The sequence below is a fragment of the Roseovarius sp. genome (assembly GCF_040219995.1).
Classification (GTDB): domain Bacteria; phylum Pseudomonadota; class Alphaproteobacteria; order Rhodobacterales; family Rhodobacteraceae; genus Roseovarius.
The window spans coordinates 392,036-448,205 of sequence record NZ_JAVJUC010000014.1; the positions used below are offsets into that span (position 1 = coordinate 392,036).

Consider the following 56,170-nt stretch of genomic DNA (forward strand, 5'->3'; position numbering starts at 1 on the left):
TTTCGGCCAGAAGGTTGTCGCGGGAGCGTTGCGTTGGCGCGAAATGCAGGCGCGTGATCGCGCCGGCCACCTTGCGATTTATTTCCTCGGGCCACGGCGAGTATATGTTGCCGGTGCGCAGACCGGCCTCTACATGCCCGACCGGAATGCGCTGGTAGTAGGCGGCCAATGCGGTAGCGAGTGTCGTTGTGGTGTCGCCGTGGATCAATACGAGGTCCGGCTTTTCGGTTTCGAAAATCGGCTTCAGCCCGGTAAGAACTGCTGCGGTGATTTCCGTGAGACCCTGTCCCGGTTTCATGATGCCTAGATCGTGATCGGGCTCGATGTCGAAGAGGTGCAGGACCTGGTCAAGCATTTCTCGATGCTGCGCGGTAACAACGACCCGCGCGTCAATATCCGGGCTGGCCGCCAGGGCTTTTACAACCGGGGCCATCTTGATGGCCTCGGGGCGCGTTCCGAATACGGAAATCACCTTGATCATCTTGACTGGTTCCCTTGGCTAGCTGGCTTGATATGGCTGAGCTTTGAGGATCTAGGACGCATAGTATTCACGGTACCAATCGACAAAGCTGGCGACGCCCTCGTGCAGTGCGGTGGCTGGTTGATATCCGGTAAGAGTGCGCAGAAGCGAGGCGTCGGCCCATGTCGCCTGCATGTCGCCGGTCTGCATGGGCATCATGTTGCGCACAGCTTTGCGGTCCAGGGCCGCTTCGAGCGCGGCGATGAAATCCAGCAGCCTTACCTTGTCAGAATTGCCGATATTGACCACGCGAAACGGGGCTGCGGGGCTCAGGCTGTCGCTATCAACGGCCGTTTCAGGCCCTCCCGGCACCGCGTCCATCAGCAGCCGGATACCGCGCACCAGATCGCCAACATAGGTGAAATCGCGCCACATGTCGCCGTTGTTGTAGATGTCGATCGGCTCTCCGGAGAGGATCGCGCGGGTGAACTTGAAATACGCCATGTCAGGGCGACCCCAGGGGCCATAGACCGTGAAAAAACGGAACATCGTGACCGGCAAGTTGTGCAGATGCGCGTAGGAATGGCCCATCGCCTCCGTCGCCTTCTTGGTCGCGGCATAGATCGTCAGGGGGGTGTCAGCCTTGTCGGTTTCCTTGAACGGCATCTGTGTGTTCGCGCCATAGACCGAAGAGGTCGATGCCATCAGAAGATGATCTACCTCGTGGGCGCGGGCACATTCCAGGACGTTGAATGTCCCGACAATGTTTGTTTCGACATAGGCGCGCGGTTCTTCAAGGCTGTAGCGCACCCCGGCCTGTGCGGCGAGGTGGACGATGACGTCGGGATCAAAATGCGCAACCGCAGCGGTCAAATTGTCGGCATCTTCCAGCATCGCTTCTGTTGCGGAGAACTGAGGATACGCGCGCAGGCGGGCATGGCGCGCGTGTTTGAGCTGCGGATCGTAATAGGGGGTTATCCCGTCATATCCGTGCACCGCGAACCCTTCGTCGAGAAGCGCCTTTGCAAGGTGAAACCCGACAAAACCGGCACTGCCGGTTACAAATACTTTTCTGGCGCGGACAGAATCACTCATGGCGCGGTCCCTCGGCGTTTGATGTTTCGTGCAGTTCATCCCGAAGGCTGTCGATCTCCGCCTTTAGCGCTTCGTATTCGGAGAGCTTCCGGGCCAGAAATCGCTTGGTGATCGCCGCTTTGCGGGCCACGCCCTTGGGCGTTAATATGTAAGCATACCGTCGCTTGTCCTGCGCGGCAGAGAAATTGCCGATCTTCACCAGCCCTTTTTCCATCAGCGCCTTGAGCACGTAATTGGTCCGCCCCAATGCGATACCGAGCTGTGCGGCGAGTTCGCGCTGACTGATGTCGGGGTTTTGTTCGAGAATGCGGAGCACCCGGAAATGGACGTCTTCTTCAGCCGGCTTGCTCATGCGCCTGCCCACTCCGTCCGGTGCCCGGTGATCATGAAATCCGCCTCGAAGGCACGGCGTCCGCACTGCAGCTCGAATCGGTCGAGTGCATTACGGTTTTGAAATGGTTAGGTTTTCCAATAGCGCGAGCCATTACGAGGGTACGCATACCGTAGTTTTTGGCGATGTGAAAGACGGCCTGCTCCGAAAGGGCCAAGCACCACAGTCACGCAGGCAAACGGTTGGCAAGGACAGGTGATTAACGCGCGGGGATGGGTCGCGAATGTCCGCCGAAAAAGCCGGGATTGTTGTCGTTGCGTCACACAGGTTTGCCACAAGCGGTTGCATGGTCGATGATTCTCGTTCATTTTTGAACAAAACAGGATTCTGATTAGTCATGCTCTCGCTACGCTCGGATCATTTCATCGCTGCGGACTGGCATCTTCTGCTGTGCAAGCCGAACCAGAACCATATTGCATGTCATAATCTGTCAAGGACGGGCTTTGATGTGTTTATGCCGCTGCACAGCGTCGAGCGGCGGCGACGTGGACGGGTGCGGTGGGAAAGCGCGCCCGTGTTCAAGGGCTATATCTTTGTCAGTGCGGGGCAGGGGGCAGGTCAGTGGCACAAGCTGCGCTCAATGCCGGGTGTGGTCCAGCTTATCGGCTTTGGTCGCAGGGCTCCGGCGCTGGTGCCCGCAGGCGTTGTCGCCGGGCTGATGGAGCGATGCGACGCCAATGGTCTGCTTCAGACTGACAAGGATTTCATGACCGGTGAGCGCATCCGCATCACCAGCGGTCCTTTCGCGGATTTCGTCGCAACTATTGAGCATGTCGATGTCGAGCGCCGCGTGCATGTTTTGCTTGATCTTCTGGGCAGCAAGACGCGCGTTGCGGTCGATCCTGCCCGCGTTATCCACGCCGTCTGACCACCGCCCCCTCTGGACGCGCGGGCCATGGAGGGGTAAGCCCCTGCGCAACAGGCTCGGCGCAAGGACAGACTATGACCGGATCCCCTCTCACCAACAAAGACGCTATTCGCGGCACTGCCAGCCGGGTTCTGCGGGCTGAGGCCGAGGCACTGGCCGTCATGGCCGATTGTCCGCCCGAAGGCTTTGCCCGCGCCGTCACATTGATGTTGGGCGCGAAAGGTCGGGTTATCGTATCGGGCATGGGCAAGTCGGGTCATATCGCGCGCAAGATCGCCGCCACGCTGGCCTCGACCGGCGCGCCCGCGCTGTTCCTGCATCCCGGCGAGGCAAGTCATGGCGATCTGGGAATGGTCACGGGCGATGACGTCTGTCTGCTCTTGTCCAATTCCGGCGAGACCCGCGAATTGTCGGACCTGATCCAGTATACCCGGCGCTTTGATATTCCGATGATCGCGATCACACGGGTCACCGATAGCACGCTTGCGCGGCAGGCCGATGTGGCGCTGATCCTGCCCGACATGCCCGAGGCCTGCGCCATCGGTATGGCCCCCACCACCTCGACCACCTGTGCATTGGCATTGGGTGATGCGCTTGCCGTTGCGCTGATGGAAGAGCGGGGGTTCGCGGCAGATGCGTTTCACGTCTTTCATCCCGGTGGCAAATTGGGCGCTCAGTTCCTACGGGTTAGCGATGTCATGCATAGCGGCGACGCGCTGCCAGTCGTCGCCCCCGATACTTCGATGGGCGAGACGCTGATTGAGATGAGCGCCAAGGGCTTTGGTATCGCCGCCGTCGTCGAGGGCGGTGCCCTGAGTGGCGCGATCACTGATGGTGACCTGCGCCGTAATCTCGACGGGTTGATGGGGTGCACTGCGGGAGAGGTGGCCACACCCAGCCCACGCTTTGCCACGCCCGACATGCTGTTGTCCGAGACGCTCGGCCTGATGAACCGCCACAAGATCGGCGCGCTGTTCGTGGTCGACGCGGGCGGGCAACTCTGCGGGCTGGTCCACATTCACGACTGTCTGCGCGCCGGGGTTGTCTGACCCCGGGCCGACCAATAGAGGATCGCCAAGACCATGACCAAGACTGTTTCCATCGGGGCGCTTGATGTCGCCAATGACCGCCCTTTCGCTCTGATCTCCGGACCCTGCCAGATGGAGAGCCTGGAGCATGCGCGCAAGATCGCAGGCAGCCTCGCCGAGACTTGCGCGCGGCTGGATATTCCGTTCGTGTTCAAGGCCAGCTACGACAAGGCCAACCGCTCCTCGCTTGGCGGTCAGCGCGGTCTCGGGATGGAAAAGGGCCTTGAATACCTGGCCGCGATCCGGGACGAGTTCGGGTGCCCGGTGCTTACCGACGTGCATGAGGCCGGCCATTGCGCGCCGGCCGCTGAGGTGTGCGACGTTCTGCAGATTCCCGCCTTTCTCAGCCGCCAAACGGATTTGCTGCTTGCTGCCGGGGCGACCGGGCGTGTGATTAATGTCAAGAAAGGGCAATTCCTCGCCCCATGGGATATGGCCAATGTCGCCGCCAAGGTGGCCTCGACCGGCAATGAAAACATCATGCTATGTGAGCGCGGGGCGAGCTTCGGCTATAACATGCTGGTCTCGGATATGCGCGCGCTGCCGATTATGGCTGATACGGGCTATCCGGTGATCTTTGACGCCACTCATTCGGTGCAATTGCCAGGCGGCAAGGGCGGCTCATCGGACGGGCAACGGCAATTCGTGGCCCCGCTGGCGCGTGCGGCGCTTGCCGTGGGCTGTGCCGGGCTTTTCATCGAGACGCATGACGACCCCGACAATGCCCCCTCGGACGGGCCTAACATGGTGCCGCTCGACGCCATGCCCGCCCTGCTGGAGCGCCTTGTGCGGGTCGACCGGCTAATCAAGGCAGGTTGAGCCCAGAGTCGGCTTCAACGTTGCACAGGAGAAGAGACCGATGTCGTTATCCCTACCGCTCGACCCCGCGCAGATCCTGATTGCGGGCACATGGCGCGCAACGCACGAAACCCTACCGGTCGAAAATCCTTCGACCGGCGAGGAGATTGCCAGAATCGCGAGGGGGCAGGCGGCGGATATCGACGCGGCCGTTGCCGCTGCGCAGGATGCGCTTGAAGGTGACTGGAGCCGGTTCACCGCCGCAGAAAGGGGCCGTTGTCTTGCCCGGCTGGGGCGCTTGGTGGAAGAGCACGAAGATCTCTTGGCCGAGGTTGAGGCGCACGATGTGGGCAAGCCGCTGGCGCAGGCGCGTGCCGATGCTCGCGCTCTTGCGCGCTACTGTGAATTCTACGGCGGGGCGGCGGACAAGGTGCATGGTACCACCATCCCCTATCTCGATGGCTATACCGTCTACACACTTCGCGAGCCGCATGGTGTGACCGGCCATATCGTGCCTTGGAATTACCCGATGCAGATCATCGGGCGCTCGGTCGGGGCAGCTCTCGCCATGGGCAACGCCTGCGTGCTGAAACCGGCCGAGGATGCCAGCCTAACGGCGTTGCTCTTTGCGTATCTTGCGCAGCAGGCGGGGTTTCCGGCGGGTGCGCTCAACGTAGTGACGGGGCTGGGGCGCGAGGCGGGGGCGGCGCTCTCGGCGCATCCCGGGATCCAGCATCTGAGCTTCACCGGCTCAGTCGCCACAGGCTCCGCCGTGCAGATCGCAGCGGGGGCAAACGTGGTCCCTGTGACGCTGGAACTGGGCGGAAAATCCCCGCAGGTGGTCTTTGCCGATGCCGATCTCGATGCCGCCTTGCCGTTTCTCGTCAATGCCGGATTGCAGAACGCAGGCCAGACCTGTTCTGCCTCCTCACGTATCCTCGTGCAGCGCGCGGTGTTCGACGAGGTCGCAGCGCGCATGGCCGCCGCCTACGGGGCCAAGCGGATCGGTCCGGCGATGGAGGATCCGGGTATCGGTCCGCTGATCAATGCCACGCAAAAGGCCCGCGTTCAGACCTACCTCGAGCGTGCGGCTGATTTGCCGTTGATTGCGCAGGTCGAGCCGGGGGACGATCTGCCAGCGGGTGGGCATTACGTGCCCGCCATGCTCTTTGGTCCGGTCGCGCCCGACCATCCGCTCGCCCAAGAGGAAATCTTTGGTCCAGTCCAGGTGATGATCCCGTTCGACACCGAGGCCGAGGCTATAGTCATTGCAAATGGCACCGAGTACGGCCTTGTCGCCAGCGTTTGGACACGTGACGGCGCGCGCCAGATGCGGCTTGCACGCAAGGTGCGGGCGGGACAGGTGTTTCTCAACAATTACGGGGCCGGTGGCGGGGTCGAATTACCGTTTGGCGGGACCGGCAAATCCGGCCATGGCCGTGAAAAGGGATTTGAGGCGCTTTACGGCTTTTCGACGCTCAAGACCGTGGCGGCGCATCACGGCTGAGCAAGTGTCCGTGAGGATGAGGGAGTGATGGCCTGAATCGGACTTCGGATTGAAGCACCCGCGAGATAGACGGTCGAAGGCTGCCGCGCATCGGTAAGCCAGAGGCATACTTCTGGATGACGCCGCCCCGACGGCACGGCGATTTGGCGGCAACCTGCGCATCGCTTGGGTGTTTGCTTACGTGGCAGAGATAAATGTCTGCCAAAAAAGCGCGGGATCGCCGCACCGCCGCCCGTCGATGCGCGCCTTACGGCAATGATAGCATCAGGCCATTTCTGCCCGAAAAATCACTTCCCAAATCCCGCTCTCTCGTGTCACTTGGCCCCAGACTGATCAAGGCGGAAAGGACATCACATGCGGCTCAACGGCAACACGGCGATCGTGACAGGCGCGGGCTCGGGCTTTGGCGAAGGCATCGCGCGGCGCTTTGCAGAGGAAGGCGCGCAGGTTCTCGTCGTCGATATCAACGCCGAGGCCGCCGCGCGCGTGGCCGCAGAGCATGGCGGCATCGCCCATACCTGCGATGTCTCGGACGGTGCGCAGGTGGATGCGATGATCGCCGAGGCGCAGGCGCGGATGGGGCATGTGGACATCCTCGTCAACAATGCCGGCGTCACCCACATGCCCAGCCTCCTGGAGGATGTGAGCGAGGCCGATTTCGACCGGGTCTTCGCGATCAATTGCAAATCCGTCTACCTCACCGCGCGCGCACTTGTGCCGCAGATGAAGGCGCGCGGGCAGGGGGCGATCCTCAACATAGCCTCGACCGCCGGGGTGTCGCCGCGCCCGCGCCTCAACTGGTACAACGCCTCCAAGGGCTGGATGATCACCGCGACCCGCACCATGGCGGTGGAACTTGCGCCCATGGGCATCCGCGTCAACGCGCTCAACCCGGTGGCGGGCGACACGCCGCTGCTCAAGAGCTTTCTAGGCGAGGACACCCCCGAGATGCGCGAAAAATTCCTCTCGACGATTCCCCTGGGTCGGTTCTCCACGCCGCAAGATCTGGCCAATGCCGCGCTCTATCTCTGCTCGGACGAGGCTGGCATGGTCACCGGCGTCTGCATGGAGGTCGATGGCGGGCGCTGCATCTGAGCGCTCAGGCGGTCGCTCCGGGGATCAGCCGGAAATCGACATTGGTCACGCGCGGCGGGCTGCCCCCCGCCAGCCGGTCGAGCAGATGGGTGGCGGCGACAAACCCGATATGCTCGCGCTGCGAGGCGATGGTGGTGAGCGGCTTGGGCAGCGCCTGCCCGATGCTCAGCCCGTTGAACCCGGCAAGCGCCAGATCCTCGGGCACCGCAATGCCCGCCGCCTGACAGTGAAACGCGCCGCCAACGGCCATGTCGTCATTGGAAAAGAATACCGCCTCGGGCGGGGTTTCGGCGTCAGCCAGTAGCCGCGCCAGCCCCTCGCGCCCCAACGGCACGGTCGAGGGGCCGGGCAGGCAAAGCACATCGCCAAGCGTGACGCCCACCTCGCGCAGCCCGTCGCGGAACCCGTCGAGCCGCTGCGTGGCGCGAAAATCGGTCTCGATCCCGTGGCCGAGATAGGCAAAGCGCCGATAGCCGCGCCCCGCAAGGTAATGCGCCATCGCCCGCCCCGCCCCGCGATGCGAAATCCCCACCGCCATGTCGGCGCTTTCGGCATCGACATCCATGATCTCGACCACCGGCAGATCGGCCGCCGCCAGCAGGTCGCGCGTGACATCGGTCTTGCGCGCGGGGGCGATCACCAGCCCGGCGGGCCGCCACGACAAGAGATCCCGCAAGAGCCGCTCTTCGCGCAGCGGATCATAGTTGGAAATGCCCAGGATCGGATGATAGCCATCGCCCTCCAGCCGGTCCTCCAGCCCCTTGAGCACATCGGCAAAGACGATGTTCGACAGCGACGGCAGGATCACCCCCACCTGCCGCGACGCCGCCCCCGCCAGCGTTCCCGCCAGCCGGTTGGGCACGTAGTTGAGCGCGATGGCGGCGCGCTCCACCCGGTCGCGCGTGTCGCGCGCAACGGGGCCGTCGCGGCGCAGCGCGCGGCTTGCGGTGATCTCGCTCACCCCGGCGGCGCGCGCCACCTGCGACAGGGTGGGGCGGCGGGTCTGGGTGTCTTGACGGTCGTCGTCCATGCCGCGAAAATGCGGCATTATGGTATCGCTGTCATTCCAAATCTGAGTCCTGCGTTACAATTTCAGGTGTTCCGTGACCGTATTGACAGCGCTATCATAAACTGTATCCATCTCCCCAGACGCGACTGAACAGGCGTTCGCCCGCCGCTTGCGTCAAGGGAGAGGGCGAGGACACGGGCCCGGGGCATCGACCCGCCGGGCCGACAACAGGAGGAGTTCCATGAAACATTTCGCAGTCGGCGCGCTTGCCGCGCTTACGCTCGCCACCGCAGGGCAGGCGCAGCAAAACATCGTCATCGGCCATTCGCTGTCGCCGCAATCGCATTACGGCGTCGGCGCGCAGGCCTTCATCGACACGCTGACCGAGCTTTCGGGCGGCAGCTTCACCGGCGAGCAGGCCCCGGCGGGTCAGCTGGGCGGCGAACGGGACATGATCGAGGGGCTTCAGATCGGCTCGATGGACGTGGTCATCACCTCCACCGGTCCCTTGGGCAACTTCGTGCCGCAGGTCTATGCGCTCGACCTGCCGTTCCTCTTCCGCGACTACGATCACGCGCGCAGCACGCTCGATGGTGAAATCGGGCAGGAACTGCTCGACGAGATCGGCAAGAACAACCTCGTCGGCCTTGCCTGGTCGGAAAACGGCTTTCGCCACGTGACCAATTCGCAGCGCCCGGTGCGCACGCCCGACGATCTCGACGGGCTGAAGCTGCGCACGATGGAAAACCGCGTTCACATGGCCGCCTTCGAGGGCATGGGCGCGGCACCCACACCGATGGCCTTCCCGGAGCTGTTCGGCGCGCTGCAACAGGGCGTGGTCGATGGGCAGGAGAACCCGGTCACCGTGATCACCGCGTCGAAATTCTGGGAGGTGCAGAAATACGTCTCGCTCACCGGCCATGTCTATTCGCCCGCCGTGGTGCTGGCCTCGCCGATCCTGTTCGACGGGCTGACCGAGGAACAGCAGGGCTGGTTCATGGAGGCCGCCAAGGCCTCCGCCGCCGCCACCCGCGCCGAGGTCAACCGGCTGGAACAGGCCGGCGTCGAAATGCTGCGCGAGAACGGCATGGAGGTGATCACCGATATCGACAAGGCCCCCTTCGCCAAGCTTGCCGCCGAAAGCTCCTACTCGGTCTACACCGACCAGTATGGCTCCGAGATGGTGGACCGCATCAAGGCCGTCGAATAACGTCCCTGTCACGGTGAGGGTCGGCGCGGGTCCTGCGCGCCGGCCCGTTTTCTTTCGAGGGGGCGGCGATGACACTCTTTCTCAGGTTCGAGGCGATCACCACCGGCATCGCCCTGCGGCTCGCCATCGGCTTTCTGCTGATCGCAACCGCGCTCGCGCTCTATCAGGTGACGACACGCTTCGTCTTCGGCCACCCCTCCACCTGGTCCGAGGTGATCACCCGTTCGGCGATGATCTGGTCGGTCTTCCTCGGCGTCGCCCCGGCGTTTCGCGAGGGCACGATGATCGCGGTCGAGATCGTGCAACGCATCCTGCCCCCGCGCCTCGGCTTCGTGCTCTACCTCGTCGCCTGCGGCCTGACGCTCACCTTTTTCGCGATCCTGTTCTGGCAGGGCTGGTCGATGACCGAGCGGGTCATGGGCCAAAAACTCGCGGCACTTGAGATTTCCATCGCTTGGGTCTACGCCGCGCTGCCGGTGGGGTCGGTCTTCATCTTCATCGCCGTCCTGGGCTGCGCGCTGCGTGCGATCCGGTTCGGCGGGCTGCAACCGGTGGAGAGTGACGCATGAACCTCGCCCTTGCCCTGTCGCTCGCGATCTTCTTTCTGGCGGGCGTGCCGATTGCCGTGGCCATCGGCCTTGCCTCGGTCCTCGGGATCGAGGCGCATGGCCGCCTGCCGCTGCTCCTGGTGGCGCAACGCATGTTCACCGGCATCGACAGCTTTCCGCTGATGGCGATCCCGCTTTTCATTCTTGCGGGCAACCTGATGTCGGCGGGCGGCATCTCGCACCGGCTGGTGGAGCTTGCGAAATCCATTGTTGGCGGCATTCAGGGCGGGCTTGCGGCCTCCTGCGTGCTGACCTGCATGATGTTCGCCTCGGTCTCGGGCTCCTCGGTCGCCACCACCTTCGCCATTGGCGCGATCCTCATTCCGGCGATGGTCAAGCATGGCTATCCCAAACCGCTCGCCGCCTCGGTGCAGGCCAGCTCCGCCGAACTGGGCGTGCTCATCCCACCCTCGATCCCGCTCATCCTTTATGGCGTGTCCACCGACACCTCCATCGGCCAGCTCTTCATCGCGGGCATCGGGCCGGGGGTGCTGGTCGCGGGCGCGCTGATGGCGCTGGTGCTGATCCTCTGCCGGGTGCGCGGCATCGGGCTCGAGGATGGGCGCAACCGGCCCCGTCTCGGCCCCGCGCTCAAATCCGCGCTGCCCGCTCTGATCGTGCCTTTCGTGATCCTGGGCGGCATCTATTCCGGCATCTTCACCCCGACCGAGGCGAGTGCCGCAGCCGTCGCGGCGGCGGTGATCGTCGGCATGGCCTTCTACCGCGAATTGCGGTTCGTCGACCTGCCGCAGATCCTCAAGAAAACCGTGCTTGCCACCTCGGCGATCATGCTAATCATCTCGGCGGCGGCGCTGTTTTCCTTCCTCATCACCCGCTCGGGCCTGCCCAATGAAATCGCCGCGTGGTTCAAGGACGTGTTCGAGAGCCGCATCGCCTTTTTGCTGGTGGTCAACCTGATGCTGCTGGTGATCGGCATGTTCATCGAGACCTCGGCGGCGATCCTGGTGCTGGCCCCGATCCTCACGCCCATCGCCATCAGCTACGGCGTCGATCCGGTGCATTTCGGGCTGGTGATCGTGGTCAACCTCGCGCTCGGCATGATCACCCCGCCGCTCGGCGTCAATCTCTTTGCCGCCTGTTCTGTGGCCGACCTGCCGGTCGAGCGGATCATCCCGCAACTGGCATGGTTCGTGCTGACCGTCTTTGGCGCGCTGATGATCATCACCTATGTCCCGGCGATCACGCTCTGGCCGGTGGATTTTCTCCTCGGGGGTACACCATGACGCGGATCGTCCATTTCGCGGGGCTCGGCTCGATGGGGCAGGGCATGGCGCACTCGGCGCTGCGCGCGGGCCTTGAGGTATACGGGTTCGACCCCGACCCGTCGCGCGTCGCCGAATTGACGGCGGCCGGGGGGCAGTCACTCACGCCTGATAGCCCCGCAGCAGACATCCTCGTCTGCGTCGTGCTCAACGCCGAGCAGATGCGCGCGGCGCTCTTCGGCCCGCAAGGCTGGGCACGCCATCTGGCCCCCGGCGGCACCATCCTCGGCTGCGCCACCGTGCCGCCCGATTTTGCCCGCGAGATGGAGGGTGAGGCCACCCGCGCCGGTCTCCACTATCTCGACGCACCGATTTCCGGCGGCGCCGCCAAGGCCGCCGAAGGCCGCCTGTCGATCATGGCCTCGGGCAGCGCACAGGCGTTCGACGGCGCCGCCCCGGTGCTCGACGCCATGGCCGAAACCGTCCACCGCCTCGGCGACAGCGCAGGCGCAGGCTCGGCGATGAAGGCGGTCAATCAACTGCTCGCGGGCGTGCATATCGCCGCCATGGGCGAGGCGCTCAGCTTCGCCGCCTCGCAGGGGCTCGATCTGGCCCGCGTGCTCGACATCATCCGCGTTTCCGCTGGCACGTCATGGATGTTCGAGAACCGCGCGCCGCATGTGATCGAGGCCGATTACACCCCGCGCTCGGCGATCACGATCTGGCCCAAGGATCTGGGCATCGTCACCGCCATTGCCGGGGCGGCAAACCTGCCCCTGCCGGTGACCGAGGCGGCATTGACGCAATACCGCGAGGCCGCCGCCGCCGGTCTCGGGTCCGAGGATGACGCCGCCATCACCAAACACATCGCCGCCCGCGCGGGCGTGAAACTGCCGGGGGACGGGTGATGCTTCTGGGCTGTATCGGCGACGATTTCACCGGCTCCGGCGATCTCGGCAACACACTGGCCAAGGCAGGCATGCGCGCGGTGCAATATGTGGGCGTGCCCGACGGCCCCGCCGCCCCCCATGTCGAGGCCGGGATCGTCGCGCTCAAATCCCGCTCCCTCCCGGTGGCTCAGGCGGTGGCGCAATCGCGCGCCGCACTCGACTGGCTGCGCGCGCAGGGCTGCACGCAGTTCCTCTTCAAATACTGCTCCACCTTCGACTCCACCCACGAGGGCAATATCGGCCCGGTGGCCGAGGCGCTGGCAGACGCCCTTGATGCCACCCGCGTGATCGTCTGCCCGGCCTTCCCGGCGACCGGCCGCTCGGTCTATCAGGGGCATCTCTTCGTGCAGGACCGCCTGCTCAACGAGAGCGGGATGCAGCATCACCCGCTCACCCCGATGACCGACCCCGACATTCGCCGCTGGCTGGGCCATCAGGTGCGCGGCAGCGTCAGCCATGTCGCGGCGGGCGTGGTGGGGCAGGGGGCAGAGGCCGCCCGCGCGGCGCTTGATACCGAACACAACAAAGGCCATCGCCTGATCGTCGCTGACGCCATCACCGACGCCGATCTCGTCACCCTCGGGCAGGCGGCGGCGGATCTGCCGCTCATCACCGGCGGCTCGGGCATCGCCATGGGCCTGCCCGGCAATTTCCGCGCACGCGGGCTGCTGTCGGGCAGTGCCGCCACGTGGCGCGGGCAGGCGGGGCCGGTGGTGGCGCTGTCGGGCTCCTGCTCTGCCGCGACGCGCGATCAGGTCGCCCGCCACGCCGCCCGCCACCCGGCGCGCGAGATCGCGGCAGGCGCGCTCATGGCCGGAGAGATCGACGCGGAGGCGCTGGCCGATTGGGTCATGGCGCAGGACGGCATCCCGCTGCTTTATTCCTCCACCGATCCCGATACCGTCCGGCGCGCTCAGGACCGCTTCGGCTCGGCGCAGATCGCCTCCCGGATCGAGGCGCTCTTCGCCGCCCTCGCCCGCGCCCTTGTCGCGCGCGGCGTGACCCGCCTGATCAGCGCGGGCGGCGAGACCTCGGGCGCGATGGTCGAGGGGCTGGACCTAGCCCAACTCGAGATCGGCCCCGAGATCGCCCCCGGCGTGCCGATGATGCGCGCAAGCGACGCCCTTGTCGTCGCGCTCAAATCCGGCAACTTCGGCGGGCCGGACTTCTTCACCGACGCCGCCCGCATGATGGAGGCCCCGCAATGAGCGACAGCAAGCTGCGCGAGGATATCTGCTTCTGGGCGCAGTCCCTCTTTGACCGGGGCCTGACCGGCGGGGCCTCGGGCAATATCTCGGTGCGCACCGAGGATGGCGGGCTTCTGGTCACCCCTACCGGCGTCAGCATGGGGCGGCTCGATCCGGCCCGGCTCAGCCGGTTCGATGCGTCGGGGCGGCACATCTCGGGCGACGCGCCGACCAAGGAAATGCCCCTGCATTCCGCGTTTTACGAGACCCGGCGCAGCGCGGGCGCGGTGGTGCACCTGCATTCCACCCATTCCGTCGTCCTCTCGATCCTGCCCGAAACCGACGCTGAGAACGCCGTGCCGCCGCTCACCGCCTATGCGGTGATGCGGGTGGGCAAGGTGGCGCTCCTGCCGTTCTTCGTGCCGGGCGATGCGGGTATGGCCGAGGCGATCCGGGGCCTTGCCGGGCGGCGCGCGGCGGTGCTGCTGGCCAATCACGGCCCCGTGGTGGCCTCAAAGGATCTGGAGGCGGCGGTCTTCGCCATGGAGGAACTGGAAGAGACCGCGAAACTCGCGCTTCTCCTGCGCGGCACCGGCGCGCAGCCGCTCGATGCAGGCCAGATCGCGCAGGTGGTGCGCAAGTTCGAGGTGGATTGGGACTGATGCGCTTTTCCGCCAATCTCGGGTTTCTGTTCACCGACCGGCCCCTGCCCGACGCGATCCATGCCGCCCATGCGGCGGGGTTCGATGCGGTGGAATGCCACTTTCCCTATGACAGCGATCCGGGCGCGGTGCGCGCGGCGCTCGACGCCACCGGCCTGCCGATGCTGGGGCTCAACACCTGGCCCGGCGACCGCGACGCGGGCGAGTTCGGGCTGGCGGCGCTGCCCGGGCGCGAGCCGCAGGCGCGTAGCGTGATCGCGCAGGCGGTGGATTATGCGCAGGCCATTGGCGCGGGGGCGGTGCATGTCATGGCCGCACTTGGCGACGGCGGGGCAGGGGCTGAGGCCACGTTTCGCGCCAACCTCGCCCATGCCTGCGATCTGGCCGCACCACACGGCATAAAGATCCTGATCGAGCCGATCAACCAGCGCGACGTGCCGGGCTATCACCTCTCGCACACCGCCCACGCCGCCGAAGTGATCGCGGCGCTTGACCGGCCCAATCTGGCGCTGATGTTCGACTGCTATCACCTGCAGATCATGGAGGGGGATCTCGCGCGCCGGTTCGAGGCGCTCTTGCCGATCATCGGCCATGTCCAGATCGCAGGCGTGCCGGATCGCGGTGCGCCGGACCGGGGTGAGGTGGATTACCGCTGGTTGCTCGCGCGCATGGCCGATTTGGGTTGGGACCGGCCGATAGGCGCGGAATACCGTCCGGCTTTCGAGGGGACTGAGGCTTCGCTCGGCTGGCTTGATCACTTTCGCGGGCTTTGATCCGGCAGCACCGCTGCGATGCCGCTGCGACACCTTGCGACGCCGCGGGTCATGCACTATGAGAGCGCATCGGCAAGGGGCAGTTCCCGCCCCGCTTTACCGCTAGCGACGGAGGTCCCATGGCGCGGCGCAAGAAAATCTATGAAGGCAAGGCCAAGACGCTCTATGAAGGGCCGGAGCCGGGCACCATCATCCAGTATTTCAAGGATGACGCCACCGCCTTCAACGCCGAGAAGAAGGCCACCATCGAGGGCAAGGGCGTGCTCAACAACATGCTCTCGGAATATTTCATGACTGGGCTGAACAATATCGGCGTGCCGACGCATTTCATCAAGCGCATCAACATGCGCGAGCAACTGGTGCGCGCGGTGGAGATCATCCCGCTGGAAGTGATCGTGCGCAACTATGCCGCCGGGTCGATGGCCAAGCGCCTCGGCATCGAGGAAGGCACGCAACTGCCGCGCCCGATCGTCGAATACTGCCTCAAGGATGACAAGCTGGGCGACCCGCTGGTGACCGAGGAACATATCGCCGCCTTCGGCTGGGCCAGCCAGCAGGACATGGATGATATCCTCAGCCTCGCGCTGCGGGTCAATGATTTCATGGCCGGTGTGATGTTCGGCGTTGGCATCAAGCTCGTCGACTTCAAGATCGAGGTGGGCCGGGTTTATGATGGGGATTTCCAGCGCCTGATCGTGGCAGACGAGATCAGCCCCGACAGTTGCCGTCTGTGGGATATCGAGACCGGGCAGAAGCTCGACAATGACGTGTTCCGTCGTGATCTGGGCTCGCTCACCGATGCCTATACCGAGGTCGCCACCCGACTGGGCGTGATGCCCAAGTCGAGCGCCCCCATCACCCGCCCGACGCTGATCAACTGAAAGGGACCAGACCGATGAAGGCACGCGTGCATGTCATGCTCAAATCCGGCGTTCTCGACCCGCAAGGCGAGGCGGTGCGCCATGCGCTCGGATCGCTCGGATTTTCGGGCGTAGAAGGGGTGCGGCAGGGCAAGGTGATCGAGATCGACCTGGCCGAGACCGATGCCGCCAAGGCCGAGGCCGTGGTGACCGAGATGTGCGAGAAGCTGCTCGCGAATACCGTGATCGAGAGCTATTCGGTGGAGTTGGGCTGATGCACGCTGCCGTCATCGTCTTTCCCGGCTCGAACTGTGACCGCGACCTTGCCGTGGCATTCGAACGTGCGGGAGCGCGCGTTTCGATGGTCTGGCACAAGGACACGTCGATGCCCGAGGGCGTCGACATCATCGGCGTGCCGGGCGGCTTTTCCTACGGCGACTACCTGCGCTGCGGCGCGATCGCCGCGAATTCGCCGATTTGCCGCGCGGTCATGGCACATGCCGACAAGGGCGGTTACGTCCTTGGGGTCTGCAACGGCTTTCAGATCTTGACCGAAACCGGCATTCTGCCGGGCGCGCTGCTGCGAAATGCGGGACTGAAATATGTCTGCAAGCCGGTGGATCTCAATGTCACCACCGACCAGAGCGCCTTTACACAGGGCTATTCGGCGGGCAGCACCATCACCGTGCCCATTGCCCACCATGACGGCAATTATTTCGCGGATGAGACTACGCTAGACCGGCTTGAGGCCGAAGATCGGGTCGCCTTCACCTATGCCCGTAACCCTAACGGTTCGGCCCGCGATATCGCCGGGATCCTGTCGGAAAATCGCCGCGTGCTCGGCATGATGCCGCATCCCGAGCGCATGGCCGAACCGCTGCATGGCGGTAGCGACGGAGCGGCGATGTTCTCGGGTCTTGTGCAACAGCTTGCCGACGCCTGAACCACGGCGCTTGAGGGCAGGGGCCTCTGGCTCTAATCTGCGGTAATGAGGACCTCGCCGCCCAAACACAATACACCCCGCACGCGTGCCATTTCGTGGCGCGCCCGGGTCCTTCTTTTTGGGCTTTTCCTGATCGCGGTTGCTGTGGTGTTCACCACCAATCGTCTGCTCACCGACCGTTTCACCGAGAACACGCGCAACCGCGCCGAATTGCGCCTTGTGCTGTATTCCGGCAACCTTCTCTCGGAACTGCGGCAGAATGCCATCGTGCCGCAGCTTCTGGCCCGTGATCCGGCGCTTATTTCAGCGCTCAACACGCAGGATTATGCGCAGTCCACGCAGCGCCTGCTCTCCTTTCTAGAAGAGATCGGCGCAGCCTCACTCATGCTTCTGGACAAGGACGGGCGCGCAGTCGCCACGACCGAGCGTAACCGTCTGGGCGAAAATCACAAACAGGCCCCGTACTATGTCGATGCGCTGCGCTCGCGCGATACGGTGTTCAAGGTCTTGCAGGACGATGCGGGGCAGTACAACTTTACCTATTCACGCCGGATCGAAACGCAGAACGGCGTGCTTGGCGTGATCGTTGTCGCGGTCGATCTGCGCAAGTACGAGCGGGCGTGGGCGGGTATCTCGGATGCGGTGATGGTCACTGATTCCGAAGGCCGCATCATCCTCGCGACCGAACCGCGTTGGCGCGGGTTGACGGAAGGTGAGGCGCTCGCGCGGGAGCCGGCCAGCAGCGCCATCCAACGCGCGATTCAGGCGACCTCCGACTGGACCGCGCTGCCCGCCGACGCCTATGTGCGCGGCGAGGCTGTGATGCGGGTCGAGGGGCGCGTGGCATTTCGCGGCTGGCGCATCGCCAGTTTCACAACCTATGCCGCCGTGAGCGACAAGGTGAACGGGTATCTCGCGCTCGAAATCATGGGATTCGCGATTCTACTGGCGCTTGCGTTCTATTTCTTGAACCGAAAGGCGGCGCTGCGCGTGGCGCTTTTTCAGCGTGAGTCGGCGGAGCTTCGCGCATTGAACGCACGTCTGCAGCGGGAAATCGCCGAACGCCAGAGGGTGCAGGAAAACCTCGCCCAGGCCGAACAGACGCTGCAGCAAAGTTCCAAGCTTGCCGTGCTGGGCGAGATGTCGGCGGCTGTCAGCCACGAGCTCAACCAGCCGCTGGCCGCGATGAAGACCTATCTCGCGGGAGCGCGTATGCTGTTGACACGTAACCGCCCCGACGAGGCGTTGACCTCGTTCCAGCGGATCGATGACCTGATCGAGCGGATGGGTGCGATCACCAAGCAGCTCAAATCCTATGCGCGTCAGTCGGGCGATACGTTTGCCCCTGTAAATATGGGCGATGCGGTGGCCTCGGCGCTTGCCATGATGGAGCCGCAACTGCGTCAGCGCAAGATCACCATCACCCGCACCCTGCCAGATCAGCCGGTGATGATCATGGGTGACCGGGTGCGCGTGGAGCAGGTGATCATCAATCTCTTGCGCAACGCCATCGACGCGACCGAGACGGTGCCGGTTGCCAGCATCGACATCCTGCTCGCGGCGGGTGAGACGGCGGTGCTGACGGTGCGCGACAATGGCCACGGCATCGGCGACTTCAAGAACCTGTTCGAACCCTTCTACACCACCAAGCAGCCGGGTGACGGGGTCGGGCTGGGGCTTGCCATTTCCTCGGGGATCGTGAACGACCTAGGCGGGCGTCTGGTGGCGCGCAATGCACCGGATGGGGGGGCTGTATTCGAGGTCCAGCTTCCCATATTGCCTGAAGAGACCCGAGCAGCGGAGTGAGTGACATGCCTGCAGCCATGAAGATCGCAATCGTCGATGACGAAAAAGATATGCGCCAGTCGATCAGCCAGTGGCTGGCGTTGTCGGGATACGACACCGAGGCGTTTCCCTCTGCCGAGGAGGCGCTGAAGTCGCTTGGGCCCGATTATCCGGGCATCGTGGTGACGGATATCAAGATGCCGGGCATGGACGGGATGCAGTTCCTGAAAAAGCTGATGGGCTCGGACAGCTCATTGCCTGTCATCATGATAACAGGGCATGGCGATGTGCCTATGGCCGTCGAGGCGATGCGCATCGGGGCGTTCGACTTCCTGGAAAAGCCGTTCAACCCCGACCGCATGACGCAACTCGCCAAGAAGGCCACCAATGCGCGGCGCATGGTGCTCGATGCCCGCGCGCTGCGCCGGGATCTGTCGGATGGCGGGCAGTTGATGAAGAAACTCATCGGCACCTCGGGTGCGATGGAGCGGTTGCGCGAGGATATTCTCGATCTGGGACAGGCTGACGGCCATGTGCTGATCGAGGGGGAAACCGGCACCGGCAAGACGCTGGTGGCGCATGCGCTCCATGCCGTGGGGGCGCGGGCGGGGCGTAAATTTGTATCCGTTTCCTGTGCGGCGCTTGGGCACGAGGCACTGGTGGCGCGGCTGTTCGGACCGTCGCAGCCCGAGGACCCGCGCCTGCCAGCGGTCGAGGAGGCGCGTGGTGGCACGCTCGTGCTTGAGGATGTAGAGGCGCTGTCAGAGGCCGCGCAGGCGCGGCTGCTGACCTTTGTCAATGACGAGGGCACCCCGCCCGAAACCCGGATCATCGCCATTTCGAACATGCAGGATGAGGGCCGCACCTGCGAGGATGCGCTGCGCCCCGACCTTTTCTATCGGCTGGCCAGCCTGCGCATTACGGTGCCGCCACTGCGCCAGCGCGGCGAAGATATCCTGACCCTTTTCACGTCCTTCTCGGATCAGTTCGCCGAGGATTACGGGTGTGACGCGCCGCAAATCTCGGCGCAGGAGGCAACGCAGCTCTTGCAGGCGCCATGGCCGGGCAATGTGCGTCAGTTGTTCAACGTGGCCGAGCGTGCGGTGCTGCAATCGCGACGCGGCTCTGGCACGCTGACCTCGTTGCTGATGTCCGATCACGATGAGATGCAGCCTGTGATGACCACCGAGGGCAAGCCGCTCAAGGAATATGTCGAGGCGTTCGAGCGGATGCTGATCGACAACACCATGCGCCGCCACAAGGGCTCCATCGCGGCGGTGATGGAGGAGCTATGCCTGCCACGCCGCACCCTTAACGAGAAGATGGCCAAGTACGCGCTGCAACGCTCGGATTATATCTGACGGTGCCTGTGGTTTTGGCCGTGTAGGGTGCGCAGCGAGGTTACGCCTTGTGCGCCCCCGCAGCGAGGCCACGAACGAAATCAAGCACGCCCGAGACCGGTGCGCCCTTGGCGATCTCGCCCACGATGGCCGAACCCACGACGCAGCCATCGGCGACGCTCGCGATGGTCTCGGCGGTCTCCGGGCTGCGGATGCCGAAGCCCACGATCACCGGCAGGTCGGTCTGCGCCTTGATGCGGGTGACTTCCGGGCCCACATCCGCCGCCTCTGCCGCCGCCGCGCCAGTGATCCCGGTGATCGACACGTAGTAGACGAAACCGGAGGTGTTCTCGAGCACCTTGGGCAGGCGCTTGTCATCGGTGGTGGGGGTGGCGAGGCGGATGAAGTTGAGCCCTGCCTTTGAGGTCGGAATGCACAGCTCATCATCTTCTTCGGGGGGCAGGTCAACCACGATCAGGCCGTCGATCCCGGCGGCCTTGGCGTCGGTCAGAAACCGCTCCACGCCGCGATTGTAGATCGGGTTGTAATAGCCCATCAGCACGATCGGCGTGGTGTCGTCGTCTTCGCGGAATTCGCGCGCCATTTGCAGCGTTTTCTCCAGCGTCATGCCGCCTGCAAGCGCGCGTTGACCGGCCAGTTGAATGGTCGGCCCGTCGGCCATCGGATCGGTGAAGGGCACGCCCAACTCGATGATATCGACACCCGCCTCCGGCAGGCCCTTCATCACCTCGAGAGAGCGCTGGTAATCCGGATCGCCGGCCATGATGTAGGAGACAAACGCCTTTTTACCGGCGGCTTTCAGCTCTGCGAATTTCGCGTCGATACGTGTCATGCGGGCCTGTCCTTCGAATGGGTCCGTGCGGGTTTGGCGCAAAGCGCGGGGGAAATCAATGCCCGGCTTGACCTTGCCCCGTGCAAACCCGTAGATGCGCGCAATTCACCGCAGGAAAGGGGCTGTCATGGGCTTTAAAATGGGAATCGTGGGCCTGCCCAATGTCGGCAAATCCACGCTCTTCAACGCGCTCACCCGAACCGCTGCCGCACAGGCGGCAAACTTTCCGTTCTGCACCATCGAGCCCAATGTCGGCGAGGTGGCGGTGCCCGATGCGAGGCTCGACAAGCTGGCGGCGATTGCTGGATCGAAACAGATCATCCCGACGCGGATGACCTTTGTCGATATCGCGGGGCTGGTGAAGGGTGCCTCAAAGGGCGAGGGGCTCGGCAATCAGTTTCTGGCGAATATTCGCGAGGTGGATGCCATTGCACATGTGTTGCGGTGCTTCGAGGATGGTGACGTGACCCATGTCGAGGGGCGCGTCGATCCGGTCGCGGATGCCGAGGTGATCGAGACCGAGTTGATGCTGGCGGACCTTGATTCCATTGAGAAAAGACGGGCTGGACTGGTGCGCAAGCTGAAGGGTGGGGACAAGGAGGCGGTGCAGGCGGACCGGCTCTTGGCGCTCGCGCAGGCGGTGCTGGAAGAGGGCAAGCCGGCGCGGACTGTCGAGATCGACGACGAGGATCTCAAGGCTTGGAAGATGCTGCAATTGCTGACCTCGAAGCCGGTGCTCTATGTCTGCAATGTCGAGGAAAGCAATGCCGCTGAGGGCAATGCCCATAGTCAAGCGGTGGCCCAGATGGCCGCCGCGCAGGGCGCGGGCAGTGTTGTGATTTCGGCGCAGATCGAGGAAGAGATCAGCCAGCTTGATCCGGATGAAGCCTTTGTTTTCCTTGAGGAAATGGGGCTGGAAGAGGCGGGGCTGGATCGGTTGATCCGGGCGGGATACGAGCTGTTGCATCTGGAGACCTACTTCACCGTCGGGCCCAAGGAAGCGCGGGCCTGGACCATTCAGAGCGGCACGCCTGCGCCCAAGGCGGCGGGGGTCATCCACGGCGATTTCGAGAAGGGATTTATCCGCGCTGAAACAATCGCTTACGAGGATTTCGTCACCCTTGGGGGCGAGCAGAAGGCCAAGGATGCGGGCAAGATGCGGGCCGAGGGCAAGGCTTATGTCGTGAAGGATGGCGACGTTCTGCACTTCCTGTTCAACACCTGAGCAGGGCGATTTTCGGCGGTCTGTATCACGTCGGTATTCTGTCGGTATCGCGTCGGTGGGGTGAATGGGCCTTTGGCTGCCGTTGAAACCTGCCCGCGCGAAACGCACCGAAGGTGCCGTGCGATCGTCATGCCAGAGGCATGCCTCCGGCATGAAGCCGTCCCGCGGCCTGGCGATTTGATAGGGCGCGCAACGTGTCGAGTTACGACTGACTTGGCTGGGATAAAGCGCGGACATCTGCCGTTGCATCGCCAGTCCCCGGCCCTGCGATCACGCGGCACCTTCTGGCGGGGCGCAAGGTTCGCTCAAGGACCTTCTTGCGCCTGACGGACGCAATGCCTCACGCCGGAAGATGGATCCGGAACCGTTCGCGGATAGCGCGGTCCGTCATGGGGTCGAACCGGGCCGCCGCGCGCTCCGACAGGATCTTCATCTTCTTCTCGGTGGCCTTCTCGATCAGGTCGGGCTTGCCCAACTCGTCCCATTCCTTGGGCGAGAAGCGGTTGGCGAGGCTGGGATAGACGTAATCGGTCTGCATCCGGCCGAGGGTTTGCGCGGACCCGAGGTAATGCCCCGGCCCGCCGATGCAGGCGCTTCGGATCACATCGACGCTGAGCGTGTCCTCGTCCACTTCGATACCGCGCGTGCAACGCAGGGCCTGACCGATCAGGTCATCGCCAAGAATGAGCGATTCGAGACAGAAGCCGAGGAGCGAGGCATGCATGCCCGCCGCCTCGTAGACCATGTTGAGCCCCGAGAGCCCGGCCATGACATTCGACATCGCCTGTTCCCACCCGGCCTGCATATCGGGCAACTTGGCATCGGCGATGCCCGCTGCGGCCCCTCCGGGCAGGCCGTAGAATTTGTGCATCTGCGCGCAGCCTGCCGACAGGAGCGCCTGTTCGCCCGATCCGCCTGACATCGCGCCGGTGCGCAGGTCGCTGACGAAGGGCCATGTGCCGAAGATCGCCGGATGCCCCGGTTTGACCGCGTTCACATAGACGAGCCCCGCGAGGCATTCGGCCATGGCTTGCACGATGGCCCCGGCGATGGGGGCGGGGGCGGTGGCCCCGGCTTGCCCCGCCGACAGAAGCAGGACGGGCATGCCGCCGCGAATGCATTCCTCCATCACGAGGCAGGATTCGGTGGCGAATTTCATCGGCGGGACGACGAAGCAGTTGGAGTTGCTGACGAAGGGGCGGGCGCGCCATTTGTCCTCGCCGCCGACGATCAGGTGCAGCATCTCCATCGCGTCGCCGACGAAGCCCGGCTCGGTAAAGGACACGCCGACATGTTTCGTGGTGCCCGCGCAGCAGCCGTAGAGCGTGTTGAGGTCCATCTCGCGGTTGTCGGTAATGTCGCGGCAGACCATCGGGCGTTGCAGGAAGTGGATGTTGTCGAGTTGATCGACGATGCGGGCGGCGTCGTGGAGATCCTGCAGGGTGCTGTCGCGATAGGTGCGGGTGTGGACATCAACGACGCTGACCGCAGCACCCGCCGTGCCGTAATGCACGCGGTGGCCCGAAAGGTCGAGATCATGGCGTGCCTCGCGGCCATGCAGGGTGAGGCTGCGGTTGGCGCGGGCGATGGTGCCCTCGATCAGGGCGCGGGGAAAACGGATGCGCCCGTCCTCGCCCTGAATGGCACCGGCCCCGGTCAGGTAGGCCACGCCCGAGGGGGGCGCGTCGGCAAGGCCGATCTGTTCGAGCGCGTCGAGCACGGCTGCGTGAATGCGCTGCATCTGTGTGTCAGAGAGCGGGCGGTAGGTGCCGCCCTCAAGTCCGGGGCGGATCGGGCGGAGGGCGTCGGAGAGCGGGTTGGCGCGGGCCGTGCGACGGGCCTCGCGGCCACCGGCGCGACGCGTCTTGGTCTGGGTCATGATGTGGGAAACCTCTCGGAGATCAGGGAAAACGCTGTCGGCTCAGCCCTGTCCCGGTCGTCCGCGCGCGGCGAGGCCGCGCACCGCGCCAATCGTGCGGATCACCAGCGCGATCTTGCTGCGTGGATGCATGCGCGTTGTCCTCCCTCAGAGGTTCAGCGAACCTGATTCGGGGGGGTATGTCTGTTCCGTTTCCGACCCGATGTCGCATCAGGAGCGGGGCCTGTGCAGGACAGGCCCCGGTCTGGTCAGGCGTTGCCGTCGCGGCGCTCTGCCATGAACTGATCGAACTCCGCCTTGTCGCGTGCGTCGCGCAGGCGTTGCAGGAAGGCGTCGAACTGCTCCTGTTCCTCCTCCAGACGGCGCAGCGTGTCGGCCTTGTAGGCGTCAAAGGCGCTGTTGCCGGAGGGGGCGTGGCGGGTCAGGCGGGCGGATGTGCGGCTGCAGGACATGCGATTGCTCCAGATCATGTAGCCCAGGATGGCGAGGCCGATGGGCCAGAAGACGATGAAGCCCAGAACCATGGCGATGATCCAGGCGGGTTTGCCCTGCCGGTCGAGCCAGGTTTCGGCCCGTGCGGGCCATGCGGCGATGGTGGACATGGGTGCTCCTCTTGCGGTGTAAATGTAACTAACATTAACATAGATGGGAGTGGCAATCCAACCTGCAAGGGGGGGTGCAGAAATTTTCAGGCGTCGGGCGGGATGAGGCCGAGGCCGCGCAGATAGACCGCGATGCCCGACTCGAGCAGGTCTTCGGGCGGAAAGGGCGCGCGCGCGCCGGGATTGCCGCGCGCGAAAAGCTCGACCACGCCGTGGCTCATCGCCCAGACATGGGCCGCGAACATCGCCGCAGGCGGGCGGCGGTCGGGCGGCAGATGGGCCGAGAGCGCCTCGGCGGAGCGGATGAGAATGGCCTGCGCGCGCCCGGCGGCATCAGCGAGTTCGGGGCTGGTATTCACCGACAGGCCGGATTCGAACATCGCCACGTAATGCCCGGCATTGCTGCGCGCGAACTCCAGATAGGTGCGGCCCGTCGCCATGAAGGCCGCCAGCGGATTGGGCTGGCCACCGTCAAAGGCCGCCTCCATGCGGGTGACGAAGATTTCGTAGCCCTGGCGCGCGGCCTCGGCGATCAGTGCCTCGCGCCCCGAGAAATGCCGGTAGGGGGCGGCGGGCGAGACACCGGCCAGCTTGGCGGCCTCGGCCATGGTAAAGCCCTGCGGCCCGCGTTCGGCAATCAGGTCGAGCGTCGCCTCGACCAGTGCCTGCCGCAGGTTGCCGTGGTGATAGCCCTGTTTAGCCATTCCAGAGCTCGGGCCCGCCTGCGATGGTGGCGTCGTGGGTGCCCACGGCGCGGGCGTTCTTGCGGGTATAATCGAGGCTGCTCAGCACCTGCCGGATCGCGGCCAGCCGGGCGCGGCGCTTGTCATCGCTGCGGATCACGGTCCAGGGGGCGTGCAGGCTGTGGCTGCGGGTCAGGGTTTCGTCGATGGCGTTGCTGTACTGCTCCCATCGCGGCAGGCCTTCGACGTCGATGCGGCTGAGTTTCCACTGTTTGAGGGGGCTTTGTTCGCGCACCAGAAAGCGGCGCAACTGCTCGGCGCGGCCGACATTCAGCCAGAATTTGAAGAGATGGATGCCCTCGTCGACCAGCATGCGTTCGAAATCGGGCACTTGCCGGAAGAAATATTCGCGTTCGGTCGCGGTGCAGAAGCCGAAGACATGCTCGATCACGCCGCGATTGTACCAGCTGCGGTCATAGAACACGATCTGGCCGCCGGCGGGCAGGTGGTCGATATAGCGCTGGAAATACCATTGCGTGGCCTCGGTATCGGAGGGTTTGGGCAGGGCCACGACACGCGCGCCGCGCGGATTGAGGTTCTCGCGGAACCGCTTGATGGTGCCGCCTTTGCCGGCGGCGTCGCGCCCCTCAAAGACGATGGCCACGCGCGCGCCGGTCTCGCGCGCCCAGTGCTGGAGTTTGACCAGTTCGATCTGGAGGTGCTCAAGTTCCTTTTCATAGACCTTCTTGGCCATGCGTTCGGAATAGGGAAAGGACGGGTCGAGCACGTCGCCCTTGTCGGCCCGGCGGATGGCGTCGCGCACCTCGCGGGGGGCGTCGTTTTCGAAAAAGGCGCTGATCGCGCCGTCAAAGGGGAGCTCCATGCCGGGCCTCATTCTTGTGGTGCCCCAGTATGGCGGCTCACTCCGGCGGGCGCAATCCGGCGCGGGCGGCGGCGTGGTGGATGGCGGCGATGACCTCGTCAGTGGCGGCATGGTGGGGCATGTGGCCGATGCCGTCGAGAGCAGTGAGATTGGCACCGTCCACCTGCTCGGCGAGGGGCTGCGAATGGATCGTGATGCCGACCGTCGTGTCGGCGGTGCCGTGGACGATCTCGACCGGGAGTGCGAGTTCGTCGTAGCGGGGGTGCAGCGCCTCGATCTCCGAAAGCAGGTTGGCGCGTTGCAGGGCGTTGGCGCGCAAGCTGTGGCGCCGCAGGGTCAGCCCCGCGCCGATATGATCGAGATAGCCCTCGGGGGGCGCTTGCGGGGTGAAAATCTCTGACACGGCCTGTTCGACGCGGGCATCATCGACATAGGCGGTGATGAACGGGATCACCAGCGGGCCAAGGATGGGATGCGAGAGCACGCGGTAATAGGCGGAAAGGCCGCTCTCCCACGGCTTGGCCGCGCCCGCCAGATCGACGAGGGCGGCGATATGGTCGGGCTGCGTGACCGCCCAGGCCAGTGCCACCGCGCCGCCGTAGCTGTGTCCGAGCACGATGGGCCGCTCTGCACCGAACTGCGCGGCGGCCTTTTGCAGGAGTGCTGCCTGTTGGGTGATCGTGGCGCCGGTACGGTTGATCCGGTCGGTATATCCGAGGCCCGGACGGTCGAGCACGATGACGCGGTAGTCGTTTGCCAGGCGCGGGGCAAGATCAAAGGTCATGTCGCGGGTGTTGCCCGAGGCCCCGTGAATGAGCACCAGATCGGGGACCGAACCGTCATCGGGGCCCATGACCACGCCGTGCACTTGGGTGCCGTCGACCTCGATGATCTGACCCTCGGGGGGGAAGGCGGCCTCGGCCTTTGCCTCGTGCAGGCGGGCGCGATGTTGCGTCCAGCCCCAGAGCGCGGCCATGACAATCGCAAATATAATCAGTGATTTAACGGCCAATGTTCATCTGCTCGAACGGGGTGGTCTGGTAAATCTGATTGATCCAGTTGCCATAGAGCAGATGCGCGTGGCTGCGCCAGCGGTTCGAGGGCGGGCACGCGGGATCGTCGCCGGGATAGTAGTTGCAGGGCACGTTGATCGGCGTGCCAGTTGCGACGTCGCGGTCATATTCCTGTTTCAGCGTGTCGCTGTCATATTCGAAATGGTTGAAGATGTAGAGCGCGCGGCGGGCGGTATCCTCGACCAGACAGGGGCCGACCTCGTCGCTGTCGAGCAGGATATGCAGGCCCGGCACCGCCTCGATCTCGGCGCGCTTCATTTCGGTCCAGCGGCTGACGGGGATGACGCAATCGTCGGAAAAGCCGCGCAGATAGGGCGACGCCGGGTCCATGTTGCGGTGCCGGAAGCAGCCGAAGGCCTTGTGGCCCAGCATATGCTTTTTGACGCCGTGGAAATGGTTGATCATCGCCATCCCGCCCCAGCAAACGCCGAAGGTGGAATGCACATGGGTCTGGGTCCACTCGAAAACGCGGGCCAACTCGTCCCAATAGGTGACGGCGTCGAAGTCGAGATGTTCGATCGGCGCGCCGGTGATGATCAGCCCGTCATATTTGTCGCCTGAGGTCGCGACCTCATCGAAGGGGCGATAAAAGCTTTCCATATGCTCGGCGGCGGTGTTCCTGGTCTGGTGTTCAGACATGCGGATCAGATCAAGCTCGATCTGCAGGGGCGTGGCCCCGATCAGCCGGGCGAACTGGTTCTCGGTCTGAATCTTCATGGGCATAAGGTTCAGCAGTCCGATGCGCAGGGGGCGGATATCCTGCCGCGATGCCTGATCCGGGTCCATCACCATCACCCCCTCGCGCGTGAGCACGGCATAGGCGGGCAGATTGGCGGGCATCTTGATGGGCATGGGGCAGGGGTCCTTGGTTGACTGGCCTCAGATAGGGGTATCGGTCCGGCGCTCAAGGGCTGTCGCGATCAGGTGATCGAAATCGGCGCCGTTGCGGACCTGCGCCACCTCGTCGGCGCTGACTGAGATACCCCATTTGACCATGGCCTCGTAGCGCGGCTGACGATGTGCGAGGGCGCGGGCATAGGTCCAGCGGATAAAGCTGTCTGGATCAACTTCGTCCGCTTGGCACTTGTTTTTCTTCAGATACTCCTCCCATGCGGCGTCGAGGAATTCGGGCTGGTAGGCCATCGGCTTGGGCGCGCGGTCAAAGCGGCGGATCAGTTCGGCGGTATGCGCGTCTGAGCCTTCGATATAGATCAGCAGGCAGTGGCGGGCGAGTTCGGTCAGCAATGGGTCGTATGGGTCGTCGCCATCCACCCATTCGCAGATCGACCCGCCGGTGTCGCAGATGAAGTTTGGGTAGCCATAGAGCCGCTCGGCACGCTCGATGAAATAGCCGGTATCCATCAGCGCGTTGATCTCGGCCTGACGGAACTGATCCTGACGGCGGCGGTAGTCCTCGATCGGCATGCCGCCCTTCTCGGGGTCGCCCGGCTTGCCCAGATAGGTCGAGACCGGGGCGAGATTGTGGAAGGTAATGTTGGAGCCGATATAGATCGAGTCCGAGAGCAGAAGGTCGCGCAGGAAGGGCACCTGCATGGCATGCGCCTTGGCGTTGTCGACAATCAGCTCGCCCATGTAGCGGGTGCCGATGCGGTAGTCGATGGAATAGTGGAACCACCCGCCCTGATCGCGCAGCAGGTTGGAGACATGGGTCTTGCCCAGGCCCGACATGCCATAGAACAGCACCCGTTTATGCGTCGCGTCACGCCAGTCCTGCGCGGTCTGATAGATCATCGCCTGTCCCCTTTGGTCATGGTGCTACAAAGACCGCGCGGGGGCGTCAAATGCAAACATGAAAAAGCCCCGCCGGGTGAGCGGCGGGGCGAATGGTTTCGGCTCGGGATGGCGTCAGAAGCGCAGGCCGAGCTTGAGGCCGAAGGCGATGCCGTCGTTGTTTCTGAACGAGGCGACCGAGGTCTGGGCATTGCCGATGTCGATATAGGACAGCCCGCCGGTCACTTCCCAGGTTTCGGTCTCGTGGGTGAGGGCCACGGTGTAGCTCATGAAGCCGTCGGTGCCTTCGAGGTTGCCGACCTGGTTGCCGGTCTGCTCTTCGTAGCCCAGGATGAACGCCCCGCTCCAGTTTTCGTTGAAGCGGCGACCGATGCCGAGGCGGTAGGTATAGACGTCTTCGGTGCCGAAGGCGATTGGGGTGGTCACGGGCACGCCGGTGGCGAAGTTGAAGAAATCCTGCGGAGCCACCTGGAATTCGGACCATTCGCGCCAGCGCACGGAGCCGAAAAGAAGCGTGTCCTTGGCGATGCCGGACTGGGCGTGCAGCGTCCAGGATTCCGGCAGCTTGACCTCGAACGGTGCGCCGGTGTTGTCGCTGAACTCGTGTTCAGTCTCGGATTCGTAGGTCAGGGCGACCCGCAGGGCGATATCGGGGATTTCATAGGCGGCGCCGAACATGTAGCCGACCTGGAAATCCTTGCTCACCGAGAGTGAGTAGCTGCCTGTTGTGCCGGGGCCGGGGGGCGTCGCGGTGGGGGGAAGGCCGCCAGTGCCGGGGGACACCACCAGAATGCTGCCGCTCAGGCCGACATAGCTGAGGCCGCCATAGACGCTGAACCGGTCGGTCGCCTTGTATTTCGCCATGCCGGTGTAGCGCACCGATTCGACCGAGGCGGTCGAGGTGCCGAAGAACGATCCGCCGCCAAAGGTCGTCGGACCATCATAGGTCACGTCCGCCCCCACCGGTTCGTCGATCACGAAGGCGAGGGAGACCTTGTCGTTCAGCTGGTGTTTGTAGCCGAGGCCGAAGTTCTGGTAGCGGTCCTGGATGTCGCCGGTGGGCGCACCGGGCGCGCCGGGGCGCGCAACGCCGCTCACGTCGGGGTCGACTGAGGTGACGGAGAACTCGACGTAGTTCTTGCCCTCTTCGAAAAGGAGCTGTGACGCGTCCCCGCGCCGCTCGATCCCGCCTGCCTGTGCGGCTCCCGCGAGCAGGGTGAGTCCTGTCGCTGCCAATGCGTATTTCTTCATGATGTCCCTCTCCTCCTGATTGCTTGGCGTCACATTACCGTTACGCGATTGCCGGTCAATCTTTGACGCGGCGTCACGGATGCGCAGGGGTTGGGCGGTGGCGAGATCGACACAGTTTTCACAAGAATCCGTGTGAAATCAGTAACGTTTTCGTGTTTCAAACCAGAGATTGAGGTAATTCGCTCCGAAAATGACGGCCGCACCGAGCAGGGTGAAGGCATCTATCGCCTCGCCATAGACCATGAGGCCGATCACCGCGATCAGCGGCAGGCGCAGGAAGTCGACCGGCGTGATCACGGTGGCGGGCGCGATGGAGAGCGCGGTGGTCAGGCACACATGCGCCATCAGCCCGGCGCAGCCGATGACGATCAGCCACGGGGCCGAGGCAGGCGAGGGCAGGGCGATGTCGCCGTCTAACCCGGCGCATATCAGGCCGAAGACGATCTGCGTGAGCGTCATCCAGAAGAGGATGCAGGTCAGCGTCTCGGTGCGGGTCAGGCGCTTGGTGGCGAGGATGGAGCCGGCAAAGCCGATGGCGGCGGCGGCGGCGGCCAGGGTGCCTGCGTTGATCGTCTCGGGCGAGGGGCGCGCGACGATCAGGATGCCGGTGAAGCCGATCACCGCAGCGAGGGCGCGCACGCGGGTCATCCGCTCGCCCAGCACCAGCGGCGAGAGCACCAGAACCCAGAGCGGCGAGGTGAATTCGAGCGCGAAGACCTGTGCCAGCGGGATCATGGTGATGGCGTAGAACCACAGGTTCTGTCCGGTGAAATGGCTGAGATTGCGGATGAGATGCAGGCCGGGCGAGCGGGTGGTGATGCTGCGGGAGTGACCGGTGAGGCGGGCCACGCAGATCACGAGGACAAAGCCGACGATGCTGCGATACATCATGATCTCGAACGTATCGAGCTCAAAGCTGACCGCGCGGCCTGCCACCGCCATCGAGGAGAACGAGACCACCGCGCCCAGCATCCAGAGACCGGCGCGCAGCACGGCGCGCGGATCGGTGCCTGGCGGAGTGACGGTGAGGGTCATTCAGCCGCGCCACCAGACCTCGGGGATCACGACGTCGGGATTGGCCGGTACGTTCGGATGGTCCTGCGGATGGGGCAGGGACACCACGCCCCCCGTCGCCAGATCGGCCAGGCGATCACGGCGCAGATAGCTAACCTCGAACACCGGCGGCACCTCGAGCCCCCTGCAGGTGGCAAGAGGTGAGTAGTTGTTGGCGTGCATGTGAACGATCGCAAACTGGCTGTGAAGTTTGCGAAACACCGCCTTGATCAAAGGCAGGCTGTTGCGTTCGAAAATCCGCTCCATCGAATGGTATTCGATCACCATCATGCGGAACTTGCTAAGCGTCTCGACAGAGCTTTCGATCAGCACGTCAAATTCAGCGCCCTCGATATCCATCTGAAGGACAAGATCATTTACTGCTTGATCGCCTAGCTTTTGGGTCATCCAGCTGTTGAGCGTTGTAAAGGTGTCGTCATTATAGGCGCCGAGGAACTTTTTATCGAACTCGAACAAGGGATTATCCATTGGGGGATTATCAACACTGGCATCGGCGAGAAACGATGTGATGCCATAGTCACGTGCAATATGCTCTTCAAAGTCCGCTGTGACCGACACGCCGGGTGAAAAGCAATGGGTAATTCCGTCAAAATCGTCGGGCATCATGTAGCCACCGTCGCCGTCACCGCCAATGCGCACAAGACGCGTCGGCGTATAGGCGGCCCGAAAGTCACTTATCAACTCTTCGACGTCGGACCGCTCGGCTGCCGCTTGGCGGATATAGCCGTGGTCCAGCAATTTGGGGCCGAAAAACTTTCTAAGGAACATGTTACCTCCTGTCCTGGCACAGCTGTGCCCGCGCGCGTCGTGCATCCCCCAAACAGCGGGTTTGCCAGTAAACGCCGTGACGAGATCCGCCGGTCATTCCCACTCAATCGTGCCCGGAGGTTTCGAAGTGATATCATAGGTGACGCGGTTGATGCCCTTGACCTCGTTGATGATGCGGGTCGCGGTTTCGCCGAGGAAGTCGTGGCTGAACGGGTAGTAATCCGCCGTCATGCCGTCGACGGAGGTCACCGCGCGCAGGGCGCAGGCGAAATCATAGGTGCGCCCGTCGCCCATGACGCCGACGGTGCGCACCGGCAGGATGGCGACGAAGGCCTGCCAGATCTCATCATAAAGCCCGTGTTTGCGAATCTGGTCGATATAGACCGCGTCGGCCTTGCGCAGGATCTCCAGCTTTTCGCGGGTGATCTCGCCGGGGCAGCGGATGGCGAGGCCGGGGCCGGGGAAGGGGTGGCGGCCGATGAAGCTGTCGGGCAGGCCCAACTCGCGGCCCAGGGCGCGGACCTCGTCCTTGAAGAGTTCGCGCAGCGGCTCGACCAATTTCAGGCCCATCTTTTCGGGCAGGCCGCCGACATTGTGGTGCGACTTGATCGTGACCGAGGGGCCGCCCGAGAAGCTGACGCTTTCGATCACGTCGGGGTAGAGCGTGCCCTGCGCGAGAAACTCTGCGCCCTCGATTTCGTTGGCGTGTTTCTGGAACACGTCAATAAACAGGCGGCCGATGATCTTTCTCTTTGTTTCCGGGTCACTTACACCGTCAAGCTCACCCAGAAACAGCTCTGATTCATCGGCGTGGATCAGCGGGATGTTGTAGTGGTCGCGGAACATCGAGACCACTTCCACCGCCTCGTTCTGGCGCAGCAGGCCGTGATCGACGAATACGCAGGTCAATTGATCACCGATCGCCTCGTGCAGCAGCACCGCCGCGACCGAGGAATCGACGCCACCGGAGAGGCCGCAAATGACCGGGCTGTCGCCCACTTGCGCGCGGATCTTGGCAATCGCCTCTTCGCGGTAGGCACCCATGGTCCAGTCGCCCTTGAAGCCCGCGAGTTTCACGAAATTCTCATAGAGCCGCTTGCCGTCCGGGGTGTGGTGCACCTCTGGGTGGAACTGCACCGCGTAAAAGCGGCGCGCACGGTCGGCAGTCATCGCGAAGGGCGCGCCCGGCGAGGTGGCCAGAACCTCGAATCCTGGTGCGATTTCAGAGACATGGTCGCCGTGGCTCATCCAGACCTGCGCGCGGCCCGCGCCATCGGTGAACCAGCCCTCGATCAATTCGCTTTGCAACCCGGTGGGCGTGACCCAGGCGCGGCCGAATTCGGCGGTGGCATGCTCGCCCGCCTCGACCTTGCCGCCCAGATCCTGCATCATGACCTGCTGGCCATAGCAGATGCCCAAGATCGGCACGCCGAGGTCATAGGCGGCCTGCGGCGGGCGCGGGCTGCCGTCGCGGGTCACGCTGTCGGGACCGCCGGAGAAGATGATCGCGCGCGGTGCGATCTCTTGCAGGAGCGCGTCGGTCACGTTCTGATAGGGGTGGATTTCGCAATAGACGTTCAACTCGCGCAGGCGGCGCGCGATCAGCTGCGTTACCTGGCTGCCGAAGTCGATGATCAGGAGGCGGTCATGGGATATCTGGCTCATGCGCTGCCTAGTAGAACGCGCGCCGCATCTGCGCAAGAGAAAGCGGCGCGCGGGCGGTGTTACCAGCGATAGCTGAGCCCGGTTGCGATCTCGTGCTGCTTCATGCGGATGCGCACATCTTGCGGGGCCCCGGTGAGCGCCGGGTTGTTGCCCGAAAAGCTGTTCGAGAAGGCATGCGTGTACGAAAAGGTGAAGGCCCAGCGGTCGTTGATGCGGTAGGTGCCGCCCGCCGAGAGGTGCCATTGCGGGGTCGCGGGGGCGATGGTGTTGATCACCACGTCGCCGGAATTGCCGATGAACTCGGTCGAGTAGCTGACGCCGGTGCGCAGGGTCAGCTGATCGGATCTGCGCCAGATCGCGGCGAGCCGCCAGACATCGACATCCTGCCAGCCGAAGCCGACACCGTTTGCGCCACCCAGAGGACCGCCCGGCGGGGCGCTGGTATTGGCGATGGCATCGACCCCGCCGTAATAGATGCGCTGATATTCGGCGGTGATGGTCCAGTCGGGGGCGGCGCGGGGGGTGTAGGCCGCGCCGAGGGTGAGCATGGCGGGGATGTCGAATTCGCCGCCATCGGCAAATAGGCCCTTGTAGCGGCTGAATTCGGACATCTGGATCTTGTTGCGATAGGCCGCGCCGAGCGTCCATTCGGGGCTGGCCTCAAAGAGCAGGCCGAGGTTGAGACCGAGGCCGGTCGACCAGTCATGGCCGCGATTGGTGACATCATTGGGGGCGACCGAGAGACCGGAAAAGGCCTGCAAGCCCTGCGCCTTGAAGCGTTGCACCGCGAGGATGGGCGAGATCCCGAGAGTCAGGCGGTCGCTGACCTGACGCGCGTAATTGACGGTGATGAAGGCCTGTTCGAGATTGACGCCGACGGGAGAGGAGCCGGCCCCGAGACCGGCGAAGAAATTGGTGTCGAACTCGGTGTTCATGCCGCCATTGGCGAAGACGAACACGCCGAGTGACGAGCGGTCATCCAGCGCCCAGTTAGCCCCGCCGCAGGGGATGAAGAAGACGTCGGTTTCGCTGGAATGGGTGCCGGGGGTCAAGGAGGGGCCGGGCGCGGGGTTGGGCTGAATGCGGACGTCGCGATTGGGGGCGAAGGTGGTCAGGCAGAACCCGGCGCTGTTGCCGACCTTGACGCCGGTGGCGGGGTTCTGCGCCATGCCGAGAACACCGGTCGGCACCGCCACGCCCGCGCCCGCCATGCCCTTGGACTGGCCACCATAGCCATTGGCGAAATAGCCGTTGGTGGCCTGCGCCGGGGCCGCCAGCAGGCTGACCCCGAGGAGTGCGCAAGTCGCGATGCCGCGCGTGAAAACCGTGATCATACCCTTGTCCCTTTACGTTTCGAGCGGTGAACCCGCCTCTGTCAGATTTACGTGGCCCGCGCCAGAGTTGGTGGCGTCTTGCGGTGCAACCCGGGCCGTGAGACTCACACATTACGTTTTCGGAATGTAAAAGCGCGTTCACTTTTGCGTGTGGCCTCGGCGCAGGCGGCGCGGGGCGTGGGGCCGGGTCATGTCGCTTTTACCCCCCATGCGACGGAATCCGCGCCTGTCCACGCGGCCTGAGACGTTAAAACGACGCAAACGCCTGCCCGGCTGCGGGCGAAAAGGCGACTCAGAAACCACGCAATCAAAGGGTGCATCCATGGCAGAAGCAGCAGAGCGCAGCAGACGGTCCCGGGGCGGCGGCGGGGCCGCACGCCGCGCGGAACGCACCGCCGTCAGCGTCGAGACCGCGCGTTACATCGAGCGCAACATCCCGAATTTCGAGATCCTGACCGAAGAGGCGCTTGATATCATCGAGGCCAATGCCGAGACGATTCTCGAAGAGATCGGCGTGAATTTCGTGGAAAACCCCGCCGCGCTGGAGCGCTGGCGCGAGGCCGGGGCCGAGGTGACGGGCGAGCGGGTGCGTCTGCCGCGTGGTCTGGCACGCAAGCTGATGGCGACCGCGCCGTCGCGGATCACGCAGCACGCCCGCAACCCCGAGCGCACCGTCGAGATCGGCGGCAAGTCCCTTGTGCTGGCCCCGGTCTACGGCCCGCCCTTCGTGCATGACATGGAGAACGGCCGCCGCTACGCGACGATCGAGGATTTCCACAATTTTGTGAAGCTGGGCTACATGTCGAAGTGGCTGCACCATTCGGGCGGCACCGTGTGCGAGCCGACCGACGTGCCGGTGAACAAGCGCCATCTCGACATGCTGCTGGCGCATATGACGCTGTCGGACAAGCCGTTCATGGGTTCAGTCACCGAACCGAGCCGGGCGCAGGACAGTGTAGACATGTGCGGCATCCTCTTTGGCGAGGAGTTCGTGCAGCAAAATACGGTCATGACTTCGCTGATCAACGTCAACTCGCCGATGACCTTCGACGATGTGATGATGGGATCATTGGAGGTTTACGCCAAAAACAATCAGGCCTGCATCCTGTCGCCCTTCATTGTCGGCGGTGCGATGGCCCCGACGACGGTGGCGGGCACGCTGACGCAGGTGCTGGTCGAGGTGATGGCTGGCATCGCCTATTCGCAGCTGATCCGCCCCGGCGCGCCGATGATCTTTGGCGCGTTCGTGACCTCGATCGACATGAATTCCGGGGCGCCCACCTTTGGCACGCCGGAGGCTGCGCATATCACCTATGGTGCGGGGCAATTGGCCCGGCGTCTGGGACTGCCCTATCGTTCGGCGGGGTCGTTCAACGGCTCCAAGCTGCCCGATGCGCAGGCCGCCTACGAGACTGCCAACAGCCTCAACATGGGCCTTCTGGCCGGTGTGAACTTCATGCTGCATTCCTGCGGCTGGATGGAGGGCGGTCTGGTTGCCTCGTTCGAGAAATTCGTGATGGATGCCGATCAGCTGGGTACGCTGCATCATCTGGCAAAAGGCGTCTACATGGACGAGAACGGCCAGGCGATGGATGCCATCCGCGAAGTGGGCCCCGGCGGGCATTACCTGGGCTGCGCACATACCCAGGCGAATTTCAAGACCGCGTTCTGGCGCTCGGATCTGCTTGACTACAAGCCCTACGAGACATGGTCGGAAGAGGGCGGGCGTGACACGATGGCCCTTGCGAATGCGCGTTACAAGAAGCTGCTGAACGACTATCAGCAGCCCGCGCTCGATCCGGGCATTCACGAGGCGCTCAAGGATTTTGTGGCCAAGCGCAAATCGGAAATGCCCGACGCGTTCAGCTGAGCTGACGCGCACCGTGCCCGCTCAGGCGGGCGCGGTCTGTGGCGCGCGCAGGTGCCGCGCCTCGCCCATCATCGCGATCAGCACGTCGACATGGCGCGCCGCGCGGTATCCGGCAGCGCGCGCGGTGCGGTCGCGCTCCAGCGCGGCCTCGATCTCCATCAGGCGGATAAGCGCCTCGGCCGCGCGGGGCAGGGTGGCGGCGCCGAGATGACGCGGCAGGTGCACCGTGCGGTTATAGTCGCAAACCCCGATCCGCGCGGCGCGGATCAGCAGGGGCGGGCGGCGCAAGCCATTGAGAGCACTCAGAACATCCTGCATCACGAAACTCCTTTCGGTTGTGTGAGGCCAGTCCTTGCACGGTTTTGAGCGCCGTTGCCTCTGCGCCCGGTTCTGCGCACGCAGGGCATTGAAATTGTTTACCCTTTGTCAACGAAGGTTGATTTTCTGGAAACAGTTAACGAACCGGTAATCTTTGCACGCTTAAGTTGTGGATAACTCTGTGGATAAGGTGATCCGATGGGACGGGCACCGCAGATTGATCAGGATTGGGGATGGTGATGCGTGATCAGGTGATGAGCAAATCAATGATGCAGACGGTGCCGTCATGGGTGCCAGAGGCGGCGTTGCACTATCTCGCGCATATTGAAAGCGGCATGCCGATCCGGGCGCTGGCGCGGCGATCGGGGCGGCATGCCTCGACCGTTCTGCGCCAGATCCGGGCCTTTGAGACGCGCCGCGACGATCTCTTGGTCGATGAGGCGCTGCGCCGTCTGGGGCAGCGCGTGTGTTGTGCAATGAGTGCCGGTTCTCCTGCCAAGGAGGCCAATAGGATGACAGTTCAGACCAATCCGGAGACGACCGAGGAGAGCGCCACGCTGAGCAATGCGCGCCTGAAGGCCGAGGCGCAGCGTGTGCTGCGGCGGCTGTGCGAGACCGGCGCGCTGCTGGCCGTGTCGGTGGACATGGACAAGGCGGTGGTGGTGCGCGATGGCGGGTCTGGGCAGCCGTCGCGCACCGCAGTGGTGGATCGCGAGGTGGCCGAGGCGCTGGCGCTCAAGGGCTGGATCGCCTGTGACGATCCGGGCCGCATCGCGCGCTATCATATCACCGGCAAGGGGCGTGCGGCGCTTGGGCGGATGCTGGCCGAGGCCGAAAACCTGGCCAGCGGCCTGCGCAAGCCGCCCGTGCTGCTGCGTGGCGATGATGCGGCCGACACGGAGTTGCCGCGCCGCCCGCGCTATGGTCTGGCCGAGAGCCCGCTGAGCGCGTTGGCCCGGCGCCGGGATCGGGATGGCAGCCGCTTTCTGTCGGATGATCTGGTACGCGCGGGCGAACGGCTGCGCGAGGATTTCGAGCTGGCGCAGGTTGGCGCTCGGGTCACGCAGAACTGGGACCGCTTTCTCAGCCATGTGGATGACGGTGGCACCGCGCCGGGGCCGCGCGGTTATAATGCGGAGGCTGCGCGCGCCCGGGTGATTGGAGCGCTGCGCGATCTGGGGCCGGGGCTGGGGGATGTGGCGCTGCGGTGCTGCTGCTATTTGGAAAGGCTGGAACGGGCCGAGAAAAAGATGGGCTGGTCGGCGCGGTCTGGCAAGATCGTGCTGCGCATCGCGCTGCAGCGCCTCAAGCGGCATTACGAGAGCCTGGGCGAGGCGGGGGGCCTGATCGGCTAAGTCAGCCGCCCACGATCCAGCCTACGCCGAAGGCCACCACGGCGCAGACCGTGCCGACCAGCACCGTCTCGCCGACGCTGCGCCAGAGTCGTTCGCCGCTGGCATGCCAGCGCAAGAGGCCAAGCAGCACAAGCGCCACGCCGGTGGCGAGGATCGACAGTTGCGTGGTAGCCGCTGTCGCCTCGAACAGAAGGTAGGGGATGAGGGGGACCGCGCCGAAGGTGATGAAGGCGGCGAAGGTGAAGCTGCCGTTACGCGCCGGGCTTTCGCCGTCGGGGTCGCGCAAGCCGGTTTCCTCGGCGAGGATCATCTCGGCCATCACGTCGGGGTGACGGGTGAATATCCCGCTGGCCTCTGCGGCGTCCTGCGGCGAAAGCCCCTTGCCGCGCAGGATCTCGGCCAGGCGCGCGGCCTGTTGGTCGGGGGTCTCACAGCTGCGCCGACGCTCCTCGGCGCGGCGGGCGCGGTAGAGATCGTGCTGGGCGCGCAGCGACAGGAATTCGCCGAGGCCCATGCTGACCCCGTCGGCAAATAGATTGGCGAGGCCGAAGAGCAGCACGGCGATGGCGCCGACCTCGGCCACGCCTTCGGCCTGCGCGCCGGCGAACCCGGCGACGATGGCGAAGGTGGTGACGATCCCGTCGGTGCCGCCATAGACGATCTGCTTGAGATATTCCTGAACGCGCCCGAGGCGCGGATGGGTGGGCGCGGGGGCCTGCCTCGTCATGGGATGCCTCTGCGTGCTGACGCGTGGGTGCGGCCAGCATAGGCGGGTGCGGGGGGCCTGCAAGGGAAAGAGTGATAGTTTGCACTTGCGCGGAGGCTGGGAAAGCATAACTTTCACGTATGAATATCACCCTGCGGCAACTTACCTATTTCAAGGCGCTGAGCGAGCAGCGCAATTTCGGACGTGCGGCGGAGGCGGTGAATATCTCACAGCCCGCGCTCTCGGTGCAGATCCGCGACATGGAGGCGGCGCTTGGCGCGAAACTGGTGGAGCGGCGGGCGCGCGATGTGGTGCTGACGCCATTCGGGCGGCGCATTCTGGACCATGCCGAGCGGGTACTGGGCGAGATGCAGGCGCTTGGCGAGGCCGCGCGCTGGCAGGGCGGGCTGGCGGGGCGGCTGTCGCTGGGGATCATTCCGACGATTGCGCCCTATATCCTGCCCGGTGTGCTCGAGGCGCTGCGCAGCCGTGACATTTCGCTGGATGTGCAGGTGCGCGAGGCGCGCACCGAGCAGCTGATCGCCGAGATGCAGAGCGGTCAGCTCGATGCCGCGATCATGGCGCTGCCGGTGCCTGCCGACGGGCTGGAGGCGCGGGCGCTGTTCAAGGACCGGTTCCTGCTGGCAGGCAGTGCCGCGCGGCTCGACGCGCTCGGGCAGGGGGTGGAGGCGCTACGCCCGATATCGCTGACGCATAGCCCGCTGTTGTTGCTGGAGGATGGCCATTGCCTGACCGATCAGGCGCTGGAGGTGTGCGGGCGCGGCCGCGGTCATGCGCAGATCGACATGGGGGCGTCGTCGCTGGGCACGCTGTCGCGGCTGGTGGCGGCGGGGTTCGGCCTGACGCTGATGCCGGAACTGGCGGCGGCGACCGAATCGCGGGCCGCGCCGGAAATGCGGCTGCGTCGCTTTGCGCCGCCGGAGCCCTATCGCGAGATCGCGCTGGTGCGTCGAAACAGCACCGAGGAGGCGGCCTGGTTCGAGGAACTGGCCGATCTTCTGAGCACGGTGGGCGGTGGGCTGATCGAGCAGGCGCGCGATGCAGGAGAGGCGGCCCGCGCCAAGGGTGACGCGGGCCTTTGACCGTCGGGACACTCACTCACAGGCGATGGCACTCGTTACCCGTTTTGCATGCACCGGGATGCGGCCTTGCATCACTGGCACTCACCATCGCCATGACTTATAGTAGAAGTACCTTACCAAATCATTCGCGGGGAAAAATTCGTGCGCGATCTCAAACTGCCCGCCGGGCGCCACCCCGAAAAGGCGCATCGGCCCGACAATGCCCAACCGAAGAAACCCGACTGGATTCGCGTCAAGGCGCCGACCAGCAAGGGCTATTTCGAAACCCACAAGATCATGCGCGAGCACAAGCTGGTGACGGTCTGCGAAGAGGCGGGCTGCCCCAATGCGGGCGAATGCTGGGCGCAGGGGCACGCCACGATGATGATCATGGGCGAGATCTGCACCCGGGGCTGCACGTTTTGCAACGTGGCCACAGGCAAGCCGCAGGCGCTCGATGTGTTCGAGCCGGGGCGCGTGGCGGACGGGGTGCAGAAGCTGGGGCTGAACCATGTGGTGATCACCAGCGTCGACCGTGATGATCTGGAGGATGGCGGCGCGGAGCATTTCGCCCAGACCATCCGCGCGATCCGGCACCGCACGCCCGGCACCACGATCGAGATCCTGACGCCGGATTTCCTGCATTGCGAGGATAGCGTGCTGGAGACCGTGGTGGCGGCGAAACCGGATGTGTTCAACCACAACCTGGAAACCGTGCCGGGGCTTTATCCATCGGTGCGCCCCGGCGCGCGCTATTTCCACAGCTTGCGGCTGTTGCAGCGGGTGAAGGAACTTGATCCGACGATGTTCACCAAGTCGGGGATCATGGTCGGGCTGGGCGAGGATCGCCAATCGGTGCATCAGGTGATGGATGACATGCGCGCGGCGGATGTGGATTTTCTGACCATCGGGCAGTATCTGCAGCCGACGCCCAAGCATCACGCGCTGGACCGGTTCGTGCATCCCGACGAGTTTGCGGCCTATGAAAAGGCGGCCTATGGCAAGGGGTTCCTGATGGTGTCGGCCACGCCGCTGACGCGGTCAAGCTATCACGCGGGCGATGATTTCGCGCGTCTGCAGGCGGCGCGCAACGCCAAGCTGGCGTAAGCGGGGCCGGGGCAAGAGGGGGCGCTGCCCCCGTCGCCTGACGGCGACTCCCCCGGAATATTTCTGGCAAGATGAAGCGGATGCAAAAAGGGCCGGTCGTGGTGACCGGCCCTTTTGGTGTCGCATTGTCTGGGTTCAGCGGCCCCAGGTGCGGACCGGGCCGCAATCCATGTGGACAAAGTTGGAGCCGGAATATCTGCCAACGCCGCCGCCGCCGCAGGCCACGCCCGCGCGGTAGATCTGGCTGACCGAGCGGCTGCCGAGGCGCAGATCGGCGGCCTCGCCGATCAGGTGGCGGGAATTCTTGGCGACCCCGCGCGACCGCGAGCGCAGCATCGCGTTGGTCTTGGCGCTGCGATAGCCGCTGAGCAGGGTGTAGGGCTCGCTTGCGTCCAGCAGGTTATGGCTGGCGGCCATGATGTCGATCGTGCGGGTGTCGATGGTTTTCACGTCATTCGTGCGCCAGTCGCGCATGAAGAGCGAGATTTCATTGAGCGCCTCGCGGATATAATTGCCCTCGATCCAGTAGATCGTGTCGAGCCGTTCACCGGTGCGTGGCGAGACCATGCGCAATCGTCGGATATCGCCGGCACCGCGCAGGAAGCCTGCGGCCTGGCTGAATGTCGGAGCTGCGGTGAGTGCCGTGGCCGCGAATGCGGTGAGTATCCCACGGCGAGAGATACCAGTCGAGCTGAATTCTGTCATCGTTTCAAGCGCCTGTCCCGTCGCCTACCTGCGGCCGCTGTCCCGCGACCTTTGATTTCATCCCCAGATGCCCGAGTTGTATGACATAACGAGAATCATCAACCAAGCCCTGATTTGACACATTGCGTGAGAGGCAAGCAATTTCGGCGGGATTTCGCGCATAATTTCCGGTTTGTGACCGGATTGCGCGAACCCTGCCGTGATCGCGTCACGCTCACGCGGTTCTTCCCAGATGTGACAGGAAAAGATTAGGAAAAAATTGAGAGCGTGGCGGTTTGTTGCTTATATGAGGGGAACAGGAAACGCGATTTCGAGGATTTACGTGATGTTGGCAGTGTCTCGCCGCGCCTTTGGTATTTTGACGACGGTCTCACTTTTGGGGGCGGGGCTGGTCTGGTCCGGATCGGCCCGGGCCGATGTGCAGAGCACGGCCTTTCGGCAGGCCGTGGCGGAGGCGGCTGCGTCTGATCGCGACCTCGCGGAATTCTACCGCGAGACCGAGTATCGCCCGGTCTGGACCGACGAGGGAACCGAGGCGCAGGCGCGGCGTCAGGCGCTGGTTCAGGCGCTGTCGCAGGCCGGGATGCACGGGCTGCCCGAGGCGCGCTACGATCTGGACGGATTGATGGCACGGATGGGGGCGGCGCGCTCGCTGCGCGATCTTGGCCTGATCGAGGTGGCGCTGAGCCGGGCCTATCTCGACTATGCGCGGGACGTGCAGTCGGGGGTGCTGGAGCCGAGCCGTGTGGTCTACGAGATCAAGCGCGAGGTGACCGACAGCCCGGCGACGGTGCTGCTCGGTGATCTCATCCGTGCCGATGCGCCGCATAAGGCGCTGCGCGCGCTGCCGCCGCGCACCAATGAATATTCGCGCCTGATGAAGGAAAAGATGCGGCTGGAGCATCTGATCCGCGAGGGGGGCTGGGGCCCAACGGTGCCTGCACAAAAGCTTGAACCGGGACAGGGCGGGCAGGCGGTGATCGCGCTGCGCAACCGGCTGGTGGCGATGGGCTATCTGCGGCGCAGTGCCAGCACGCTTTATGATGGCGCGATTCAGAGTGCCGTGCAGGAGTTTCAGCGCGATCACGGGCTGGAGACGGATGGCATTGCCGGTCCCTCGACGCTGGCCGCGCTCAACCGGAGTGCTGCCGAGCGGTTGCAATCGGTGATCGTCGCGATGGAGCGGGAGCGCTGGCTGGCGCGGGATCGCGGCACGCGCCATGTGCTGGTCAACCTCACGGATTTCAGCGCGCGCATTCTCGACAATGACAGCCTGACCTTTCAGACCCGCGCGGTGATCGGCAAGAATGTCGGCGACCGGCGCAGCCCGGAATTTTCCGACGAGATGGAGCATCTGGTGATCAATCCGACATGGCATGTGCCGCGCTCGATCGCCGTCAAGGAATACCTGCCGCAGATGAAGCGCAATCCGAATGCGGTTTCGCATCTCAAGCTCTATACTCGGAACGGGCGCGAGGTGCCGCGCGGGGCGGTCAATTTCGGGGCCTATAACGCGCGCAATTTCCCGTTCGCGATCAAGCAGCCGCCCTCGTCGCGCAATGCGCTCGGGCTGGTGAAGTTCATGTTCCCCAACAAGTACAACATCTACCTGCATGACACGCCGCAAAAGGCGCTGTTCGACCGCGAAAAGCGGGATTTCAGCCATGGCTGCATCCGTCTGCAACAGCCCTTTGATTTCGCCTACGAGATCCTGTCGTCGCAGGAGGCCGACCCCAAGGCCTATTTCCATTCGGTGCTGGGCACCGGGCGCGAGACCTATGTGCAACTCGATCAGCATGTGCCGGTGCATATCATCTATCGCACCGCCTTTACGCAGGCGCAGGGCCGGGTGCAGTACCGCGATGACGTCTATCAGCGGGATGCGGCGATCTGGGAGGCGTTGCGCAAGGCGGGGGTTTCGCTGGCGACGGTTCAGGGCTAAACACCTCTCCGACGAGAGAGGTGGTGCATGGCCTTCGGCATGGATCAAGCGGCCCGCGCATGTGGCGTTGAGGCCAACGGCGCGCGGCGCAGCGCGCGGCGTGGGGCGGACGTCGGCGGCGACGGGGCCATCCATGCCGACCGCGGTCTGTCGATATTGAAACAGGGCCCTGCGATGCTGGCGCAGATCGGCGGTGCGCGGGTGGCGCGCCTGTCGCGCAGTCCCGCAATGCAGGCGGACCGCGCGCCCGAGGCGTTCAAGGGGCTGCGACGTCTCAAGAGATTGTTTGACGATCTGGCCCAGCTTAAGAAAACTGTTACAGAACTGACGCAAAAGACCTGAAACCCGCCCAGACCGGGCCGCATCAGAAAGACCCTACCCATGAGCAGCATTCAGGACCGTGTCATCCGTATCATCGCCGAGCAGGCGGTGCTGGAGCCTTCAGACGTCACTCTCGACAGCACGCTGGAGGATCTGGGCATTGATAGCCTTGGGCTGGTGGAGAGCATCTTTGCCATCGAGGAGGCGTTCGACATCTCGGTGCCGTTCAACGCGAACGAGCCGTCGGAGAGTGATTTCGACATTTCCTCGGTACGCTCCATCGTGGCGGGGATCGAGCGGCTGATCGCGGAGCAATCGTGAAGCGCGTCGTCATTACCGGAGCGGGCACGATCAATGCGCTCGGCCATGATGTGCCTGCCACGATGGAGGCGATGCGCGAGGGCCGCTGCGGCATCGGTGAGCTGGAGTTTCGCGATGTCGAGCGGCTGTCGATCCGGATCGGCGCGCAGGTCCGGGACTATGATCCCGAGGCACAGTTCAACCGGCAGCAACTGGCGCTTTTCGACCGGTTCACGCAGTTCACACTGATCGCCGCGCGGCAGGCGATGGCGCAGGCGGGGCTGGAGTTCATCGGCGAGTTGGCGGCGCGGGCGGGGGTGATCCTCGGCAATTCGGGCGGCGGCATGACCACGCTCGACGAGAATTACCGCTCGGTCTACGAGGAGGGCAAGAACCGGGTGCATCCCTTCGTGGTGCCGAAGCTGATGAACAATGCCGCCGCGTCGCACCTGTCGATGGAATACAACCTCAAGGGCCCGTCCTTTACCGTCTCGACCGCCTGTGCGTCGTCCAACCACGCGATGGCGCAGGCGTTTCAGATGGTGCATGGCGGGATCACCCCGGTGATGGTGACGGGGGGATCGGAATCGATGCTGTGCTTTGGCGGGGTCAAGGCGTGGGAGGGCCTGCGCGTGATGAGCCGTGATGCCTGTCGCCCGTTCTCGGCCAATCGCAACGGCATGGTGCAGGGCGAGGGGGCGGCGATCTTCGTCTTCGAGGAGTTGGAGCACGCCCGCAAGCGCGGCGCCGAGATATTGGCCGAGGTGGCGGGGTTCGCGATGACCTCGGATGCCTCGGATATCGTGATGCCCTCGAAACAGGGGGCGGCGCGGGCGATTCAGGGGGCGCTGCGCGACGCCCGCGTGAACCGTGAGGATGTGGGCTATATCAACGCCCACGGCACCGGCACCGCCGCCAATGACAAGACCGAAAGTGCTGCGGTCGCCGATGTGTTCGGCGCGCATGCCGACAAGCTGATGATTTCGTCCACCAAGTCGATGCATGCGCATCTGATTGGTGGCACCGGGGCGGTGGAATTGCTGGCCTGTATCATGGCGCTGCGCGACGGGGTGATCGCGCCCACCATCGGCTATGAGGAGCCGGACCCGGAATGCGCGCTCGACGTGGTGCCGAACGTGGCGCGCGAGGCGCATGTCGAGGTGGCGCTAAGTAACGCCTTTGCCTTTGGCGGGCTGAATGCGGTGCTGGCGCTGCGGCGTTTCGGGTAGGGGTATTTGGGCCTGTTGCTGCCGTTGACGTCCAGAACCAATGCGCGGAATCAAGGTGCCGCAGGCACCGCCGCGCAGCGCCCGACCGCCCCCTCGGGCGGGCGCTTTTGCAACGTTTCAAGCGATTGAAAACGCGGACGTGTTTGGCTGGCATAAAGTGCGGTCCACCAAGGTTGCTGCGCCCACCCGGCGGTCGGGCACCGCGCGGCTCATCTCGTTAACACCAAAGGTCCGCAACAGGCCTATCCCGGCAAAACCTGTCCCCAACGCAAAACTCCCCCGGCGAAAGCCGGAGGAGCCATGTCTTGCCCGTTCTGGATCGGACCTGTGCCCGGCTCAGTTCGACAGTTCCGATGCCGCGTCATAGGCGGCGGTAAAGCCGGCAAGCGAGGCGTCGATGCGCACGGTCTGATCGGGGGCCTGTGCCGGGACGATCTGGATGGTCGCCTTCACGCCACGCTTGAGCGCGTCGACTTCCGGCTGGGTCAGGCCGATGCGGGCGAAACAGCCGCCCATGGTGCAGAACGAATAGGCGTAGCTCTTGGCCTTGCCGCCATCGACCGACAGCTTGACCTCTTCCGAGAGCAGCGTGCCAAGTGGCACGGCGATGGTGGCCCCGGCGACGACATTGCCTGCATTGCCCAGTTTGTAGAGACTGAACTCTGCCACCGGGTTGCCTTCGGACTCGGTCAGAAGCTGGTACATCTGGCACAGTTCGGGGGTGTCTTCGGTCTGGTTGCGGAAACACTTGAGCTGCCAGTCGTCGAAGCTTTCCTTGATGTAAGAGCCGTCCTCCTGCACCTCGCGCCCGGTATCGAGCCCCTGGGTGAGCGCACTGCCGGTATCCGGTTCGGTCTGTTCTGTGCCTTGCGCGGGTTCGGCAGGGGCCTCTGCCTCCTGCGCGCCGACGGTGGTGCCAAGAGCGAGCAGGGCAGCGATGGACAGGCGTGAAATGAACTTGGACATTGGTTCCCCATTACATGGTCGGTTGATTTGGTGCGATTTAACATGTCATCCGCGCGCTGTCAGGCGCAAAACACCGGACGCGGTCCGGCCCGTGGCGGGTTTTCGCGCGGAGAGCCGGTCGGCCCGGCCCACCGTGGTCGGGACAAAAAGAAAGAGGCCTTGCGGCCCCCTTCCTGTTTCTCCCCGTCGGACTGGCCGACTTAGTTATTGCAGCGAACGCTAGGACAGAAACCCGCATGCGTCAACAGGCTATGTCGCAAGCGCCCGAAAAAAGGCCGCACCCGGAGGGCGCGGCCAGTCTGACAGGGAGGAAATGCCCGGACCCAGAGGACATTCGGCCCCGGGCATGAATTCAGACTGGCACAGAAAGGTTAACTTTGTATGGTCAAGCCGTGACGATTTCTGGACGAGGGTAGTGAGCCGTGACCAATTCCATTTTCATAGGCGGCGGCGGGCCGGACTATTCCGAACCGCAGGGACTTCTGCTGAAATACGCCAACCGGCACGGGCTTGTGGCCGGGGCGACGGGCACGGGCAAGACCGTGACGTTGCAGATCCTCGCCGAAGGGTTCTCGGATGCGGGCGTGCCGGTGATCCTGTCGGATATCAAGGGCGACGTGTCGGGCATGGCTGTGGCGGGCAGCGCCGAGCACAAGCTGCACGCGCCCTTTTCCGAGCGCGCGGCGACCATTGGGTTCGACGCGTTCCGCTATGACAGTTTTCCCGTGGTGTTCTGGGATCTCTTCGGTGAGCAGGGCCACCCGGTGCGCACCACGATTGCCGAAATGGGGCCGCTCTTGCTGTCGCGTCTGCTGGGGTTGTCGGATGCGCAGGAGGGCGTGCTCAACATCGCGTTTCGCGTGGCCGACGAAGAGGGCCTGCCGCTGCTCGATCTCGATGACCTGCGGGCGCTGCTGCTCTGGGTGGGCGAGAACGCGGATGCGTTATCGCTGCGCTATGGCAATGTGGCGTCAGCCTCGGTGGGGGCGATCCAGCGGTCGCTGCTGGTGCTGGAAAACCAGGGGGCGGCGCATTTCTTTGGCGAACCGGCGCTCGATCTGGCCGATCTGATGCAGGTCACGCCCGAGGGGCGCGGCCATGTCAATATCCTCGCCGCTGACCGTCTGGTGCAATCGCCGCAGCTTTATGCCACCTTCCTGTTATGGCTTTTGTCGGAACTTTTCGAGACGCTGCCCGAGGTCGGCAACCCCGACAAGCCGAAGCTGGTGTTCTTCTTCGACGAGGCGCATCTTCTGTTCGATGACGCGCCCAAGGTGCTGGTGGACAAGGTCGAGCAGGTGGCGCGGCTGATCCGCTCCAAGGGGGTGGGGGTCTATTTCATCACCCAGAACCCCGATGACGTGCCCGAGGATGTGCTGGGGCAATTGGGCAACCGCTTTCAGCATGCGCTGCGGGCCTTTACTGCGCGCGACCAAAAGGCGCTGCGCCGCGCCGCCGAGACCTATCGCCCCAATCCGCGGTTTGATACCGGCGACGCGATCCGCGACGTGGGTGTGGGCGAGGCGGTGACCTCGATGCTGGAAGGCAAGGGCGTGCCGGGGGTGGTCGAGCGCACGCTCATTCGCCCGCCTGCGACGCAGCTTGGCCCCTGTGACCCCGAGACCCGACGTGCGCTGATTGCCGCCTCGCCGGTGGCGGGCAAATACGACACCGCGATCGACCGGCATTCGGCGCATGAGATGCTCGCTGCGCGGGCCGAGGCGGCGGCGAAAGCGGCCGAAGTGGCAGAGGTGGAGGCCGAGGCCGAAGAGGAGAAGGCCCGCGAATTCAACACCGCGCGGCGCTATTCCGGCGGGGCCAGTCCGGGGCGTGCGCGCCGGGTGTCGGGCTCGGACGGGATCGGGGGGGCGCTCGCCTCGGCGCTGGTCAAGGAACTCAAGGGCACCACCGGGCGGCGCATCGTGCGCGGTATTCTGGGCGGTCTCTTCAAGGGCCGCTAGGGCGCGCGCGGCGGATGCGCTATGCGTGCCGCAGCGCTTGACTTTCGCGCGGCAGGCCGCCATATGCACCTCAACCGACATTTCCTGCCGCGTGAGCAGCACGGCCCCTGAGACGGGGCGCATCTTATGAAATGTCGCGGACCTGTTCCCAAAATCACGCGTGGGGCCAAACACCTGTCGGAAGGCGGGGGCAATCGGCCCTTTGTCTTGGCCCGTCAGGTGCAACCACGACGACCGGGCGGCGATCTATGCCGCCTGCACCGGGCTTTGGGCAGATGTCCTGGCCCCCGAAAGGATACGATTTGAACCTCTTTGACGAAATGGGCCTGCCCCAATCGCTCACCCGCAAGCTGGCCGCGACCGGCATTACCGAACCCACCCCGATCCAGACCCATGCCATCCCGTATGCGATGAACGGTCATGACGTCCTCGGCCTTGCGCAGACCGGCACCGGCAAGACCATGGCCTTTGGCCTGCCGCTGATCACCGCGCTGATGGAGGCGCCGGGCAAGCCTGCGCCCAAGACGATCCGCAGTCTGATCCTTGCGCCGACGCGCGAATTGGCGGGGCAGATCCGCGATGCGCTTTTGCCGCTGGTCAAGGACAGCCCGATCAAGATCAACCTTGTGGTCGGCGGCGCCTCGATCAATCCGCAGATCAAGCGGCTGGATCAGGGCACGGATATTCTGGTGGCGACACCGGGCCGGTTGCTCGACCTTATTGACCGGCGCGCCGTGCGGCTTGATACGGCGCGGTTCCTCGTGCTCGACGAGGCCGATCAGATGCTCGATCTGGGCTTTATCCATGCGCTGCGCCGGATCGCGGGGCTGCTGGCCGCCGAGCGTCAGACCATGCTCTTTTCGGCGACCATGCCCAAGCAGATGGAAGAGATCGCCGCCAGCTATCTGACCCATCCCAAGCGGGTGCAGGTCAGCCCTCCGGGCAAGGCCGCCGACAAGGTCACCCAGGAGGTGCATTTCATCGCCAAGGCGGCCAAGCCCGATCTGCTGATCGAGCTTTTGGGCAAGCATAAGGGCGAGCTGGCGCTGGTCTTTGGCCGCACCAAGCACGGCTCGGACAAGCTGGCGCGCAAGCTGGAGCAGGCCGGATTTTCCGTCGCCGCGATCCATGGCAACAAGAGCCAGGGCCAGCGGGAACGCGCCTTGAAGGCGTTCCGCGACGGGCAGGTCAAGGTGCTGGTGGCCACAGATGTGGCGGCGCGCGGCCTTGATATTCCGGATGTGAAACACGTCTACAATTTCGAGTTGCCCAACGTCCCCGACAACTATGTCCACCGCATCGGGCGCACTGCGCGTGCGGGCAAGGACGGGGCGGCGATTGCGTTCTGCGCGCCGGACGAGATGGGCGAATTGAAGGATATCCAGAAAGTGCTGGGCACCACGATCCCGGTGGCCTCGGGCCGTCCATGGGAAGTGCTGCCCGATCCCAAGGAGAAGAAACCGCAGGGCCGTGGCGGCCCGCGTCGTCACGGTGGCGGCGGCGGTGGCTTTGGCGGCGGTGCCGGGCAGGGCAAACCCGGAGGCGGTCGGCGTCGCGGTGGCGGCGGCGGTGGCGGCCGGGCCCGGTCGAACGCGGCGTAGGCTGGGGGAATTGGCCTGAGGCTGCCGTTGCCGTGAGCCGCGCATCGTCGGGCCGCGGTGCGGCGATCCAACCTCAGTTTTGAAGCGCTTTATATTAACCAAGTCCGAACAACATCCGAGCGCAGAGCAGGTTGCAGCCAAATCGCCGTGCCCGGGGGGCGGCCCGGCGATGCGCGGCGGCCTTACGGCCGCGTATCGCGCAGGGTACTCCAATCGGATGTCCGCGTCAGACCAAACTCACCGTCTGGCCACATCTGCCCAGACCGGCAGGTGATCGGACGCCACGCGCGCGGGGCGCGCGCCGTGGACGCCCGTGGCTAGAGCCTCGAGATCGGGGCTGAGCGCCAGTCGGTCGAGCCGTGCCACCGGGCGCGGGGCCGGAAAGCTGGGGCCGGTGGCCACGAACCCGACCCCTTTCGCGGCGGCATCAAGTGCCGCCCCGCCGCGCCAGTCGTTGAAATCGCCCGCCAGCACGGTGGGGCAGGGCGCCAGCCGCGCCAAGGCCCGCATGATGGCCGCCACCTGCAACAGCCGGTGGCGCCGCACCAGTCCCAGATGCAACCCGACCACGCGCAGCGGCCCCAGATCCGTATCCAGATCGGCCCGCACCGCGCCGCGCGGCTCGAGCCCCGGCAACTCGATATGCTGGGTTTCGATCACCCGCAGGCCGGGCTGTAGCAGCATCGCGTTGCCATGCCAGCCGAGCGAGCCGCCGGGCTGGCCGAATTCCACCACATGCCAGCCTTCGGCCTCGGCCATCTCGTGCGGGAGGGCGGCCATGCGGGGCGCAAGGCGCTTGTCGGCCTCCTGCAAGACGACCACCTGCGCGGCGAGGTCAGCGATCACGTTGAGGATGCGGTCCGGCCTGCGGCGCAGGTCGAGCCCGACACATTTCTGAAGGTTATAACTTGCAATCCGGATCATCGACGCCCTCATTATCCCCTGATAGCATCGAAAAATGACAGGAGGCAGCATGTTTTCCGGCCAGACCCTGCTGACCCGGCTGATCTGGATGGCGCTTGGGCTGATCGCGCTCGATGCTCTGGTGACAGGGGAGTGGTCGCTGGCCTTCATCGCGCTGGCCACGCTGGCGCTGTCGATGGCCCCTGTGGTGGTGGCGAGATGGGCCGAGATCGACGTGCCGCCCAGTTTCCTCACCGCCATCGTGGTGTTTGTCGGGGCCACGCTTTTTGCCGGGGAGGTGCTCGATTTCTACGAGCGCTTCTGGTGGTGGGACATCGTGATGCATGCGGGTTCGGCGATCGGGTTCGGGCTGATCGGCTTTGTGCTGGTCTTCATGATGTTCCAGGGCGACCGTTATGCCGCGCCGCATTGGGCGGTGGCGTTCTTTGCCTTCTGCTTCGGGCTGTCCATCGGTGCGCTATGGGAAATTTTCGAGTTCGGCATGGACCAGATATTCGGCATGAACATGCAGAAATCCGGGCTGATGGACACGATGGGCGATCTGATCATCGACATGATCGGGGCGGGGCTGGGGGCCGCGTCGGGCTTTGCCTATCTCAAGGGGCAGGCCTATGGCGGGTTCACCGGCGTGATCGACGAATTCATCCGCCGCAACCCGCGCCTGTTCCGGCGGCTGCGCGACAAGTGATCAGGTGCCGCAGAACGTGGCGCGCACCACCTCCGCAGGTTCGGGCGGGCGTGTGAGATCGGCCGCGTCGGGCTGATCGTCAAAGGGGTTTGCCAGCACCGACAAAAGCCGCTCGAACGGTGCGTAATCGCCCGAGACGGCCGCGTCGATCATCTGCTCTACCCGGTGGTTGCGCGGGATGAGGGCGGGGTTGGCGGCGCGCATCACCGCCTCGGGATCGCGTTCGTTCGCAATCCGCGCGCGCCAGCCTTCGGCCCATGTGTCAAAAGCGTCGCGCTCAAGGAACTGATCGCGCGCGGTGCCGTCGAGAAGGCCGCGGAAGGTGTTGGTGAAATCCGCCCGCCCTTCGGCCATGCGCGTGAGCAGGTCATCGACCAGGGCGGCGTCCTCGGCGCTGGCATTCTCAATGCCGATCTTGCGGCCAAAGCTGCGCCGCCACTCGGTCTCGATTTGGTCGGGCATGGCATGGACAAGGGCCGTGAATTCCTCGATCGCGGCGTCTTGGTCGGGCATCAGCGGCACAAGGGCAGTTGCGAATTGCGCCATGTTCCAGACGATCACATGCGGCTGGTTGTCATAGGCGTAACGCCCATGCGCGTCGATGGAACTGAATACCTGGTGCGGGTGATAGGTGTCCATGAAGGCGCAGGGGCCGTAATCGATCGTCTCGCCGGAAATCGCGGTGTTGTCGGTGTTCATCACGCCGTGGATGAAGCCCACCGAGAGCCAGCCCGCGATCAGCTTGGCCTGCCGGCGGATCACCTCGGCCAGCAGATGGGCGGGGCCCTCGATCTGCGGGTAATGGCGGGTGACGGTATAGTCGTAGAGCGCGCGCAGCCCCTCGATATCGCGGCGCGCGGCGAAATACTGGAACGTGCCGACGCGCAGATGGCTTGCGGCGACGCGGGTCAGCACCGCGCCGGGCATGCCGCCGGTCTCGCGGTAGACCGGCTCTCCGGTCTCGACGGCGGCGAGGGCGCGGGTGGTGGGCAGGCCAAGCGCATGCATCGCCTCCGAGACCACGTATTCGCGCAGCACCGGCCCGAGCCAGGCGCGCCCGTCGCCCATTCGGCTGTAGGGCGTGGGGCCGGAACCTTTGAGCTGAATGTCGCGGCGTTGGCCGTTGCTGTCCACAACCTCGCCCAGCAGGAGTGCGCGACCGTCGCCCAGTTGCGGTGAGAACCCGCCGAACTGATGACCGGCATAGACCTGTGCCAGCGGGTCCGAGCCGGGGGGTACGGCGTTGCCCGCAAAGACCTGCGCGAGTGCGGCCTCATCGGCGGCGTCGATCCCCAGATCATCGGCAAGCGCTGCATTGAACCGGATCAGGCGCGGTGCGCGCACGGGCACGGCCGTCTGCCGGGTGTAGAACCGCGGGGGCAGGGCGGCATAGCTGTTATCGAAAGGTATCTGCAGCGTCATACTGTCATACATAGTTGCGTCTGCGCCAAACGCAAACGCCGACATGGCCGGGCTCGCATGTGGCCGGGTCCCGCCGATGCGGGGCCCGGTCGTTTTTTACACCTCGACGCCCATGGGCAGGCTGCGCCGCCGCGTGCCGGTGGCGGCGAACAGCGCATTGGCAAGCGCAGGTGCCACCGGGGGCACACCCGGCTCTCCCACGCCGGTGGCGTGTACCGAGAACGGATGGTCGACGATATGGGTGACGACGTTGCGCGGGTAGTTGTCGGAGCGCACCACGTCGTAATCGTAGAAATTCGACTGCACCACCGCGCCGTTTTCAAAGGTGATGCCCGAATGCAGTGCCAGCGTCATGCCCATCACCGCAGCCCCCTGCATCTGGCTTTCGATACGCTCGGGATTGGCGGCAAAGCCGCAGTCGATCGCGAGGTGCATCTCGGGGACGGTGATACGGCCATCGACCAGTTTAACCCGCGCCGCACAGCCGACATAGGAGACGAAGCTGCGATGCACCGCGAGGCCGATGCCTTCGCCCTCGGGCAGGTCCCGGCCATAGCCGATCCCGTCCGCCGCGCGATTGAGAACCTCGGCCAGTCGCCCGGTTTCGATGGGGAACTCCTGCATCGGCTCGCCATAGTTCCAGAAGTCTTCGGGCAGACCATCGGCCTTCGGGTCCATGACGCGCGGGGTGCCGATCAGGTCCAGCCACATCTGCCGCTGATCCTTGCCCAGCTCATGCGCCAGTTCGCCCACGAAAGAGCCCACGGCCCAGGCATGCGGCACGTTCGACACCGAGCGGAACCAGCCGATCCGGGTATGCGCCATGGCCTTGCCGCTTTCACAGCGGATATTGGCAATATCAAAAGGCAGGTCGGTCATCCCCATGCCCTGTTCGAGCGGCATGGGCAGGCCGTCGTCGGGGGCAAAGGTGCTCTTGATCGACGGGGCGACCGAGCGGTGTCGCCAGCCCGTGACCTGACCCGCGTCATCGAGCGCCACCTCGATCCGTTCGGCGGAGGTTGTGTGGTAGAACGAGTGGCGCACATCGTCATCGCGGGTCCATTGCACCCGCACCGGTGCGCCGACCTCGCGCGACAGAAGTGCCGCCTCGGTGACGTAATCGGCCTTGGATTTGCGACCAAAGCCGCCGCCCAGAAGGGTGACGTTCAGCCTGGCCTGTTCGGGGTCCAGCCCGAGGGCCTTGGCGGTGTCGAGCCGGGCGGTATAGGGGCTTTGCACCGGGGCCCAGATTTCGAGCGCGTCGCCGGTGTAATGCGCCACCGCCGCCGGCGGCTCCATCGGGATATGGGCCATGTGGGCCTGGGTATAGGTCTGCCCGAAGGTCCGGGCGGCCTTGGCAAAGGCGTCCTCGATGTCGCCCTTGTCGCGGGCCACCGTGCCCGGCTTTTCGGCCGTCGCCTTCATCTCTTCCATGAACGGGGCCGAGGTGTAGTCGCCATGCGGCCCGGCCTCCCATTCGATCTCAAGCGCGTCGCGGCCCTTGGTGGCGGCCCAGGTATTGTCGGCCACCACGGCGATACCGCCGAGCGGCGCGAATTTCTGCGCCAGCCCGCCATAGGGCAGTTCATGCACCGCGACCACGCCGGGCACCTCGAGCGCCTTGGAGGCGTCAAAGGATTTTGCCTTGCCGCCCACCACGGGCGGGCGCGCGATGAGGGCGGTCTTCATCCCCTCCAGCATCACGTCGGCACCGTAGACGGCGTCACCGGTGGTGATGTCGCGCAGGTCGGTGATCTGCACCTCGCCCTTGCCCATGTAGCGAAATTCCGCATCGGTCTTGTAGGCGATCTCTTCATGGGGGGGCACGGGCTGCGCCATCGCCGTCTCGGCCAGGTCGCCAAAGCCGAGGGTCCGGCCATCGGGTGCTTTGACCTGATGCATCTCGACCGTCACATCGGCGGGGTCAATGCCCCAGCCGTCGGCTGCGGCCCGGGCCAGCATGGTGCGCACCGCGCCGCCCATCCGGCGCGCGGCTTGAATGTGATGGCGCATCGAGCGCGAGCCGTCGGTGTCCTGATTGCCGTATTTCGGCTCGTCCCCCGGGGCCTGCACGATGGTGACGCGGGCCCAGTCGGCCTCCATCTCGTCGGCGATGACCATCGGGATCGAACTGCGTATGCCGGTGCCCATTTCAGAGCGGTGCGCGACCAGCGTGACCGTGCCATCGCTGTCGATCGACACGAATACCAGCGGGTCATCGACGATGCCGCGCGGCATCGCCGCCGCCCCGGTCTTGTAGGTTTCGAACGCCTCGGCGCGTCCGCCATAGGCGGCCAGTGTGAAGGCCCCGGCAATGCCCAGGAAGCCGCGGCGCGACAGCTTGCTCAGATGCACCTCTGTTGCGGTGTCATCCGTTGTGGTTTCAAGATATTTCAGCATGGTTCAGCTCCCCGTGCTTGCGAGACGAACGGCCGCGACGATCCGCTGGTAACAGCCGCAGCGGCAGACATTACCCGACATCGCGCTCAGGATTTCGTCATCGGTCGGTTTCGGGTTCTCGGCCAAAAGGGATGCAGCCTGCATGATCTGCCCGGCCTGGCAGAAGCCGCATTGCGGCACGTTCAACTCGCGCCAGGCGGCCTGAAGCCGGTGGTCCCCCGATGGATCAAGACCCTCGATGCTGGTCACCTCGCGGCCCTCGGCATCGCCGACCGTGAACTGGCAGGAGCGTTCGGCCTTGCCGTCGACATGGACGGTGCAGGCGCCGCACAGGCCCACGCCGCAGCCGTATTTCGTGCCGGTTGCCCCGGCGAGGTCC

The 56,170-nt window shown here is 64.6% G+C and carries 54 protein-coding genes (2 of these 54 cut by a window edge); 29 read left to right on the plus strand and 25 right to left on the minus strand.

All coding sequences use genetic code 11. From position 1 onward, the window contains the following. The 3 genes in view from wecB to RID11_RS06110 are tightly spaced (at most 51 nt apart) and all read right to left on the minus strand, a layout consistent with a single transcriptional unit that may run on beyond the window. Positions 1–481, minus strand: partial view of a non-hydrolyzing UDP-N-acetylglucosamine 2-epimerase gene (gene wecB, locus RID11_RS06100; RefSeq protein ID WP_350136555.1) — the start only. Its footprint begins 653 nt before the window's first position; the window shows 481 of its 1,134 coding nt (coding positions 1–481); the start codon lies at positions 479–481; its stop codon lies beyond the left edge, outside the window. 51 nt (positions 482–532) lie between these two features. Beyond that, a complete protein-coding gene (locus RID11_RS06105) occupies positions 533–1,555 on the minus strand; it encodes an NAD-dependent epimerase/dehydratase family protein (protein ID WP_350136557.1) in 1,023 nt (340 codons plus the stop codon). Next, positions 1,548–1,907 (minus strand): MarR family EPS-associated transcriptional regulator, encoded by a 360-nt coding sequence (locus RID11_RS06110; RefSeq protein ID WP_350136559.1) that lies wholly within the window; start codon positions 1,905–1,907, stop codon positions 1,548–1,550. Before RID11_RS06110 ends, RID11_RS06105 begins: the two co-directional genes overlap by 8 nt. Positions 1,908–2,283: 376 nt before the next feature. Between RID11_RS06110 and nusG the strand changes: the two genes are divergently transcribed. The 5 genes from nusG (at position 2,284) to RID11_RS06135 (ending at position 7,302) form a co-directional block, all read left to right on the plus strand. After that, positions 2,284–2,814, plus strand: coding sequence for a transcription termination/antitermination protein NusG (gene nusG / locus RID11_RS06115; RefSeq protein WP_350136561.1), 531 nt, complete (start codon positions 2,284–2,286; stop codon positions 2,812–2,814). A gap of 74 nt (positions 2,815–2,888) precedes the next feature. Beyond that, entirely contained in the window at positions 2,889–3,863 is a 975-nt protein-coding gene (locus RID11_RS06120) for a KpsF/GutQ family sugar-phosphate isomerase (protein WP_350136564.1), read from the plus strand. A 33-nt stretch (positions 3,864–3,896) separates the two neighbouring features. Then, entirely contained in the window at positions 3,897–4,721 is an 825-nt protein-coding gene (gene kdsA / locus RID11_RS06125) for a 3-deoxy-8-phosphooctulonate synthase (RefSeq protein WP_350136567.1), read from the plus strand. A 40-nt stretch (positions 4,722–4,761) separates the two neighbouring features. Next, the gene (locus RID11_RS06130; RefSeq protein ID WP_350136570.1) at positions 4,762–6,207 is read left to right on the plus strand and encodes an aldehyde dehydrogenase family protein; all 1,446 of its coding nucleotides are present in this window, start codon (positions 4,762–4,764) and stop codon (positions 6,205–6,207) included. A 354-nt stretch (positions 6,208–6,561) separates the two neighbouring features. After that, positions 6,562–7,302, plus strand: a complete 741-nt coding sequence (locus tag RID11_RS06135) for an SDR family oxidoreductase (RefSeq protein ID WP_350136573.1) — start codon at positions 6,562–6,564, stop codon at positions 7,300–7,302. 4 nt (positions 7,303–7,306) lie between these two features. On the opposite strand, the gene RID11_RS06140 is transcribed toward RID11_RS06135, so the two are convergent. Beyond that, positions 7,307–8,332 carry a LacI family DNA-binding transcriptional regulator gene (locus RID11_RS06140; protein ID WP_350136576.1) on the minus strand — a complete coding sequence of 342 codons (1,026 nt, stop codon included), beginning with the start codon at positions 8,330–8,332 and terminating at the stop codon, positions 7,307–7,309. A gap of 220 nt (positions 8,333–8,552) precedes the next feature. Here RID11_RS06140 and RID11_RS06145 point away from each other — a divergent pair, with 220 nt between their 5' ends. The 12 genes from RID11_RS06145 to RID11_RS06200 all read left to right on the plus strand — a co-directional run bounded on the left by RID11_RS06145 (position 8,553) and on the right by RID11_RS06200 (position 19,873). Further along, the gene (locus tag RID11_RS06145) at positions 8,553–9,521 is read left to right on the plus strand and encodes a TRAP transporter substrate-binding protein (protein WP_350136579.1); all 969 of its coding nucleotides are present in this window, start codon (positions 8,553–8,555) and stop codon (positions 9,519–9,521) included. Positions 9,522–9,589: 68 nt separating this feature from the next. Next, positions 9,590–10,090: a TRAP transporter small permease gene (locus tag RID11_RS06150; RefSeq protein ID WP_350136582.1), complete on the plus strand. Its 501-nt coding sequence runs from the start codon at positions 9,590–9,592 to the stop codon at positions 10,088–10,090. Then, the gene (locus RID11_RS06155) at positions 10,087–11,373 is read left to right on the plus strand and encodes a TRAP transporter large permease (protein ID WP_350136585.1); all 1,287 of its coding nucleotides are present in this window, start codon (positions 10,087–10,089) and stop codon (positions 11,371–11,373) included. The genes RID11_RS06150 and RID11_RS06155 overlap by 4 nt, the downstream gene beginning before the upstream one ends. Then, on the plus strand, positions 11,370–12,260 hold the full coding sequence (gene ltnD / locus RID11_RS06160) for an L-threonate dehydrogenase (protein WP_350136588.1): 891 nt from the start codon (positions 11,370–11,372) through the stop codon (positions 12,258–12,260). The genes RID11_RS06155 and ltnD overlap by 4 nt, the downstream gene beginning before the upstream one ends. Then, positions 12,260–13,510, plus strand: coding sequence for a 3-oxo-tetronate kinase (otnK, locus tag RID11_RS06165; protein WP_350136591.1), 1,251 nt, complete (start codon positions 12,260–12,262; stop codon positions 13,508–13,510). The genes ltnD and otnK overlap by 1 nt, the downstream gene beginning before the upstream one ends. Beyond that, complete coding sequence (gene otnC / locus RID11_RS06170) at positions 13,507–14,151, plus strand: 3-oxo-tetronate 4-phosphate decarboxylase (RefSeq protein WP_350136594.1); 645 nt, start codon at positions 13,507–13,509, stop codon at positions 14,149–14,151. Before otnK ends, otnC begins: the two co-directional genes overlap by 4 nt. Beyond that, positions 14,151–14,924 carry a hydroxypyruvate isomerase family protein gene (locus tag RID11_RS06175; RefSeq protein WP_350136596.1) on the plus strand — a complete coding sequence of 258 codons (774 nt, stop codon included), beginning with the start codon at positions 14,151–14,153 and terminating at the stop codon, positions 14,922–14,924. Before otnC ends, RID11_RS06175 begins: the two co-directional genes overlap by 1 nt. A gap of 119 nt (positions 14,925–15,043) precedes the next feature. Further along, positions 15,044–15,805, plus strand: coding sequence for a phosphoribosylaminoimidazolesuccinocarboxamide synthase (purC, locus tag RID11_RS06180; protein ID WP_350136598.1), 762 nt, complete (start codon positions 15,044–15,046; stop codon positions 15,803–15,805). Positions 15,806–15,819: 14 nt separating this feature from the next. After that, positions 15,820–16,059 (plus strand): phosphoribosylformylglycinamidine synthase subunit PurS, encoded by a 240-nt coding sequence (purS, locus tag RID11_RS06185; RefSeq protein ID WP_350136600.1) that lies wholly within the window; start codon positions 15,820–15,822, stop codon positions 16,057–16,059. Then, complete coding sequence (purQ, locus tag RID11_RS06190; protein WP_350136603.1) at positions 16,059–16,727, plus strand: phosphoribosylformylglycinamidine synthase subunit PurQ; 669 nt, start codon at positions 16,059–16,061, stop codon at positions 16,725–16,727. The genes purS and purQ overlap by 1 nt, the downstream gene beginning before the upstream one ends. Before the next feature lie 45 nt (positions 16,728–16,772). Further along, entirely contained in the window at positions 16,773–18,533 is a 1,761-nt protein-coding gene (locus RID11_RS06195) for a sensor histidine kinase (protein WP_350136605.1), read from the plus strand. A 5-nt stretch (positions 18,534–18,538) separates the two neighbouring features. Further along, positions 18,539–19,873, plus strand: a complete 1,335-nt coding sequence (locus RID11_RS06200) for a sigma-54-dependent transcriptional regulator (RefSeq protein WP_350136608.1) — start codon at positions 18,539–18,541, stop codon at positions 19,871–19,873. Positions 19,874–19,913: 40 nt separating this feature from the next. Here the strand turns inward: RID11_RS06200 and trpA are convergent, their stop codons facing one another. Beyond that, complete coding sequence (gene trpA / locus RID11_RS06205) at positions 19,914–20,705, minus strand: tryptophan synthase subunit alpha (protein ID WP_350136611.1); 792 nt, start codon at positions 20,703–20,705, stop codon at positions 19,914–19,916. Between the two features lie 127 nt (positions 20,706–20,832). On the opposite strand from trpA, the gene ychF reads away from it, so the two are divergent. Beyond that, complete coding sequence (gene ychF / locus RID11_RS06210) at positions 20,833–21,930, plus strand: redox-regulated ATPase YchF (protein ID WP_350136613.1); 1,098 nt, start codon at positions 20,833–20,835, stop codon at positions 21,928–21,930. Between the two features lie 340 nt (positions 21,931–22,270). Here ychF and RID11_RS06215 read toward each other — a convergent pair whose 3' ends face one another. The 12 genes from RID11_RS06215 to RID11_RS06270 form a co-directional block, all read right to left on the minus strand. Then, on the minus strand, positions 22,271–23,809 hold the full coding sequence (locus RID11_RS06215; protein WP_350136616.1) for a trimethylamine methyltransferase family protein: 1,539 nt from the start codon (positions 23,807–23,809) through the stop codon (positions 22,271–22,273). 248 nt (positions 23,810–24,057) lie between these two features. Then, positions 24,058–24,411, minus strand: a complete 354-nt coding sequence (locus tag RID11_RS06220) for a DUF2852 domain-containing protein (protein WP_350136619.1) — start codon at positions 24,409–24,411, stop codon at positions 24,058–24,060. An 86-nt stretch (positions 24,412–24,497) separates the two neighbouring features. After that, positions 24,498–25,115, minus strand: a complete 618-nt coding sequence (locus RID11_RS06225) for a TetR/AcrR family transcriptional regulator (RefSeq protein WP_350136621.1) — start codon at positions 25,113–25,115, stop codon at positions 24,498–24,500. Then, positions 25,108–25,977, minus strand: coding sequence for a polyphosphate kinase 2 (gene ppk2, locus RID11_RS06230; protein ID WP_350136623.1), 870 nt, complete (start codon positions 25,975–25,977; stop codon positions 25,108–25,110). Before ppk2 ends, RID11_RS06225 begins: the two co-directional genes overlap by 8 nt. 37 nt (positions 25,978–26,014) lie before the next feature. Beyond that, the gene (locus tag RID11_RS06235; protein WP_350136625.1) at positions 26,015–26,953 is read right to left on the minus strand and encodes an alpha/beta fold hydrolase; all 939 of its coding nucleotides are present in this window, start codon (positions 26,951–26,953) and stop codon (positions 26,015–26,017) included. A gap of 25 nt (positions 26,954–26,978) precedes the next feature. Then, positions 26,979–27,902 carry a homoserine O-succinyltransferase gene (locus RID11_RS06240; protein ID WP_350136628.1) on the minus strand — a complete coding sequence of 308 codons (924 nt, stop codon included), beginning with the start codon at positions 27,900–27,902 and terminating at the stop codon, positions 26,979–26,981. A gap of 27 nt (positions 27,903–27,929) precedes the next feature. Beyond that, positions 27,930–28,802 (minus strand): ATPase, encoded by an 873-nt coding sequence (locus RID11_RS06245; protein WP_350136630.1) that lies wholly within the window; start codon positions 28,800–28,802, stop codon positions 27,930–27,932. 114 nt (positions 28,803–28,916) lie between these two features. Continuing rightward, entirely contained in the window at positions 28,917–30,053 is a 1,137-nt protein-coding gene (locus RID11_RS06250; protein ID WP_350136632.1) for an OmpP1/FadL family transporter, read from the minus strand. A 138-nt stretch (positions 30,054–30,191) separates the two neighbouring features. Next, a complete protein-coding gene (locus RID11_RS06255) occupies positions 30,192–31,088 on the minus strand; it encodes a DMT family transporter (protein ID WP_350136634.1) in 897 nt (298 codons plus the stop codon). Further along, positions 31,089–31,895: an FkbM family methyltransferase gene (locus RID11_RS06260; RefSeq protein ID WP_350136636.1), complete on the minus strand. Its 807-nt coding sequence runs from the start codon at positions 31,893–31,895 to the stop codon at positions 31,089–31,091. It lies immediately after the preceding gene. 93 nt (positions 31,896–31,988) lie between these two features. After that, entirely contained in the window at positions 31,989–33,560 is a 1,572-nt protein-coding gene (gene guaA / locus RID11_RS06265; RefSeq protein WP_350136639.1) for a glutamine-hydrolyzing GMP synthase, read from the minus strand. A 59-nt stretch (positions 33,561–33,619) separates the two neighbouring features. Next, a complete protein-coding gene (locus tag RID11_RS06270; protein WP_350136641.1) occupies positions 33,620–34,894 on the minus strand; it encodes an OmpP1/FadL family transporter in 1,275 nt (424 codons plus the stop codon). 322 nt (positions 34,895–35,216) lie between these two features. On the opposite strand from RID11_RS06270, the gene RID11_RS06275 reads away from it, so the two are divergent. Further along, on the plus strand, positions 35,217–36,764 hold the full coding sequence (locus RID11_RS06275; protein ID WP_350136644.1) for a trimethylamine methyltransferase family protein: 1,548 nt from the start codon (positions 35,217–35,219) through the stop codon (positions 36,762–36,764). Positions 36,765–36,785: 21 nt separating this feature from the next. Here the strand turns inward: RID11_RS06275 and RID11_RS06280 are convergent, their stop codons facing one another. After that, a complete protein-coding gene (locus RID11_RS06280; protein ID WP_350136647.1) occupies positions 36,786–37,082 on the minus strand; it encodes a DUF6477 family protein in 297 nt (98 codons plus the stop codon). A 254-nt stretch (positions 37,083–37,336) separates the two neighbouring features. On the opposite strand from RID11_RS06280, the gene RID11_RS06285 reads away from it, so the two are divergent. Beyond that, positions 37,337–38,437: a DUF6456 domain-containing protein gene (locus tag RID11_RS06285; RefSeq protein WP_350136649.1), complete on the plus strand. Its 1,101-nt coding sequence runs from the start codon at positions 37,337–37,339 to the stop codon at positions 38,435–38,437. A gap of 1 nt (position 38,438) precedes the next feature. Here the strand turns inward: RID11_RS06285 and RID11_RS06290 are convergent, their stop codons facing one another. After that, a complete protein-coding gene (locus tag RID11_RS06290; protein WP_350136651.1) occupies positions 38,439–39,164 on the minus strand; it encodes a VIT1/CCC1 transporter family protein in 726 nt (241 codons plus the stop codon). A gap of 119 nt (positions 39,165–39,283) precedes the next feature. On the opposite strand from RID11_RS06290, the gene RID11_RS06295 reads away from it, so the two are divergent. Both RID11_RS06295 and lipA read left to right on the plus strand, forming a co-directional pair. Next, positions 39,284–40,246, plus strand: a complete 963-nt coding sequence (locus RID11_RS06295; protein WP_350136653.1) for a hydrogen peroxide-inducible genes activator — start codon at positions 39,284–39,286, stop codon at positions 40,244–40,246. Positions 40,247–40,387: 141 nt separating this feature from the next. Beyond that, positions 40,388–41,332 carry a lipoyl synthase gene (lipA, locus tag RID11_RS06300; protein WP_350136655.1) on the plus strand — a complete coding sequence of 315 codons (945 nt, stop codon included), beginning with the start codon at positions 40,388–40,390 and terminating at the stop codon, positions 41,330–41,332. 135 nt (positions 41,333–41,467) lie between these two features. On the opposite strand, the gene mepK is transcribed toward lipA, so the two are convergent. Then, the gene (mepK, locus tag RID11_RS06305) at positions 41,468–42,037 is read right to left on the minus strand and encodes a peptidoglycan L,D-endopeptidase MepK (RefSeq protein WP_050661754.1); all 570 of its coding nucleotides are present in this window, start codon (positions 42,035–42,037) and stop codon (positions 41,468–41,470) included. A 325-nt stretch (positions 42,038–42,362) separates the two neighbouring features. Here mepK and RID11_RS06310 point away from each other — a divergent pair, with 325 nt between their 5' ends. From RID11_RS06310 to RID11_RS06325, 4 genes are read left to right on the plus strand one after another with little or no spacing between them, the layout of a single operon-like run. Further along, positions 42,363–43,979: a L,D-transpeptidase family protein gene (locus tag RID11_RS06310; RefSeq protein ID WP_350136659.1), complete on the plus strand. Its 1,617-nt coding sequence runs from the start codon at positions 42,363–42,365 to the stop codon at positions 43,977–43,979. A 39-nt stretch (positions 43,980–44,018) separates the two neighbouring features. Beyond that, positions 44,019–44,321, plus strand: a complete 303-nt coding sequence (locus RID11_RS06315) for a hypothetical protein (protein WP_350136661.1) — start codon at positions 44,019–44,021, stop codon at positions 44,319–44,321. A 39-nt stretch (positions 44,322–44,360) separates the two neighbouring features. Continuing rightward, positions 44,361–44,621 carry an acyl carrier protein gene (locus RID11_RS06320; protein WP_350136664.1) on the plus strand — a complete coding sequence of 87 codons (261 nt, stop codon included), beginning with the start codon at positions 44,361–44,363 and terminating at the stop codon, positions 44,619–44,621. Next, positions 44,618–45,829: a beta-ketoacyl-[acyl-carrier-protein] synthase family protein gene (locus RID11_RS06325; protein WP_350136666.1), complete on the plus strand. Its 1,212-nt coding sequence runs from the start codon at positions 44,618–44,620 to the stop codon at positions 45,827–45,829. The genes RID11_RS06320 and RID11_RS06325 overlap by 4 nt, the downstream gene beginning before the upstream one ends. Before the next feature lie 336 nt (positions 45,830–46,165). On the opposite strand, the gene RID11_RS06330 is transcribed toward RID11_RS06325, so the two are convergent. Continuing rightward, positions 46,166–46,795 carry an invasion associated locus B family protein gene (locus RID11_RS06330; RefSeq protein ID WP_350136669.1) on the minus strand — a complete coding sequence of 210 codons (630 nt, stop codon included), beginning with the start codon at positions 46,793–46,795 and terminating at the stop codon, positions 46,166–46,168. A gap of 422 nt (positions 46,796–47,217) precedes the next feature. Here RID11_RS06330 and RID11_RS06335 point away from each other — a divergent pair, with 422 nt between their 5' ends. Then, complete coding sequence (locus RID11_RS06335; RefSeq protein ID WP_350136672.1) at positions 47,218–48,756, plus strand: helicase HerA-like domain-containing protein; 1,539 nt, start codon at positions 47,218–47,220, stop codon at positions 48,754–48,756. A 302-nt stretch (positions 48,757–49,058) separates the two neighbouring features. Next, a complete protein-coding gene (locus RID11_RS06340) occupies positions 49,059–50,357 on the plus strand; it encodes a DEAD/DEAH box helicase (protein WP_350136674.1) in 1,299 nt (432 codons plus the stop codon). A 237-nt stretch (positions 50,358–50,594) separates the two neighbouring features. Here RID11_RS06340 and RID11_RS06345 read toward each other — a convergent pair whose 3' ends face one another. Continuing rightward, the gene (locus RID11_RS06345; RefSeq protein ID WP_350136676.1) at positions 50,595–51,281 is read right to left on the minus strand and encodes an endonuclease/exonuclease/phosphatase family protein; all 687 of its coding nucleotides are present in this window, start codon (positions 51,279–51,281) and stop codon (positions 50,595–50,597) included. 49 nt (positions 51,282–51,330) lie between these two features. On the opposite strand from RID11_RS06345, the gene RID11_RS06350 reads away from it, so the two are divergent. Next, complete coding sequence (locus tag RID11_RS06350; RefSeq protein WP_350136678.1) at positions 51,331–51,969, plus strand: DUF2238 domain-containing protein; 639 nt, start codon at positions 51,331–51,333, stop codon at positions 51,967–51,969. On the opposite strand, the gene RID11_RS06355 is transcribed toward RID11_RS06350, so the two are convergent. The 3 genes from RID11_RS06355 to RID11_RS06365 all read right to left on the minus strand — a co-directional run. Next, positions 51,970–53,391 (minus strand): protein adenylyltransferase SelO, encoded by a 1,422-nt coding sequence (locus RID11_RS06355; RefSeq protein WP_350136680.1) that lies wholly within the window; start codon positions 53,389–53,391, stop codon positions 51,970–51,972. A gap of 96 nt (positions 53,392–53,487) precedes the next feature. Beyond that, positions 53,488–55,791, minus strand: coding sequence for a xanthine dehydrogenase family protein molybdopterin-binding subunit (locus RID11_RS06360; protein ID WP_350136683.1), 2,304 nt, complete (start codon positions 55,789–55,791; stop codon positions 53,488–53,490). Between the two features lie 3 nt (positions 55,792–55,794). Next, on the minus strand, positions 55,795–56,170 hold the 3' portion of the coding sequence (locus RID11_RS06365) for a (2Fe-2S)-binding protein (protein WP_350136685.1). 77 nt of this gene lie beyond the right edge of the window; only the last 376 of its 453 coding nucleotides appear in the window; its start codon lies off the right edge, out of view — the gene reads right to left on this strand; its stop codon occupies positions 55,795–55,797.

Excerpts from the sequence above, each read along its gene's own strand:
- RID11_RS06105 (WP_350136557.1), bottom strand. The coding sequence starts at position 1,555 with ATGAGTGATTCTGTCCGCGCCAGAAAAGTATTTGTAACCGGCAGTGCC.
- RID11_RS06110 (WP_350136559.1), bottom strand. The coding sequence starts at position 1,907 with ATGAGCAAGCCGGCTGAAGAAGACGTCCATTTCCGGGTGCTCCGCATT.
- nusG (WP_350136561.1), top strand. The coding sequence starts at position 2,284 with ATGCTCTCGCTACGCTCGGATCATTTCATCGCTGCGGACTGGCATCTT.
- RID11_RS06120 (WP_350136564.1), top strand. The coding sequence starts at position 2,889 with ATGACCGGATCCCCTCTCACCAACAAAGACGCTATTCGCGGCACTGCC.
- kdsA (WP_350136567.1), top strand. The coding sequence starts at position 3,897 with ATGACCAAGACTGTTTCCATCGGGGCGCTTGATGTCGCCAATGACCGC.
- RID11_RS06130 (WP_350136570.1), top strand. The coding sequence starts at position 4,762 with ATGTCGTTATCCCTACCGCTCGACCCCGCGCAGATCCTGATTGCGGGC.
- RID11_RS06135 (WP_350136573.1), top strand. The coding sequence starts at position 6,562 with ATGCGGCTCAACGGCAACACGGCGATCGTGACAGGCGCGGGCTCGGGC.
- RID11_RS06140 (WP_350136576.1), bottom strand. The coding sequence starts at position 8,332 with ATGGACGACGACCGTCAAGACACCCAGACCCGCCGCCCCACCCTGTCG.
- RID11_RS06145 (WP_350136579.1), top strand. The coding sequence starts at position 8,553 with ATGAAACATTTCGCAGTCGGCGCGCTTGCCGCGCTTACGCTCGCCACC.
- RID11_RS06150 (WP_350136582.1), top strand. The coding sequence starts at position 9,590 with ATGACACTCTTTCTCAGGTTCGAGGCGATCACCACCGGCATCGCCCTG.
- RID11_RS06155 (WP_350136585.1), top strand. The coding sequence starts at position 10,087 with ATGAACCTCGCCCTTGCCCTGTCGCTCGCGATCTTCTTTCTGGCGGGC.
- ltnD (WP_350136588.1), top strand. The coding sequence starts at position 11,370 with ATGACGCGGATCGTCCATTTCGCGGGGCTCGGCTCGATGGGGCAGGGC.
- otnK (WP_350136591.1), top strand. The coding sequence starts at position 12,260 with ATGCTTCTGGGCTGTATCGGCGACGATTTCACCGGCTCCGGCGATCTC.
- otnC (WP_350136594.1), top strand. The coding sequence starts at position 13,507 with ATGAGCGACAGCAAGCTGCGCGAGGATATCTGCTTCTGGGCGCAGTCC.
- RID11_RS06175 (WP_350136596.1), top strand. The coding sequence starts at position 14,151 with ATGCGCTTTTCCGCCAATCTCGGGTTTCTGTTCACCGACCGGCCCCTG.
- purC (WP_350136598.1), top strand. The coding sequence starts at position 15,044 with ATGGCGCGGCGCAAGAAAATCTATGAAGGCAAGGCCAAGACGCTCTAT.
- purS (WP_350136600.1), top strand. The coding sequence starts at position 15,820 with ATGAAGGCACGCGTGCATGTCATGCTCAAATCCGGCGTTCTCGACCCG.
- purQ (WP_350136603.1), top strand. The coding sequence starts at position 16,059 with ATGCACGCTGCCGTCATCGTCTTTCCCGGCTCGAACTGTGACCGCGAC.
- RID11_RS06195 (WP_350136605.1), top strand. The coding sequence starts at position 16,773 with ATGAGGACCTCGCCGCCCAAACACAATACACCCCGCACGCGTGCCATT.
- RID11_RS06200 (WP_350136608.1), top strand. The coding sequence starts at position 18,539 with ATGCCTGCAGCCATGAAGATCGCAATCGTCGATGACGAAAAAGATATG.
- trpA (WP_350136611.1), bottom strand. The coding sequence starts at position 20,705 with ATGACACGTATCGACGCGAAATTCGCAGAGCTGAAAGCCGCCGGTAAA.
- ychF (WP_350136613.1), top strand. The coding sequence starts at position 20,833 with ATGGGCTTTAAAATGGGAATCGTGGGCCTGCCCAATGTCGGCAAATCC.
- RID11_RS06215 (WP_350136616.1), bottom strand. The coding sequence starts at position 23,809 with ATGACCCAGACCAAGACGCGTCGCGCCGGTGGCCGCGAGGCCCGTCGC.
- RID11_RS06220 (WP_350136619.1), bottom strand. The coding sequence starts at position 24,411 with ATGTCCACCATCGCCGCATGGCCCGCACGGGCCGAAACCTGGCTCGAC.
- RID11_RS06225 (WP_350136621.1), bottom strand. The coding sequence starts at position 25,115 with ATGGCTAAACAGGGCTATCACCACGGCAACCTGCGGCAGGCACTGGTC.
- ppk2 (WP_350136623.1), bottom strand. The coding sequence starts at position 25,977 with ATGGAGCTCCCCTTTGACGGCGCGATCAGCGCCTTTTTCGAAAACGAC.
- RID11_RS06235 (WP_350136625.1), bottom strand. The coding sequence starts at position 26,953 with ATGGCCGCGCTCTGGGGCTGGACGCAACATCGCGCCCGCCTGCACGAG.
- RID11_RS06240 (WP_350136628.1), bottom strand. The coding sequence starts at position 27,902 with ATGCCCATCAAGATGCCCGCCAATCTGCCCGCCTATGCCGTGCTCACG.
- RID11_RS06245 (WP_350136630.1), bottom strand. The coding sequence starts at position 28,802 with ATGATCTATCAGACCGCGCAGGACTGGCGTGACGCGACGCATAAACGG.
- RID11_RS06250 (WP_350136632.1), bottom strand. The coding sequence starts at position 30,053 with ATGAAGAAATACGCATTGGCAGCGACAGGACTCACCCTGCTCGCGGGA.
- RID11_RS06255 (WP_350136634.1), bottom strand. The coding sequence starts at position 31,088 with ATGACCCTCACCGTCACTCCGCCAGGCACCGATCCGCGCGCCGTGCTG.
- RID11_RS06260 (WP_350136636.1), bottom strand. The coding sequence starts at position 31,895 with ATGTTCCTTAGAAAGTTTTTCGGCCCCAAATTGCTGGACCACGGCTAT.
- guaA (WP_350136639.1), bottom strand. The coding sequence starts at position 33,560 with ATGAGCCAGATATCCCATGACCGCCTCCTGATCATCGACTTCGGCAGC.
- RID11_RS06270 (WP_350136641.1), bottom strand. The coding sequence starts at position 34,894 with ATGATCACGGTTTTCACGCGCGGCATCGCGACTTGCGCACTCCTCGGG.
- RID11_RS06275 (WP_350136644.1), top strand. The coding sequence starts at position 35,217 with ATGGCAGAAGCAGCAGAGCGCAGCAGACGGTCCCGGGGCGGCGGCGGG.
- RID11_RS06280 (WP_350136647.1), bottom strand. The coding sequence starts at position 37,082 with ATGCAGGATGTTCTGAGTGCTCTCAATGGCTTGCGCCGCCCGCCCCTG.
- RID11_RS06285 (WP_350136649.1), top strand. The coding sequence starts at position 37,337 with ATGAGCAAATCAATGATGCAGACGGTGCCGTCATGGGTGCCAGAGGCG.
- RID11_RS06290 (WP_350136651.1), bottom strand. The coding sequence starts at position 39,164 with ATGACGAGGCAGGCCCCCGCGCCCACCCATCCGCGCCTCGGGCGCGTT.
- RID11_RS06295 (WP_350136653.1), top strand. The coding sequence starts at position 39,284 with ATGAATATCACCCTGCGGCAACTTACCTATTTCAAGGCGCTGAGCGAG.
- mepK (WP_050661754.1), bottom strand. The coding sequence starts at position 42,037 with ATGACAGAATTCAGCTCGACTGGTATCTCTCGCCGTGGGATACTCACC.
- RID11_RS06310 (WP_350136659.1), top strand. The coding sequence starts at position 42,363 with ATGTTGGCAGTGTCTCGCCGCGCCTTTGGTATTTTGACGACGGTCTCA.
- RID11_RS06315 (WP_350136661.1), top strand. The coding sequence starts at position 44,019 with ATGGATCAAGCGGCCCGCGCATGTGGCGTTGAGGCCAACGGCGCGCGG.
- RID11_RS06320 (WP_350136664.1), top strand. The coding sequence starts at position 44,361 with ATGAGCAGCATTCAGGACCGTGTCATCCGTATCATCGCCGAGCAGGCG.
- RID11_RS06330 (WP_350136669.1), bottom strand. The coding sequence starts at position 46,795 with ATGTCCAAGTTCATTTCACGCCTGTCCATCGCTGCCCTGCTCGCTCTT.
- RID11_RS06345 (WP_350136676.1), bottom strand. The coding sequence starts at position 51,281 with ATGATCCGGATTGCAAGTTATAACCTTCAGAAATGTGTCGGGCTCGAC.
- RID11_RS06350 (WP_350136678.1), top strand. The coding sequence starts at position 51,331 with ATGTTTTCCGGCCAGACCCTGCTGACCCGGCTGATCTGGATGGCGCTT.
- RID11_RS06355 (WP_350136680.1), bottom strand. The coding sequence starts at position 53,391 with ATGACGCTGCAGATACCTTTCGATAACAGCTATGCCGCCCTGCCCCCG.
- RID11_RS06360 (WP_350136683.1), bottom strand. The coding sequence starts at position 55,791 with ATGCTGAAATATCTTGAAACCACAACGGATGACACCGCAACAGAGGTG.